The following is a 57,671-nucleotide window of genomic DNA, read 5'->3' on the forward strand; positions in this document are numbered from 1 at the left end:
ATGCGACGACACAAGACAGGACACACCGAATGCCCGAATTGCCTGAGGTTGAGACGGTACGACGCGGTCTAGCTCCCGCGATGGAGGGGCAGATCATTGCACAAGCGCGTGTAAACCGACCTGATCTGCGCTGGCCGTTTCCAGAACACATGTCTGAACGACTGACCGGGAAACGGGTTCTGCGGTTGCGGCGTCGGTCGAAATACATCCTTGGCGATCTGGAGAGCGGCGAAACGCTTTTGATCCATCTTGGGATGTCAGGTCGTATGCTGATTTCAGGTGATCCGCTCGGCCAGTTCGTTCACAAACACCCAGCGCCTGAAAAGCACGATCACGTGGTCTTTGACATGGACAATGGGGCGCGGATCACCTTCAACGATCCCCGCCGGTTTGGGGCAATGGACTTATTCGAAACTGAAAAGGCGGAGACACATCCGCTTTTGGCGTCCATTGGACCGGAACCTTTGGGTAACAGTTTTGATGAAAGCTACCTCGTGGCGGCGCTTGCAAACCGGAACACGCCCATGAAATCCGCACTGCTGGATCAGAAAACTGTCGCCGGATTGGGCAACATCTATGTGTGTGAGGCGCTGTTTCGGTCAAAAATTCATCCAACACGCCCAGCGCGCCGCGTGGCGAAAAACCGGATTTCGCGGCTTGTTCCAGTGATCCGTGATGTTCTTTCCGACGCAATAGAAGCAGGAGGTTCATCGTTACGAGACTTCCGCCAAGCTGATGGAGAACTTGGATATTTTCAGCATAGGTTTGACGTGTACGGCCGCGAAGGAGACCCCTGTCGCACCCCAGGCTGCACCTCGACCGTTCGCCGGATCGTGCAGTCAGGCCGATCGACGTTCTATTGCCCGACCTGCCAAAGATAGCTTGAACGGCGCTTGCCACATGCGTAAGGCTGCACCCCTAAGATCACCGAACGGAGCCCTCAAACATGGCTTATGAGACGATCATCGTCGAAATCGAAGATCACGTTGCCACCATCAAACTGAATCGGCCTGACGCGCTTAATGCGCTGAACAGCCAACTGCTGTCTGAACTGGCAAGTGCGCTTGAAGATGCAGATGGAAACGAAAAAGTTCGGTGCATCATCCTGACAGGTTCTGCCAAAGCGTTTGCTGCTGGCGCAGACATTAAAGAGATGTCCGAGAAGAGCTTTGTCGACATGTTCATGACCGACTTCTTCGGATCAGAATCACAAGCAGTCTGCAAAGTCCGCAAACCGATCATTGCAGCCGTGTCAGGCTACGCGCTGGGCGGTGGTTGCGAGCTTGCGATGATGTGCGACTTCATCATTGCCTCTGATACCGCCAAGTTTGGTCAACCTGAAATTAATCTGGGCGTGGTAGCAGGAATCGGTGGAACGCAGCGTTTGACGCGATTCGTCGGCAAGTCCAAATCTATGGACATGCACCTCACCGGTCGGTTTATGGACGCCGAAGAGGCTGAACGCGCCGGCCTGGTAAGCCGCGTGTTTCCTTCGAAAACACTGATGGAAGAAGCGCAATCAGCTGCTGCCAAGATTGCCGAGAAATCCATGCTGGCGACCTTTGCTGTCAAAGAAGCCGTTAACCGCACCTATGAAACAACGCTAAGCGAAGGATTGCTTGTTGAACGTCGGCTGTTCCACTCGTTGTTCGCAACCGAAGACCAGAAAGAGGGCATGGCTGCTTTCCTCGAGAAACGGACACCCCAGTTCCGCGACAGATAATCGCGAAAAGAGGTCTTTCCACCAGGAGCATCAGGAGCTATACGCCGCCGATACATGCGTGTGATGCCCGCTTAGGCAAGATTCGATCCGGTCGATGGTTCCGGGCGTGCGTACATATGCAACCCGATTTGAACGTAACGAACCAGGATAGATCACATGGCAAATTCGCCCCAGGCCAAGAAGCGCGCGAAGCAGAACGAAAAGCGCTTCGCCATCAACAAAGCGCGTCGCTCGCGCATCCGTACATTTCTCCGCAAAGTCGAAGAAGCAATCGCTTCCGGTGACAAAGAAGCCGCGACCGCAGCTCTGCGCGCGGCTCAGCCTGAAATCATGCGCGGCGTGACAAAGGGCGTTTACCACAAAAACACGGCGTCGCGGAAAGTGTCGCGTTTGTCGTCGCGGGTCAAAGCACTCGGTTAAGAATCGTCGGCTTGCAAAACAGTCTACAAAAATCAAGGCGCCGCTTCATCAGGAGCGGCGTTTTTTGTTGGCGCTTGCGCAGCTTTGCACCGGTCAGAGATTCTTTTCAGGGTTGGTCCGAGTCAACAACGAAGTTCAGTTGATGCACCTTCATCCGTCCCTATAAATCATTCTTGCGAGTCACATCGCGTTGGGGGGACAGGCTCCATCAGTTCTGAATCGACACGTTTAAAACGCTTCGATTTCGGTCTGGTGAAATAATTGATATAACATCAACCGCCTTGTCCATATTGATGCCAGGGATGCAGAGAACGCCACTTGCCGGGTGATCTTTTATCCTACCAAACGTTGCTCAGTTTACCCTGAGGCAACAGGCGGTGCCCCCTTCCCAGATGTGACGCAAGGAGGACACAAGAATGTCTTCCAGACCGGGGATAGTATGTGGCGACACGTGCAGAAAGTGGAACAGGGACACATGACGCAAGACCAGTGGGGATCTATTCGGGATGAACTGCATCAGACATTGGGAGCCAATAGTTTCCAAAGCTGGATAGAACCGCTGAAGTACATTGGCTTTGACGATGGGATCGCCCGTTTTCACGTGCCGACAAACTTTCTTGGAAACTATGTGTCCCAGACCTATGGCGATCTGCTCCTGTCCAAAATTGCGAAGGTGAACCCGACGATCAGGAGGATTGTCTTCGACACGGTCACTGGCGCCAAAGCCGCCCCTGCCCGCGACTACACGGCAGAACCCGCGAAAGAACCGGTTGCTGCGCCTGCTTTGCAAAGCAAACGGCCGGCCCTTTCCGATAGCTTGAATGGATCGCCTCTCGACAAACGCTTTACCTTTGACACGTTCGTTGTCGGCAAACCGAACGAACTGGCCCATGCGGCAGCGCGCCGGGTTGCCGAAGGGGGACCAGTCACATTCAATCCACTATTTCTCTATGGTGGCGTGGGCCTTGGTAAGACGCACCTCATGCACGCTATCGCATGGGAGTTGCGCACCAAGCAGCCGCATCTGAACGTGCTCAACCTGTCGGCAGAACAGTTCATGTACCGCTTCGTGCAAGCCTTGCGTGATCGCAAGATGATGGACTTTAAGGAATTGTTCCGTTCGGTTGACGTGTTGATGGTGGATGATGTGCAATTCATTGCTGGCAAAGACAGCACGCAAGAGGAATTCTTTCACACCTTCAACGCGCTGGTCGATCAGCATAAGCAGATCATCATCTCGGCAGACCGCGCCCCTGACGAGATCAAAGACCTCGAAAACCGGATCAGGTCTCGCCTTCAAAGCGGGCTGGTCGTCGATTTGCACCCGACTGATTACGAACTGCGTCTTGGCATCCTGCAATCGAAGTCCGAAATGTATTCGCGGATGTATCCTGGCCTAGAGGTGGAACGCGGGATACTCGAATTATTAGCAGCAAGGATCGTTAGCAATGTGCGTATACTCGAAGGCGCTTTGACCCGCCTGTTCGCCTTTGCATCGCTTGTTGGCAAACCCATCTCGATGGACCTGACTCAAGAGTGCCTGACCGACATCCTGCGCGTATCAGAACGCAAGGTGTCGATCGAAGAAATTCAACGCAAGGTCGCGGATCACTATCTGATCCGCCATTCCGATCTTGTCGGACCGAAACGGGTACGGACCTTCGCACGACCTCGTCAGATTGCGATGTATCTTTGCAAGCAATTGACGACACGGTCACTGCCGGAAATCGGCCGCCACTTTGGTGGGCGGGATCACACCACAGTCATGCATGGCGTGCGCCGGATTGAAGAGCTTAAAAAACAGGATGCTCAGATCGCGGAAGACGTCGAATTGCTACGCAGATCGCTCGAAGCCTGAGTCTCAGACACAACAAACCGGGCTGTGGCGTGTCTTACTGCACGCCTGCCCTTGACCCCGCGCCCAATCCGGCCAAGAAATTGCAAAACAAGGGCTTGGAGAGCAACCCTGATGCGGGTTACTGTCAGCGTCCGGCCAGTCGGGGGATGAACGCATGAAATTCAGCATGGAACGCGGAACGCTGCTCAAGGCGGTGTCGCAAGCGCAATCCGTTGTCGAACGGCGCAACACCATTCCAATTCTTGCAAATGTATTGATCGAGGCCGAGGGCGAAACTGTTCAGTTTCGGGCCACTGACCTTGATATCGAAGTGGTTGATCGCGCCGTCGCGCAAGTTGAACGCGCAGGGTCCACGACGGTGTCCGCCGTTACACTCCACGAAATCGTGCGCAAACTTCCCGATGGCGCATTGGTTTCTTTGTCTGAAGACAGCGCCTCTGGCCGACTGACTGTCGAAGCAGGGCGTTCTAACTTCTCGTTGGCGACTTTGCCAAAAGAAGACTTCCCGGTCATGGCCTCTTCTGAATACAGCGCCAACTTCTCGGCCCCAGCCCCCGTGCTGCGTCGCCTTTTCGACAAATCGAAATTTGCCATCTCGACTGAGGAAACGCGGTACTACCTTAACGGTGTCTACATGCATGTATCCGATAGCGAAGATGGAAAGGTCTTGCGCTGCGTCGCCACCGATGGCCACCGTTTGGCCCGAATTGACGCGCCACTTCCTGACGGCGCCGCGGATATGCCTGGCGTGATCGTGCCCCGTAAGACCGTCGGTGAAATGCGCAAGCTTCTGGATGACGACGACATGGAAATCGCCGTGTCAGTGTCAGAAACAAAAGTCCGTTTTGCAACGCCTGATATCACACTCACGTCCAAGGTCATCGACGGTACATTTCCCGACTACACGCGTGTCATCCCTCAGGGCAACACCCGGCGTTTGGAAGTGGATGCCGCAGAATTCGCCAAGGCCGTCGACCGTGTTGCCACCGTATCCTCGGAGCGCTCGCGCGCTGTTAAGCTTTCGTTGGATGAGGACCGCCTGATCCTATCTGTCAACGCACCTGACAGCGGCGCAGCCGAAGAAGAACTTGCCGTAGCCTATGGCGACGACCGATTAGAAATCGGTTTTAACGCCAAGTACCTGCTGGAAATCGCAAGCCAAGTGGACCGAGAAAACGCTGTTTTCATGTTCAACTCGGCGGGCGACCCGACGCTTATGCGCGAAGGCAATGACACGAGCGCGGTCTACGTCGTCATGCCAATGCGCGTTTGACGCTTCAGCGCCTTTGAACGGGGGCGCTGTTGCCACTTCACCTCAACCGCCTCACCATATCGCATTTCCGCTCTCACCTGCACGTGTCGCTTGAACCGGACGCGCGGCCAGTTGTGCTGTTCGGTCCGAATGGTGCTGGCAAGACCAACCTGATCGAAGCGGTTTCTCTGTTCTCGCCCGGTAGGGGAATGCGACGCGCCTCAGCCCAAGACATGACCCGCAGGCCTGAGAGCCTAGGTTGGAAAGTCAGCGGCCTTGTTGAAACGCCAGAGGGCTTGCAGGACATCGCGTTTCAATCTGAACAAGGCACGCCACGTCAGGTTCGCATCAACGACAAGCCCACGCCACAGACCCGTTTGGGCGAGTTGGTGCGCCTACTCTGGTTGCTTCCGTCAATGGACCGCCTGTGGATCGAAGGTGCAGAGGGCCGTCGGCGATTTCTTGACCGCATGACGCTCAGCTTTTTCCCAAACCATGGCGAGGCGTCACTGACTTATGAAAAAGCGATGCGCGAACGTAATCGGTTGCTCAAAGACCAAGTGCGCGATCCAGCGTGGTACAAAGCGCTCGAGGCGCAGATGGCTCGAACCGGGGCGCTGATCCATTCCAATCGTATGGATGCTCTAGAACGGATCGCCGATGCGCAGCAACAAGCCAGCACATCATTTCCGGCAGCCCAGCTTGACCTGATACAAACCGAAGGCGAAATGCCCGTGGGTGAAGCCGACCTGCGCACAGCGCTTGAAGAAAGCCGCTTTCGCGACATTGCTTCAGGTCGCACGCTGGTTGGTCCACACCGAGCCGATCTGTACGGGGTTTTTGCAACCAAAGGCGTGCCGGCCGCTGACAGCTCCACTGGCGAACAAAAGGCGCTTTTGATCTCGCTTGTCTTGTCGAATGCCCGCGCACTGGTCGATGACTTTGGTGCCGCCCCAATCGTTCTTTTGGACGAGGTCGCAGCACATCTGGATGCAACGCGCAGAGCCGCGCTTTACGATGAAATCTCGGCACTTGGTGCACAAGCTTGGATGACCGGAACAGGGCCAGAGCTCTTCACCGAACTGGGCTCACGCGCTCAGTATTTCGAAGTGACCGAAACCGACAAAGGCACTGCTGTGACAAAGCGCGGCGGCCTTTGATGGATTGTCTGCCTGGCAAATACACCAACCGCTAAATCTTGTGTCAGTCGCGTGACAAGCCCCCGGCTTTCGCGTATAAATTAGCCAGAATAACAAAGGGCAATTTCATGTCAGACCCCGCACAGGCTCCTGAAGAATACGGCGCGGATTCCATTAAGGTTCTCAAGGGCTTGGAAGCTGTTCGCAAACGTCCGGGAATGTATATCGGCGACACCGACGATGGCTCTGGCTTGCACCATATGGTGTACGAGGTCGTGGATAACGGGATTGACGAAGCTTTGGCCGGTCATGCTGACTTTGTGCAGGTGAAAATTCACGCCGACAACAGCGTATCTGTACGTGACAACGGGCGCGGAATTCCGGTGGATATCCATGAGGAAGAAGGCGTGTCCGCTGCCGAGGTCATCATGACCCAGCTGCACGCTGGCGGAAAATTCGATCAGAACTCCTACAAGGTATCCGGCGGTCTGCATGGCGTGGGTGTATCGGTCGTGAACGCCCTGTCCGATTGGCTGGAACTGCGCGTCTGGCGCAACGGCAAGGAACACATCGCGCGGTTTGAACGCGGCGATACAGTGAAGCATCTCGAAGTGGTCGGCGACGCCAATGGCGAAAAAGGCACCGAGGTACGCTTTCTGGGCTCGACCACCACGTTCTCGAACCTCGAATATGATTTCCACACGCTGGAGAAGCGTCTGCGCGAATTGGCCTTCCTGAACTCTGGCGTGCGCATCATCCTCGAAGACGAACGGCCCGCCGAGCCGCTCAAGTCGGAACTGTTCTATGAAGGCGGTGTGCGCGAATTCGTCAAATATCTGGACCGTTCAAAATCACCCGTCATGCCGGAACCTGTTTTTATGGTCGGCGAAAAAGACGGGATCGGCGTTGAAGTCGCGATGTGGTGGAATGACAGCTATCACGAAACTGTCCTTCCCTTTACCAACAACATCCCCCAGCGCGACGGCGGCACTCATATGGCGGGCTTTCGAGGTGCGCTAACCCGGACCATCAATAACTATGCACAGTCCTCTGGGATCGCAAAAAAGGAAAAGGTCAACTTTACCGGCGATGACGCCCGCGAAGGTTTGACCTGTGTTTTGTCAGTCAAAGTGCCGGACCCCAAGTTTTCGAGCCAGACCAAGGACAAACTGGTCTCATCCGAAGTCCGCCCGGCTGTCGAAAGTCTTGTTAACGAAAAGCTAGCTGAGTGGTTCGAGGAAAACCCGAACGAAGCCAAGCGCATCGTCGGCAAGATCGTTGAGGCTGCACTCGCCCGCGAAGCCGCACGCAAGGCGCGCGAACTGACACGACGCAAAACGGCCATGGACGTGAACTTCCTTGCAGGAAAACTCAAGGATTGCTCAGAAAAAGACCCTGCACAAACCGAACTGTTCCTCGTCGAGGGCGACAGCGCGGGGGGATCGGCGCAGACTGGGCGTGACCGCCGAACACAAGCGATTCTGCCGCTCAAGGGTAAAATCCTAAACGTCGAACGCGCACGCTTTGATCGGATGCTCGGCAGCCAAGAAATCGGCAATCTCGTGATGGCGCTGGGCACCGGCATCGGGCGGGACGAGTTCAATATCTCGAAATTACGTTACCACAAGATCGTCATCATGACCGACGCCGATGTGGACGGCGCGCACATCCGCACACTTCTGCTGACATTCTTCTACCGCCAAATGCCCGAACTGATCGAAGGTGGGTACCTCTACATCGCGCAGCCACCGCTGTATAAAGTCATGCGCGGCAGGTCCGAGGTTTACCTCAAAGACCAAGGCGCAATGGAGGATTACCTGATCCAGCAGGGCACCGATGGCGCCCAGTTGTTGCAGGGCAATGGCGAAGCGATCCTTGGCCAAGACCTTGTCCGCGTGGTCGAAGAAGCCCGACAGCTAAAACGCGTGCTCGATGCGTTCCCAACCCATTACCCACGCCATATCCTAGAGCAATCTGCTATCGCAGGTGCGTTCGTTCCCGGAGCTGTTGACGCCGATCTGCAGGGCACCGCTGACAAGGTTGCCGCGCGCCTTGACTTGATTGCGCTGGAATATGAACGCGGTTGGCAAGGTCGCATCACACAGGATCGCGGTTTCCGCCTTGCCCGGATCCTGCGCGGTGTCGAAGAAGTCCGCACGCTGGATGGTCCGATGCTTCGCTCTGGCGAGGCACGCAAGACTGGTAGCTTTACTGAAAGCCTGCAAGCGGTCTACGACAAACCCGCGCAACTTGTACGCAAAGACCGCAAGCAGATGATTTACGGTCCGCTCGACCTGTTGGATGCGATCCTTGAGGAAGGCGAAAAGGGTCTAACCTACCAGCGCTACAAGGGATTGGGTGAAATGAACCCGGATCAGCTTTGGGAAACCACGCTCGACCCAGACGCGCGCACGCTTTTGCAAGTCAAGGTCGATGATATGACCGAGGCCGATGACCTGTTTACCAAGCTCATGGGTGATGTGGTTGAGCCACGTCGTGAATTCATCCAGCAGAACGCGTTGAGCGTGGAAAACCTCGACTTCTAAAACGTCGGAGGTGCATCAAGGCATCTCCGGCTTTCCTCCAACGGAAAGCCGACACCCTCTGGCAGTGCAACCAGACGCGCTCTATGCTTCTGGACCAGAGGGAGGCACATTATGGATTTAGGACTGTCAGATCGCGTGCAAGCGCTGGTCGAACAAGTGCGCGAAATGGTTGAAACCGATATCGCGCCGCTGGACGCAGAATACCACGCAGAGGTTGGCACACATCCGTCCGGGGATCGGTTTCAACATACCGACCGCCAGCTTGAGATCCTTCACAGCCTCAAAGCCAAAGCCAAGGAACGCCGTCTTTGGAATTTCTGGCTAACGGACAGCGAAAAAGGTCACGGGTTAAGCACTGTCGAATATGCTTATCTGGCCGAAGAGATGGGCAAGGTTCATCTTGCGGCAGAGGTGTTCAACTGCTCCGCCCCCGATACTGGCAATATGGAAGTCCTTGAACGCTACGGCGATGATTGGATGAAAGACCGCTGGCTGACCCGTTTGCTCGAAGGTGAAATCCGGTCAGCCTATGTGATGACAGAACCCGATGTCGCATCGTCCGACGCCGCGCAATTGGCGTTCGAGGCCAAGAAAGATGGCGACGTATGGGTTTTGAACGGCGAGAAATACTGGATCTCAGGCGCCGGTGATCCTCGCTGCCAGCTATATATTCTGATGGCTTGCTCTGCGCCTGATGCCGCCAAACACAGCCGTCACACAATGTTTGTCATGGACGCCAACACGCCGGGGATTGAGGTGCTGCGACCGATGCATGTTTTTGGTCAGGACGATGCGCCTCACGGACATATGCACATCCGATTCACCGACGTCCGAATCCCGGCAAAGAATGTCGTGCTTGGCGAAGGCCGCGGGTTCGAAGTGGCACAGGGGCGCCTTGGACCGGGGCGAATTCACCATTGCATGCGGTCAATTGGATTGGCCGAGAAGGCACTGGAACTGCTCTGCCGTCGTGGCTTGCATCGCGAAGCGTTTGGCAAACCTCTGGTCGAGCTTGGTGCAAATTACGACATCATCGCAAATGCCCGGATGGAGATCGAACAAGCGCGCCTGCTGTGCCTCAAGGCTGCTTGGATGATGGACACCCAAGGCACGCGTGCCGCCCAACCCTGGATCAGCCAAATCAAGGTGGTTGCACCGCTCATGTCTCTCAAGGTCGTGGATGAAGCGATGCAGCTTTATGGTGGGACTGGGATTAGTCAGGACACGCCACTTTGGCGGATGTGGACGCACCTCAGAACACTACGGTTTGCCGATGGTCCCGACGCGGTTCACCGCCGTCAGGTCGCGCGGGCTGAATTGCGCAAGTACACCAACACATGAGCACCAGCCCCTTCGATATTTTGGCAGTCGAAAATTGGATGACCGCGCATGTCCTTGGGTTTCGGGGGCCAATCACCGTTGAGAAATTCACAACCGGTCAATCCAATCCGACATTCAGACTAACGGCTGCATCAGGCGACTATGTGCTGCGTCGAAAGCCCCCCGGCCAATTGCTCAAGTCAGCGCATGCTGTTGATCGAGAGTTTCGTGTGCAGCGCGCATTGGCGCAAACGACCGTTCCAGTCACACGGATGCACGCATTGTGTGAAGATGAATCAGTGATTGGCTCTACGTTCTACGTGATGGATTATGTGGCTGGCCGAAACTTTGTCGATCCGCGCCTGCCAAACTTCAGCGCTGCAGATCGCAGGGGCCTTTTCGATGATATGAACCGTGTCCTCGCTGCTATCCATTCGGTGGATTTGAACGCTATGGGCCTGAGTGATTATGGACCTCAAGGCAACTATTACCGCCGACAGATCGACCGGTGGACAAAGCAATACCTCGCCAGTGAAACTGATCAGCTATCCGAAATGGATGAATTAATCGACTGGCTACAGGCAAATGTACCAAGCGACGATGGACGGGTCACGCTGGTGCATGGCGATTACCGTATCGACAACCTGTTGTTTGCGCCTGATCGGCCAAAATGCGTTGCAGTTCTTGATTGGGAGCTGTCCACCTTGGGCCACCCTTTCTCAGACCTCGCCGCTGTCATTATGCAATGGTCCCTGCCCCCAGGCGACACAGGGCGCGGTTTGGCCGGCATTGACAGAAAGGCCCTTGGCATTCCAGAGGATCAGGCCTTCATCGACTCCTATTGCGCACGCATGGGTTTACCCGGCATTGATCGTTTCGGGTTTTATTTGGCATTTTGCTTTTTCCGCATGGCGTCGATCCTTCAAGGCGTCAAACGCCGGGCTTTGGATGGCAATGCTTCAAACCCGGAACGGGCACTGGAATTGGGAGAATTTGTTCCTGCCTTTGCGCAAGGCGGATTGAGGGCTACGAACTCAGTATAGTCCAGGGCTTGTCTGAATATTGGTCGGGCTGAGAGGATTCGAACCTCCGACCCCCTGCTCCCGAAGCAGGTGCGCTACCAGGCTGCGCTACAGCCCGACCGTGCCGGGGGAACTACTGCCAGCGCAAAACTTTGACAAGGGTTGATTTACGGAAACGCCGGCAGAATCCGCACGCGTGTGCTTAGGTTTGTTCCTGCTCCGCTTTGGTGCGATCGCGGAACCGCCCCGAGGTCATAAGTCCGCTAAGGCGCAAGGTAGACGGCGTGCCAATTCTACTTCTTGTTCGTAGAACAGGTGTGGTTTTGGACGTACCACCACGACTTTCTCGGAATACGATAAACAAGCCCGAAGCGATGATGATTGTGGCCCCCACTGCCGTGTAAAGATCAGTTGTCTCACCGAAAAAGATCAAGCCATATGCGGTCGCCCACAGGATTTGGGAATACTGCATCGGTGCGACAATCGCCGCCTCACCAGTTTGGTAGGCGGAAATGATCAATCGCCCGGCAATCCATGCCATTATCGAAATAATGGCCAGCATGCCCAAATGTTCGATTGGCATCGGTTTGTAGACAAAGGCCAGTGCCGCTCCCATCACAACAAAATTAGCGACCATCGGATACAGCATCATGACCACAGGCCGTTCATCTGCACCAATCTTACGCACGACAATCGACGCAAATGCACCGCTAAAGGCGGCCAGAACTGCTGCGGCATGGCCAAGTGTCAAATCAGTCGATCCCGGACGCAGAACAACCATCACGCCAATCAGGCCTACGATCACGGCCATCCAGCGTGGCAAGCGAACAGTTTCCCCAAGGATTGGGATCGACAGCACCGTGATCAACAAAGGCGTTGCGAACAGAATGGCGTATGTCTGGGTCAACGGAAGCGCTGAAAACGCATAGAACGCAGATACACCCGTTATGACGGCCCCAATTGTCCGCACTGCCATCCACCAAGGATGCACCGGCAGCAACGTTCCCGGTTTGGCATCCCGCATCAGCATGATCGTAGCCAGCGGGAAACTCAGCAAGACGCTAAAAAAGACGATCTGGATCGGGGAATAGATTGCACCCAACGTTTTGATGAAAACGTCATGGGTTGAAAACAGCCCAAAGGCAAACAGGGCCAGCACTGCGCCTTTGACATTCGAAGACATGGCTGGCCCCTTTTGGTTTACAGACTCGCGTCAAGGGCCGCGACGATGGCATCACCCATATCGGACGTCGACATCGGTGTGCCGTCTTCCGGACCCATGAGGTCAGCGGTGCGCGCGCCATTGGCGAGAACAGTTTCAATTGCCGTTTCGAGGCGGGCTGCCTCATCGCCCTGATCAAACGAGTAGCGCAACGCCATCGCAAAGCTGAGTATACAAGCGATTGGGTTTGCCTTGCCTTGACCAGCGATGTCAGGTGCAGACCCGTGGACCGGTTCATACAGCGCTTTGGGTCGGCCATTCGCCATTGGTGCACCAAGACTGGCGGATGGTAGCATACCAAGGCTACCAGTCAGCATCGCGGCCGCGTCTGACAATAGATCACCGAAAAGGTTGTCGGTGACAATCACGTCAAATTGCTTGGGCCAGCGGCACAGCTGCATCGCGCCTGCATCTGCATACATGTGCGAAAGCTCAACATCTTGGTAATCCTCATCATGCACTTTTTGCACGACTTCACGCCACAGAATGCCTGACTCCATCACGTTGGCCTTTTCCATCGAACAGACCTTGTTGCCACGACGGCGGGCAAGTTCGAACGCGGATCGTGCGACACGATCAATCTCGCTTTCGGTGTATCGCTGGGTGTTGATTCCGACACGCTCGTTCCCCTCTTCGAATATTCCACGCGGTTCACCAAAATAGATGCCACTGGTCAATTCGCGAACAATCATGATGTCCAAGCCCGCAACCACGTCTTTTTTCAAAGACGAGAAATCAGCCAATGCGTCAAAGCACTGCGCGGGGCGAAGGTTTGCAAAAAGGTCCATCTCTTTGCGCAAACGCAACAAGCCACGTTCAGGTTTCACGCTAAAATCAAGCGCGTCATATTTCGGGCCTCCGACCGCACCCAAAAGAACCGCGTCCACTTCTTGGGCCTTAGCCATCGTATCGTCGTGAAGCGGTGTGCCATGCTTGTCATAGGCTGCCCCACCAACAAGGTCTTCGCTTACGTCGAACGACAAATCGCGTTTTGCGCCATACCATTCGATGATCTTGCGCACCTCGGTCATCACCTCGGGGCCGATCCCGTCGCCGGGCAAAATCAAAAGCGAAGCGTTACTCATCATAGGGTTCCTTTGATCCACTGGGTTAAGCTTCGCCTAGCGGTGCAAGGCCCTATGGTCAAGGTAGCTGACCGCCTGGCAAGGTGATGTCCACGGTGATCAAACGATGCTCTTGTTCAGTCAATGACGGCCAAACCTTGGCTGCGCGAATTAGGAGATCGGCAGATGGTAAAAGGTAAGACACCCGCATTGGCCCTGGGTCATCCCATTCAGCGGTGATTTGGTCAGCCAGCGGATCAGCAAGAAGATCCCGCGCCAAGAAGGTCGCCATGGCATCGCGGTACCCTTCGCCACGTATCGGGTCGAGGTTGGTATCCGCCATGAACACCAAAGGTGTCTGAGGTGGCGGGCCATGAAGCGCGTCGAGGATCTGTCCCCATAACCGCAATTCATCAAGATTACGCCGCCCGTTGCGATCTTCTGGTCCATCAAACACCGGCGCACCGGCATGCCCAATCATGAGTGACAAGCGCCAGCTTTGTCTGTTTCCCATGACGTCCACCGGTACAATCCAATGCCCACCACTTGATAGCCTTTGAACGTCTGCACCGGTATCTTCAGGCTTGATATGTGTGCCCGGCAAATCCCGCCACAGCATGTCATTGAATGAACGCACCGCGCTTCGATCAATCGGAAACCGCGACATGACAGCAAGCGCCTCTTGACCGGGAAACCGACCATAGGCCTGCGCATCCTCAGGCTCTCCGAAGCGGCCATCACCATCTATGTCGAGACCTGTGGGCAGGCCGGAATTAGAGTGCAGCGCCATCACATGGTCATGCCCCGCGCCAACGATCGTCGCGAATTCGCGCAGCGCTGTATCGTTTGCGTCAAAGTCGAACCGGGTCAGAACCACGATATCTGCGTCAGCTTCAGATATCGCTTTTGCGATATCGACGAACGACGCCTCTTTGTTTTGCAGATCACGCCAAAAAAGCCCCGACCCTTCCCTGGACAATTTGGCGTGCCACAACGCCAAACGCAGGTCTTTGGCAAAACTGCAGGTCGCAGACAGGACCAGCCCAATTAGCGCAACGGCTATACCAGCTGCAATTCGTCTTCCTGTGCATAGGCGCGGCGGCGTTTTTCCTCGATCAAGGCCGCCACCCGAAAGAGGGCGATCCCACGCATCATCAATGTCAGTGGTAGAAATGCCCATGCGCACAGCACCCAGATCAAGATCTCTGGCAAAGCAAGCATTGCGGCATCAAACGTCGTGACCCAAATGCGCAGCAAAGCCGGGATCAGGAATGGCAGTAAAAACCCTAACGCAAGGTTAAAGTGCGCGTCGCGTTTGAGCCTAAACAGAACATCTTTACCTGAGGTGGGATCAAAGAGTGGCAGGTTGATCCAGAAATTGAAGGCACGTTTGCGGATTGGCCAAAAGATGAATCGCGCATGGACCCAGAACAAGAGCAGCGCAATAATCGAGATCAGCATCAGCAAGCTCGCGATCCGGGTGGTGCCTTCAACATCAAACCATGCAGGCAAGTCCGAAAACGTGATCGACATGAGCCGCACTGGCGAGAAAGGAAAATCCAACATCGAAGCGGCACTATAAGACAGGTTCTCAAGCAAGGTGGATGGCAGTGAAGGATCACGCCCGGCCGACGCCATCAGCAAAGATGCAAACCATACACAAAAGAACAGCGCGAGAAACCGCAGCCGATTAAAGGGTGGCGCGTTCCGGAATTCCAGAAAGGTTGGATATTCACTGTTGTACTCGGCGAACGTCACAACAGCAGCAACCAGCGCGACCAAGGCGGCGGTTTGTGCACCATCGTTTGATGTGCCGGGCAACACCAATGATGGAATTGCCACGAGGAACGCCATCAATAGCGCACGCACAGCTGATCCTATGATCCGCTTGACCACTCTGGTTTCCCTTCAAATCGGATGGACGCGATTCGATGCCGCGACCTTATTCCAACTTTGTGCCGCCGGGATTGACGGACTGCCTCATTATCGCCCCAGTTTTGCCCAAGTTCGGCGGGCCGCTCAACTCTGCTTGTGTGCTATCCCTTTGAAATCATTGGACTCGTGTCCAAACTGGTGCGCGATTACATCAGCCCTTGCTTAGAAATATGGCGGTGCGTGATATGACCACAACATCTGGTGGCCGTGCTGAGTATCCCCTGAAAAAGAAAAGGCCGCCCCGAAGGACGGCCTTTCTGTTTTGTGTCTTCAGGCGATCAAACCCAAGGGCGTGCCTGCGACGCCTGCGCTTCGAACGTATCGATAGATGCGGCTTTTTCCATTGTCAGACCAATGTCATCCAAACCATTGATCAGGCAATGCTTGCGGAAGCTATCAAGCTCAAAAGAGAAGCTCTCGCCATCAGAGGACGTCACAACCTGGTTTTCCAGATCAATCGTCATACGTGCATTGGAGCCTTTTTCAGCATCCTTCATAAGTACTTGGACAGCTTCGGCTGGCAAAACGATGGGAAGAATGCCGTTCTTGAAGCAGTTGTTGTAAAAAATATCCGCGAACGAAGTCGAGATCACGGACTTGATCCCGAAGTCCTTAAGCGCCCATGGCGCATGTTCGCGCGATGATCCGCATCCAAAATTATCACCCGCGACAAGTATCTCTGTCTCGCGATATTGCGGTTTGTTTAGCACGAAATCAGGGATTTCATTCCCGTCATCGTCATAACGCATTTCGTCGAACAGGTTCACACCCAGACCTGATCGTTTGATCGTTTTCAGAAACTGCTTGGGGATGATCATATCAGTGTCGATATTCACAAGTGCCATCGGCGCGGCGATCCCGGTGAGCTTTTCAAATTTTTCCATCACATCATCTCCCGAACGTCAGTCAATTTACCAGTCACAGCCGCTGCTGCCGCCATCGCAGGCGACATCAAATGCGTCCGACCACCCCGGCCCTGACGGCCTTCAAAGTTGCGGTTCGATGTGGCGGCGCACCGTTCGCCTGGGGCCAACTGATCAGGGTTCATCGCAAGGCACATGGAACATCCCGCAAGACGCCATTCAAACCCGGCTTCTTTAAAGATATCGGCAAGCCCCTCTTCTTCTGCCTGCGCCCGCACAAGCCCAGAGCCTGGAACAACCATCGCTCGTTTCACAGCGATCTTCTTGCCTTTAAGGATTTCGGCTGCGGCCCGCAGATCTTCGATACGTCCGTTGGTGCACGACCCGATGAACACAGTATCGATCTCAATATCCGACAGTTTCTGCCCGGGTGTCAGACCCATGTAGTCAAGCGACCTCTGCGCCGCACCAACTTTGCCACCCTGGAAACTTTCGGCAGCAGGAACGTCAGCCGTGATCGGCAACACGTCTTCGGGTGACGTACCCCAAGTGACGACCGGCGCGATGTCTTCGCCTTTGATTGTAATCACCTTGTCCCAATGCGCATCATCGTCGGAATAGAGGGTCTTCCACCACGCAAGCGCGGCTTCCCACTGTGCACCCTTCGGTGCGTGAGGGCGGCCTTTGACGTATTCGAATGTCTTTTCATCTGGCGCAATAAGCCCAGCGCGCGCACCGCCTTCAATCGCCATATTGCAGACGGTCATGCGGCCTTCCATCGACAGATCGCGGATTGCTTCGCCGCAATATTCGATGACGTATCCGGTACCGCCAGCGGTTCCAGTTTCACCAATGACCGAAAGGGTGATGTCTTTGGCGGTGACGCCTGGACGCAGCTTGCCCGTGATTTCAACCTTCATGTTCTTGGACTTGGATTGGATCAAAGTCTGCGTCGCCAGAACATGTTCAACCTCAGAGGTGCCGATCCCATGCGCCAGCGCACCGAATGCGCCGTGTGTTGCGGTGTGGCTGTCGCCACAAACCACGGTCATGCCCGGCAGCGTCCAGCCCTGTTCCGGCCCAACGATGTGCACGATGCCCTGACGAACGTCAGAAACTGGATAGTAATGAATGCCGAAATCCTTGGCATTCTTATCCAACGCAGCCACCTGAATGGCGCTGTCTTCCGTCATGTTTTTCGGGTCTTCACGACCAGGTGTCGTCGGCACGTTGTGGTCAGGAACGGCAATGGTCTTGTCCGGTGCACGCACCGATCGACCCGCCATGCGCAACCCTTCAAAGGCCTGTGGGCTGGTCACTTCGTGAACGAGGTGACGGTCGATATACAACAGGCAGGTGCCGTCCTCGGCTTCGTGGGCGAGATGGGCATCCCAGATTTTATCATAAAGCGTTTTGGGGGACATAGGTCCTCTCCCTTGAACTGTGCAAATGTGGTGGTGTGGTCAGGTAGCTCAGGCGCAGTGAGGTAGCCGCGCGAGCACTGTGTGCGTCGCACCGAAAAAACGTTCCCGCAAACGCGCACGTTCATCCAGATCGAAAACCATTTTCATGTGATGTGCCTTACATCATCGCCCTATCCCGCCGCAAGTGCGGCGCACGCAGCAGCGCTTGTAAAGAAATGCATGGAACAAGTGATCCAACCTCGCAGTTGTCCCGTAACATTTATTACGAGGTGTACTATGCTTACAAAACTGAACATCATCAATCTGGGCTTGATTGCGATTCTCTTCGCCAGTCTTGTTGTGCACACCGCTGGCGCGGACACCACTATCGCGCCGGCGAAAATCGTTCTTCCATTCTCTGGGTCTTATTAAGTTGCACTACCTTCGGCGCGATGCGACGCTGAAATTACGTAAGCAACCGAGCAAAGAATGGTCCCTGATGTCGTCTCACCGGAAACGCTGACTGAGTTTTCGCTCGATCTATACCTCTGGGTTGAGACGTTTCTGACCAGCCTTCTGCGCCCGTGGAACGCGTATCAGCTTGTCATAGCTCTGTCCGTTTTCATCGCTGCACATCTTATTGCCGCAATCGTTAAACCACGCATGCACTCATGGATGCGTGGGCTGGAAGGTTGGCCCAAATGGCGAATGCGGGCGCTGGTTGTGTTCCACCGGCGTTTGCGAATGGTGCTTTTTGTTGTCCTAATCTGGATCGTTGTGATTGCGATGCGGGAAATCACCTGGCCATCCCGATCTTACCTGCTGTCCATAATTGCGAACCTTTCAACGGCATGGCTATTTATCGCATTTGCCACGCGGTTGATCCAAAACGCCTTGCTGCGCGGGATTGTCAGGTATGGCGCATGGATCTGGGTCACCCTGTCGATCACCGGTTTGGCAGACGAAAGCCAATCTCTTTTGGATAGCGCTGCATTTTCGATCGGCGATACACGTGTGTCGTTGTGGCTGATCATTCAGGCCATCGTAATAGTTGCCGCCCTTCTTACGCTAGCACGGGTTGTCAGCAGCACAACAGCAGCCACGATCCGGCGTAATGAAGACATCTCGCCCTCAATGCAGGTGTTGGCCATCAAGTTCCTGCAGGTGCTGCTATTCGGCGCAGCGTTCTTTCTAGGCTTGCGATTGGTCGGCGTTGATCTGACAGGTCTCGCGGTCCTGTCTGGTGCGATCGGCGTTGGTCTTGGCTTTGGTCTGCAAAAGGTCGTGTCGAACCTTGTCTCCGGTATCATCATCCTGCTCGACAAGTCGATCAAGCCGGGCGACGTTATCTCGCTGGGCGATACGTTCGGCTGGATCAACAGCCTTGGTGCGCGCTATGTCAGCGTGGTTACCCGGGACGGCAAGGAATACTTGATCCCAAACGAAGATCTGATCACAGGTCAGGTTGTGAACTGGTCGCATTCCAACGAATTCGTGCGACTGGATATCTATTTCGGCACGGCCTATGGCGATGATCCTCACAAAGTTCGCAAGATCGCCATTAATGCTGCGAAATCAGTGGATCGCGTCCTTAGCTTTAAAGCACCAGTTTGTCATATTGTGGGCTTTGGAGACAGTTCGGTGGATTACATCCTGCGCTTCTGGATTCGTGACCCCACAGGCGGGCTGACCAACATCCGCGGCAATGTCTATCTCGCCTTATGGGATGCCTTTCAGGAGCATGGCATTTCAATTCCCTTCCCACAGCGTGAAGTCAAAGTCCTTGAGGGCTCACAGGTTGGAACGAAATCCATTCCTGACTGACGGCACGTTGCGGCTGACACTGCCCCACGGCTCGCTCATACTGTGCACAACAGAACAAGGGAGGCCATGATGGCAGACGATATCGTAATCCTAGACGGCGCACGTACCGCAATTGGGGCGTTTGGAGGCTCGCTCGCCGCGACCCCACCAATTGATCTTGGCGCAACCGTTGCCAAAGCAGCGTTGGAACGGTCCGGCGTTGATGGCGGGCAAATCGGGCATGTGGTCTTTGGGCACGTCATCAACACCGAACCTCGCGATATGTACCTGTCTCGGGTCGCCGCGATGCAGGCTGGTATCCCCGAAACCACACCTGCGATGAACGTGAACCGCCTTTGCGGGTCTGGCGCACAGGCTATCGTTTCCGCGATCCAATCCCTAATGCTGGGTGATGCTGAATTCGCAGTTGCTGGCGGCGCAGAGAGCATGAGCCGTTCACCGTTCATTGTTCAGGACCAGCGCTGGGGCGCAAAGATGGGAGATATTCGCACGCTCGACATGATGCTGGGCGCGTTGAATTGTCCATTCGGCACTGGCCATATGGGCGTCACCGCCGAGAACGTGGCCGCTGAACATGACGTGACCCGCGAACAACAGGACGCCTTTGCGTTGGCAAGCCAAGAGCGGGCCACCAAGGCGATCAAAGAGGGTCGGTTCACTACTCAAATCGTCCCTGTCGAGGTCAAGAAAAAGCGCGAAATGGTGCCATTCAACGTAGATGAGCACCCTAAGGCAACCACGATGGACGCACTTGGTGGGTTGCGCACCGTGTTCCAGAAAGACGGCACTGTAACCGCTGGCAACGCCTCGGGGATCAACGATGGTGCTGCTGCCATGGTTCTTGCAAGGGCTTCTGCTGCGCAAAGTGCAGGTCTCAAACCCAAAGCGCGCGTTCTCGGATACGCCCATGCTGGCGTCCGTCCCGAAGTGATGGGTATCGGCCCCGTGCCTGCAGTGGAAAACCTGCTCAAACGCACGGGGCTTGCCGCCTCGGATTTTGATGTAATCGAAAGCAACGAAGCCTTCGCTGCGCAAGCATTTGCAGTGAACAAAGAACTTGGCCTTGATCCTGCCAAGGTCAATCCGAACGGCGGCGCGATTGCGCTTGGTCACCCGGTGGGTGCAACTGGCGCAATCATTACAATCAAAGCGCTTTACGAGTTAGAGCGCATCGGCGGGTCCAGAGCTCTGATCACCATGTGCATCGGTGGCGGTCAAGGTATCGCACTAGCTATCGAACGGCTCTGACGTTTAGCCAAATTGCAAAATGCATGTGCCCCGGCTGCTGGCCCCAGCCGGGTTAATTCATTCTTCACCATGATCCCCGAAAGTCCCGTAAGACGATTACGGAGGTCTGGATGAGTCTCGCCAATAAACTGGCAGAGGAGCGCCGTGCGCGGTTGGCCGCGGAGCGTCTTCTTGAACTCAAACAGGCCGAACTTTTTGCAGCCAACCGCAAACTGGGGACACATGCTCTGCAGCTGAGCAACGAAATCGTCGAAACCCGCGCCGAAGTTGCGATGGTGCGCGGGGAAAACCAACGGGTCAAAACCGAACTCGGGGTTGCGAACGAAAAGATCCAGATCGCTGAACGCCGGCTTTGGCATTCGATCGAGACCATTCAGGACGGCTTTGCTTTTTTTGATCCCGACAACCGCATGATCGTTGCCAATCGCGCTTACCTTGCCGTGTTCGAAGACTTGGAAGAGGTCCAGCCAGGCATCACCTATCCTCGCATTCTTCAGCTTCTGACCGAAGAAGGGATCGTCAACATCGCGGATGAACCGCCGGCAGACTGGCGTGCACGTATGCAGGATCGCTGGCAGCAGGACGACCCGCAACCGATGGAAATTCAGCTCTGGAATGGCGAACACGTGCGCATCTTTGACCGACGTGGCCCGTCGGGCGATGTGGTTAGCCTTGCGCTGAACATCACGGAAAGTGTCCGCTACGAGGAACAGCTGCACGTCGCCCGCGAACGCGCCGAGGCCGCGAACCGCGCCAAATCAGCTTTTCTGGCCAATATGAGTCACGAAATTAGAACCCCTATGAATGGCGTGGTTGGAATGGCTGATCTGCTGACGGAAACTGATCTAAATAGCGAACAGCGCTTATTTGTCGAAACGATCAAACATTCAGGTGAGGCGCTATTGGTCATCATCAATGACGTGCTCGACTATTCGAAGATCGACGCCGACAAGCTGGTACTTCATCCCGAACCTTTCGATCTTGAAAAAACCCTGCATGAGGTCGTGCTGCTGCTCCAGCCCAGCGCACGGGCAAAAGGGCTTACCCTCAACGTAGATTATGACATCCTTCAACACACACGGTTTGTCGCCGATCCCGGACGCATTCGGCAGATCGTGACGAACTTGATGGGAAATGCCGTCAAATTCACCCTCGAAGGGCACGTGTTGCTACGCGTTGTTGGAGAGCCGGCAGACGCCAACCACACAAAACTAGTCATAACGGTTGAAGATACCGGAATCGGGATTGCGCCCGATAAAGTTGACCTTGTGTTTGGCGAATTCAATCAGGTCGAAGACGACCGCAATCGGCAATTTGAAGGCACAGGGCTCGGGCTTGCGATCACAAAGCGGCTTATCGAAATGATGGACGGTCACGTTTGGGTCGAGTCGGAAGAAAGTGTTGGAAGCTGTTTTGGGTTCAATGTCACCCTGCCGATAGATCAGGACTCCGCAGCTGCAGCGCCAAAACTCGATCCAGACCTGCAACGCATTCTCGTCATCGACAACGCCGACGAGGACGGCACGACACCACTTATAAAACAGATTAGCGCATTGGGCGGCACGCCCACTCTTTGTTCCGATCCCGCACGGTTAACGCCTGATCAGGTTGCCACTTTCAGCTTAACCGTACTGGGGATAGAGCCTGACAATAGCCTATTCACCTCTGCCATTTTTGCGTTGAAAACGGTCGCACCGAATGCGCCGATCTTATCCCTTTCCCATGATCCAAAACGTGTTGCCGAAGCCGGGCTAGAGAACGTCCACACAGTGCAACGCCCATTTGCGCGTTCAGTTTTACTAGATGCGATCACGTCGACCGCGGTGCGGTGTGCTGTCCCTGAACCAACAATCGTGCACTCCCAGGTCGGCCAACCCAATATTCTGCTCGCCGAAGACAATCGCACCAATCAATTGGTGTTCCGCAAGATGGTCAGCAAACTCGACCTAAATCTCACAATCGCAAATGACGGTTTTGAAGCTGTGACTGCATTTGAAGCAAACCGCCCAGACGTGATCTTCATGGATATCTCTATGCCTGGAATGGACGGCAAAGAAGCAACGGCGCGTATTCGCGCACTAGAGGGCGACGGGCCGAACGTACCGATCATCGCGGTGACGGCTCACGCTTTGGACGGTGACCGCGATATGATCCTCGAAGCCGGTTTGACGGACTACCTTACAAAACCGCTGCGCAAAGACGCCCTCTTAGAAAAGCTGGGGACCTATTGCTCGGTCTGTCAGTTGGCGTCGTAGGGTCGCACGAACACGGGTTTTTCGGGCTCGGAAAGGTCTTCTTGGTAGACATAACCGCCAAGATCAAAATCCAGAATCCCTTGCGCGTCGGTCAAACGTCGCTGAATGACAAACCGCGCCATTGCACCACGGGCCTTTTTTGCAAAAAAGCTGACGATCTTAGGGCCTTTGCCGTCGCCTTTGTCTTCCATGAACGCTGGAGTGACGATGCGCAAACCCAACGGTTTCGGCGGCACAGCACCAAAGTATTCCTGGCTGGCGCAGTTGATCAGAGTGTCGGTGTTCAGGTCAGCGGCCTGCGCTTTGAGTTCCTTGGCAATCTGATCTCGCCAGTAGTCGTAAAGGTTGCCACCACGCCGGGTCTTTAACCGGCTGCCCATCTCAAGACGGTAGGCCTGAATTCCATCTAATGGTCTCAGCACTCCATACAGACCAGACAGTATTCTAAGGTGATCCTGCGCCCAGCACATTTCATCGGCATCAAGCGTTTCCGCCTCAAGCCCTTGATAGGTGTCCCCGGCAAAAGCCAGAGCGGCCGGGCGAAGATGATCGTTTGTCGGCGCTTCATCAAAGTCCCGAAACCGGTCACGGTTCAATTTCGCCAGATCATCGCTGAGATCCATGAGCGCCTTGAGATTGCCAAGCGTCAGATTGCGGGCCGACTTTGCCAACCGATTGGCGTCGTCCTGAAACACCGGTTCCGTCATCGTCACGTCACGCTCGGACCAGTCAAGACGTTTGGCCGGGGAAATCACGACGAGCATGGCAGCACCTTTTTTGAAATCTTGGTTCCGGTTGATTTAGTCCGCAGCGCGCAAAACGTCCAGAAACGTCTCTGCAAACCTTTCGGCCCGTCGATCACCAATAATACGGGCAATGCCGCTTTCATCGCGCGGCTTGGTCTGCGCCAGCTTCGCCAATTGACCTGCTTCGCATGACATTGGTTTCAATGTACCACAGGCACCACGCACCAGTTGGGCCTGAGATTCAAGCAGCGTATCGTAAAGACCACCTGCCCCGCCGCTTGCCAACTTTCGCCGCGCGGGATGCGTGTCGGGAACATCTCCAGCGATCACCTCAAGAAAGGCACGCCCATAGCGTTCCAGCTTTTTTGCACCGACCCCATTGATCCGGGCGATATCGTCAAGCGTCCGCGGTCGTGTTTCGGCCATCTCGATCAAGGTCTTGTCGGGGAAGATCACGTAAGCAGGAACAGACTGTTCCTCGGCCAATGCACGACGCTTTGCCTTGAGCGCAGAGAGCAGCGGTGCGTCTTCATCACTGACCAATGTGCGCACATGCGGGCGACGTTCGCTTGCAGCCTCAATACTGTCGCGACGCAGGGAAATCGTCGCTTCTCCGCGCAGGATCGGTCGGGCTGCTTCGGTCATCACCAGTGCGCCATGCCGTTCTGCATCTGGACGCATCAGATCATGACCCATCATCTGCCTGAAAACTGCCTGCCATTCCCCGCGTTTAAGGTCTTTGCCGACGCCAAATGTCGGCAGGTTGTCGTGATTACGTTGCAGGATTTTCTCGGTTTTGGTGCCGAGTAGAATGTCGATTAGATGCCCAGCGCCAAAGCTTTCACCCGTCCGCAGGGCAGCAGATAACGCTTTGCGTACCGCCTCGGTGCCATCGAACACCTCAGCGGGTTTGTCGCACAGATCGCAGTTACCGCAGGTGACTTCGGATTCATCAAAGTAGCCCAGCAAAGTTTTGCGACGGCATTCCAACGCCTCGGCCAAACCTAGCAAAGCATTCAACCGGCCGTGATCGGCATGACGGCGTTCTGGTGGCGCATTGCCTTCGTCGATCTGGCTCCGTCGCAGACGAATGTCGTCAGAACCATAGAGCGTCAGCGTTTCAGCAGGCGCACCATCGCGCCCGGCACGACCGATTTCCTGATAATACGCTTCGATGGATTTCGGCAGATCAGCGTGTGCGACCCAGCGAATATCGGGTTTATCGACACCCATGCCAAAGGCCACTGTTGCAACAACGATCAACCCGTCTTCGGTCGCAAAGCGTGACTCCACGCGGCGGCGCGCGTCCGGGTCCATGCCGCCATGATAAAAACAAGCCGTGTGCCCTTCGGCATTAAGCGCCTGAGACAGCGTTTCCGTCTTTGCGCGGGTGCCACAATACACGATGCCAGACTGATCTTTCCGGGCAGCAGCGAATTTGAGGATTTGATCGCGGGGCTTATTTTTGGGCGCGAACATCAGGTTGATGTTAGGCCGATCGAAACCACGTAGAAATGTTGTCGGCGTTTTGCCATCGAACAGACGCGTTACGATTTCTTCCTGCGTTTCGGCATCCGCTGTGGCCGTAAAGGCAGCAAGCGGTACGTCCAAGGCACGGCGCAATTCACCGATGCGCAGATAGTCCGGGCGGAAATCGTGGCCCCACTGGCTGACACAATGGGCCTCATCCACAGCAATCAGAGAAACACCAGCTTGTTGCAGCATCCGTTGGGTGCCACCGGACGCCAGCCGTTCCGGCGCAAGGTAAAGCAACTTCAAAGCGCCGGAATGAAGCATGTCCCAAACGGCATCATTTTCTTCGTCCGTATTTGCCGAAGTCAGCGCGCCTGCATTAACACCAGCCTCACGCAAGCCGCGCACTTGATCACGCATCAGCGCAATAAGCGGTGAAATCACCACAGTCACGCCATGGCGCACCAATGCAGGTAGTTGGAAACACAAAGACTTACCGCCGCCTGTGGGCATGATGGCAAGAACGTTTTCACCCTCAGAAACAGCCTCTACAATCTCGGATTGACCGGGCCGGAAACTGTCGAATCCAAAGACATCCCGCAGAATTGTGTCTGCGTCGGGCATATCGCGTGGCATGGGTGACCTGTCAGGTTCTTAACTATATCTGCTCTGAAACTGACAGTCTCATACTAAGGATGCGTGAACAAGCCTTTGAACGGTCAGAAGCTATAGAAGAATCCGGCGTTGTTCGCCAATACGATGCGCAGTATATAAACGCCAATCAACGCCACCAGCGGTGCAAGGTCGATCCCTGACATTGGCGGCAAGATGCGGCGCAGGCGAGAATACATCGGTTCAAGCAGCCTGTTCAGCCCGTCCCAGATTTGCGAAACGATCGGCTGTCGCAGGTTCAAAACCTGAAAATTGATCAGCCAGCTCATGATGACGTGGGCGATTATGAAGAACCACACGATATCAAGAAGCAGCATCAGGATCTGGTAGAGCGATTGCATCGGGCAAATTTCCTTAGTCAGTGACCAAACAAGAGGTAGGCGCAAGCGGCCCGAAGAACAAGTCGGACCAGTTGCCGCGAGGTCGCGGTTGACGTGATCGAAGGGTAAGTCAACTAGGCGCGCAACAGGAGGTTGAGATGTATCCCTTTATCCGCATGGCGCTTGGCATTTGGAAAGCGCGCAAATCCCCGCAGCTTGGATCGTTCGACACTTATGTGTCACAACATCGGTGCTGGCCATGGGACATCGACATGTGGATGGAGCTCAACAATGGTCGGACGCTGACGCTTTATGACCTTGGCCGTATCCCTTTGGCGCAGGCAAATGGATTGTTAGCGATGGTGCGAAAAAAACGCTGGGGCCTGACAATGGCGGGCGTTGTCGTCAGGTACAGGCGTCGCATCCGAACGTTCGAAAGGTTCGAGATGCGCAGCCGTTTGCTTTGCTGGGATGACCGGTTCTTGTATATTGAACAGTCGATGTGGAAGAAAAACGGCGAATGTGCCAACCATGCGGTCTATCGGTCTGCTGTCACGGACCGAAGTGGAATTGTTCCGACTTCAAGCGTCATCGCAGCGATGGACATGACCGGCGCAGCATCGCCAGAAATGCCCGATTGGGTGGCACAATGGTTGCGCGCCGAAGATGCACGACCATGGCCACCGATGCAGGAGGCAATTTAGCCACCACGGCGCTTGCCGCCTTGACGTTTCGCACCCATAACCCCGGAAGGGGGATTTGGCATGGCGGTCGGCACTTTACGCAAACGAATTTGGGGATGGTTCTTTTTCGATTGGGCCAGCCAGCCTTATAACACCCTTCTGATCACATTTATCTTTGCCCCCTACGTCAAAGAGCTTGTTGGGGACGGCACAACCGCACAATCTGCTTGGGGTTTCGGCATAGGTGCAGCCGGCATCATCATTGCGATACTGGCCCCGATTCTTGGTGCATTGGCAGATACCGGCGGCAATCGCCTCAGATGGATTTGGCTATTTTCCATCATGTATGTCGTGGGTGCAGGAGGGCTTTGGTTCGCGGCACCGGGGGAATTCAGCCTGATCCTAATCCTGACGTTCTTTGCCATCGGCATGATCGGAATGGAATTCGCCACGACGTTCACAAATTCCATGCTCCCAGACCTTGGAACACCAGAAGAGATCGGGCGCATTTCGGGCAATGGGTGGGCGTTCGGGTACCTGGGCGGCTTGGTCGCGTTGGTGATCATGCTCATGTTCTTTGCCGACAACGCGGAAACAGGCCAAACTCTTTTTGGTTTGGATCCTGCATTCGGCCTCGACCCGGAAGCACGAGAAGGCACGCGGGCTGTTGGACCTTTGGTCGCGATCTGGTTTGTCATTTTCATGGTGCCGTTCTTTCTGTTTGTACGCGACCCCAAATCCCACAAAGCGCCGAAAGGGGCGGTCAAACTCGCGCTACAAGACCTCAAATCGACCCTTTACCGCCTGCCCCAAGATCGGTCGCTTTTTGCATTTCTAGGATCCGCGATGTTCTACCGAGACGCGTTGAACGGAATGTACGCATTTGGCGGCATCTACGCAGCAGGTGTCTTGGGCTGGAGTGTTCAGAACGTGGGCATCTTTGGTATCATAGCGATCATCGCAGGAGCGCTGGCGGCTTGGTTGGGTGGGATGGCGGATTCGCGCTTTGGGCCCAAGCCCGTGATCGTGGCTTGCATTCTTGCGCTGACGGCCGTGGGCATTTCGATTGTCCTGATCTCTCGTGAATCGATGTTCGGCATGCCTTTGCCCGAGGGTTCAGCCCTCCCCGATATCGCGTTTTACATTATCGGTGCAGTGATCGGCGCCGCTGGGGGTGTGATACAATCGGCAAGCCGGACGATGATGGTCAGGCAAGCAAATCCAGAACGCATGACCGAAGCCTTTGGTCTGTATGCCCTAGCAGGAAAAGCGACCAGTTTTCTGGCACCTTTGCTGATTGGGGTAACCACCTATGCCACTGGATCCCAACAATTGGGGGTCAGTCCGGTGATTGGGCTTTTCCTAGTTGGGCTTGTGTTGTTAGTCTGGGTTAACCCTCACGGGAAATGGGCGGTGTCATGAAACGGTTTTTTCTACTCCTCGGACTCACTTTTTTACTGGCTGCCTGTGGCGGTGACAGCGGATCGCGCAACAGCGACACAGCATCCGCGACCACGCCTCGCGTGAACAGCGTTCTGAGCACACGTCAGGCAAAGCAATTGTTCGGCGGCATGGAAAACGGATCACGTCAATCCGCTGCTGCCTATGGCAGTTATGCTAAGGGATGTGCAGCGGGTGCAGTTCAACTGCCGGAAACAGGGCCAACATGGCAAGCGATGCGTCTTTCGCGAAACCGCAATTGGGGTCTGCCCATCACCGTTGATTTTCTGCAGGATTTGTCTCGCATAGCCGCGCGTGAACCGGGTTGGAACGGGCTTTATGTGGGTGACATCAGCCAGCCCCGCGGCGGACCGATGCTGACCGGGCATCGCAGCCACCAGATTGGCTTGGATGCTGACATCTGGATGCGTCCTGCTGATCGGCTGAACCTAAGCCGCGCAGATCGTGAAAACATGTCGTCCATTTCGCTACGTCGCTCTAATGGTGCGTTTACCAATGACAACTGGACCAAATCGCATCACAACATCATAAAGGCGGCTGCGAGCGACCCGCGTGTGGCGCGCATCTTTGTATTCCCCGGCGCCAAAGTGGCGATGTGCAACGCAGAAACCGGCGACCGAAGCTATCTGCGCAAGATCCGGCCTTGGTATGGGCACCACTACCACTTCCATGTGCGGTTGGCCTGCCCTAGGGGTATGCGGGGTTGCGTCGATCAGGATCCCCCGCCGCGTGGCGATGGGTGTGCCGATGCACAAGCTTGGGTTAACAATATTCTGAATCCACCCCCGCCCGATCCGAATGCGCCAGCACCAAAGCCGCGCCGGGAACTGAGGCTGGCGGATCTGCCTGCGCAGTGTGAAACTGTACTGTCCGCGAATTGATGCAATTTGGGCACTGACCCTGGCTTGGCACAGGACACGACACTGGCCACGTTTCTATCGTCCTATCACTGGACAAAGGAACGCGACGGATTTGGAGGGTATTCAGGGATTACACTGACCCCGGATGGCACCGGGTTTGTCATCCTAAGCGACCGTGGCCATGTAATCGAAGGCACGATCTTTCGTCACAATAACCGGATCATCGGTATCCGTAGCCAAGACATGGCGCAACTGGATTTCCCTGACAGTCTTTTTGATGAAACGCCGAGACGCGACACTGAAGGTCTTGCCCGGGATACCGCTGGTCGACTGTATATTTCTCTGGAAAGCGACAATCGGATTATTCGACAAGAGGTCGATGGAACGTGGTCTGCCCTGCCAAGCCATCCGTCCATTGATGCTCTACCCGCCAATCGCGGTTTGGAAGCCTTGGCAATTGGACCTGATTCAACGGTCTACACAATTCCGGAAGGGTCGGATGATTTGAAAACCCCATTCCCAGTTTTCCGATATCGGGAAAGCCATGGGTGGGACAGGCCGTTGTCTATCACACGCGATGGAGGATGGTTGCCTGTGGGGGCTGACATTGGCCCAGATGGGCAGCTCTATGTTCTTGAACGTGGCTTTGCCGGGTTCGGATTCTCATCTCGTGTTCGCCGATTTGATCTGTCTGCTAGCGAAAAAGGTGACGGTGAACTCCTTTTGACCACCGATATCCGCAAACATGACAACCTTGAAGGTATCGCGGTCTGGCAAGCTCCGGACGGGTCATTGAGGCTGACGATGGTCTCTGACGACAACTTCCTATTCCTTCAGAAAACCGAGATCGTGGAATACTCAGTCAGCAAATAGCTTGTCTGTTTCAAAGCGCCGCTATATGCACCGCGCCATTCCCGAGTGTCGGGAATCAAGTCCCCGCAACCTTGGCAAAACGGGAGTCGCAATGACCCGCTCACATATTCCTGGCATCATCGCCATGGCCCTCATCGTGTTGGCCTCCAATATTCTTGTTCAGTTCCTGTTTGGGAATTGGCTGACATGGGGCGCATTTACGTATCCCCTCGCGTTCCTTGTCACTGATCTAATGAACCGCCTCTATGGCCCAAGCGCCGCCCGGCAGGTGGTTTTCGCGGGCTTTATTGTCGGTGTCTTCTGTTCGTTGGTCGGCACGCAAATTCACGGCGAATTCGGGCCACTGGTCACACTTCGTATTGCGATTGGCTCTGGGCTTGCGTTCCTGACGGCACAGCTTTTGGATGTTGCTATTTTTGATAAGATGCGCAGCGGGGTCTGGTGGCGTGCGCCTTTGGCCTCCACATTGATTGGAGCATCCATTGACACCGGGTTGTTCTTTAGCATCGCATTTTCCGGCGCATTCACCTTTATTGACCCAACAAACGATGTGTCTTGGGCGGGTGAAATGTTGCCACTTCTTGGTTCCGGGCCCGTTGCACCACTTTGGGTGTCGCTTGCCGTGGCCGACTGGATGGTCAAAATCGCGCTGGCGTTGATCGCACTGATACCATTTCGACTCATCGTATTACGATTTCGTGAAAAGTCTACCTTGACGTAAGAAAACTGTTGCGAACTGGGCAAAGCCTGTCACGCTAAGGGTGCGTTATATCAACAGCTGAAAGGAGGTGATCCAGTGTCGAGAGAGGTATTGGAGAGAGGTGTCGGAACAGTTCGAGAGGCTATCATCTAGGGCAACCCCTGGGTGACGAACCCATCGAATTGGTGAGGAACCTAACCGGACCCCGCCTCCGTAAGTCTCGAAGGGTCGCCCATGTGGCGACCCTTTTTGTATGTCCACCACCGCGCTAAGTGACAAAGTATGATCCAGATTTCCGACAGTATCACCATTGAAGACTGGGAACTGACCGAACAGTTCATTCGCGCCTCCGGCCCCGGTGGGCAGAACGTGAACAAGGTATCTTCGGCTGTCGAATTACGGTTCGAGGCAGAGCGATCGCCCAACTTGCCGGGTCCCGTCAAAAACCGTCTGCGTCGCATTTCCGGGCGGAGATGGACCAAAGACGGAGCTATTGTCTTGCAGGTTGACGAGACCCGCTCACAGGCGAGAAACCGTGACATTGCGCGGGATCGGTTAAAGGAGATGATCGTTCAGGCCCTGATCCCTCCAAAACGCCGTGTGCCGACCAAGCCAACCCTTGGGTCCAAAAAGCGGCGACTCAAAGCCAAAAAGGTACGCGGTGAAGTCAAGTCGCTCCGCGGCAAAGTCGACCCCGACACGTAACGTTTCGCAAAGACGAATGATGCATCGTTGCATCACCGCCAACGCACCCCATCAAAACCGATCAAGCAAACGTTCCAGATACTCAAGCTCTTCTTCTGGGCGCTCACCTTCTCCGGAACGGCGACGGATTTCATCCAGCAGTTCGCGTGCGCGGCGATATACATCTTCGCCCTGCAACAGGTTTTCATTAGACCCAATCTGACCGTTTGATCCAACGTTCCGCCCCAAAGGATCGCGTTGTTGGCCAGGATCTGCGCCATCCGCCATGCCTTGCTGTCCTTGCCCCTGTTGCTGCTGCTGCGCCATCGCTTCGCCCAGATTGCGCATACCCTCGCGCAGGGCTTCCATTGCTTCGGACTGGTTGTCGATTGCGCCAGCAAGATCGTTCTCACGCAAAGATTCTTCGGCACCTTCCATCGCACCTTCAGCACGTTCAAGCGCCTCTCTGGCAGCCTCTCCCGCTTCAGAGCCAGCGCCCGGCAAGCTCTGTGACTGACGGTTCAGTTCTTGACGCAAAGCGCGCTGACGGTCAGCAAGACTTTCCTCAAGGCTCTGACCTTGGCCATTCTGGCCCTGACCTGGCTGTTGGCCGGGTTGCTGTCCTTGGCCCTGTCCCTGTCCCTGTTGCTGCCCTTGGCCTTGCTGTCCAGGTTGTTGCCCGGGCTGTTGACCATCTTGGCCCTGCTGTCCTTGCTGTCCGGGATTGAATTGTTCCTGAAGGTCGCGGAATGCCTGATCGGACAAGCCCTGTTGTTCACGCAGCGTTTCAGCCAAGCCTTCCATCGCCTGTTCCCCGGGTGACTGGCCTTGCTGACCCTGACCCTGAGTGACCTGCATGTTTTCCATCATCTGACGCAGCTGTTCGAGCGCTTCTTGCGCCTCAGCCATGCGGCCTTCCTCCATCAGCTCTTGGATACGATCCATCATATCCTGCAGATCATTCTGACTCATCTCCATCATGTTCTGGTTTTGGGTCATATCCTGATCGGGGTTGTCCTGCTGATCCTGTTGGGCTTGGCGAGACAGTTGACGCAGATAATCGTCGGTCGCCTCACGCAGCTCCTGCATCAATTCCGCAATTTCCTGATCCGATGCTCCGTTGCGCATCGCTTCGGACAAGCGGTCTTGCGCGCGCTGCAGACGCTCCAGTGCATCTTCAAGGTCACCCTCTTCCAACCGGATCGCGAGGTCCCACATGGCCTGCGCAATTTCAGCTTGCTGGTCGTCGGTCATGGTCACCGTGGCCAAAGCCTCAACGCGACGCATGATAGTACGCAAACGCAGAAAGTCCGTGCTCGACCGGAACACATCATCCGGACGGTGCGAAACGGCCCGCATCAAAAGTGCGACGTCAGACGCGTTTTCGCGGTTCCAAAGCAAAGAACGCCGCAAATCGATAATTGCGCTGGCCATCGGGTCGAAAAACCGACGGCCCGGAAGGTCAATTACTTCTAGTGCAGATTCACCCATTTGGTCAGCCTCGTCCGTCACGGAAAGGCTGAGTGTCACCGGCAAATTCGCCCACGGATGTTCCGAAAAGTTATCAACCAACGTTTCGGTAAACTCTGACCGATCACCAGCTATTGGCATCGGAAGCGGCAGTTCAATCACCGCTCGTTGTTCAGGATCAATCCGCAAACCATACCGGCGATCAACCTCGCTTAACGCCAGATCGATACGCGCAGTACCTGTGGCAACTGCGTAGTCATCCTTCGCGACAAAAGGGATTTGCGCTTCGCCTTCATAGCTGACTTCGATCTCCCCATCGCGCGTCACCTCCGGAGCGCGATCGGGTAAAGCAACGACCTCCCACAACCGTCCACCCGGCCCCTCGATCTCTAGCCGACCAGAGCGTTCGACGTTGAATTCCTGTGCGGTATTGGTGGACGCTTCGACCAACTCCTCTGGTGTCGTCGTTGGGGACACGCTGTTGGAAACTGATTCTGACACACTCAGCGCACCAACTTCACCGTAGAAGCGCAACGTGATCCTGCTGCCCTCTGGCGTTTCGAGGCGCGCGCTTTCGATGTCATTCAGATAGATTGACGGCCGACCCGTATAACGTGGAGGTTCCAACCAACCTTCCCACGTAGGGCCAGAGGCGAGATCAGAGCCCGTCGGCCCCATCGCAGAAACCGTCTGAACCTTGAGAACAGACCCAAACACAATCGCAACCAAAAACGCCAAAACCGCCACATAGCGCAGTGCAAACGGATCAGCCTTTGAAACACGCAGGTCAGGTTCCGCAGCTTTTGCGTCTTTCAGACGAGCGGCCATGCGCGCCTTGTGCGCGTTCCACACAGCCAAAGACGCAGGATCACCGGAGCCGATTGCCTGACTGTCCATCGCCGCCAGAATTGGATTTCCGGGAAGTGTCGCATCAAGGCGCACCAATGCCGATGATTGTGTGGGCCAATAAAATCTCCGCACGCCGCGAACGAACGTCCAGACTGCCGCGAGCCCACCAAGCGCCAAAGTGACCCAGACCGCTTCCAAGGGTAGATAATCCTGCAACCCCAACATGAGAAACGCGAGGATGGCAAAAATAACTGACCAGAACGGCCAAAAAGCACGCACAACGACCTCGGCTCCCATACCCAAACGGGTCAGAAACAAGGGCCAGCGCAGCGCTGTATTGATCTCCGTGGGCAGGTCGTCCCGTGCGGTCATTCCGATCTCCCGATCATCTGGCCACAGGGGAATACCTCATAGCCATGGGGGGATGGTATCTCGGTTTATGATTTCGTCAAAGTCCGGGCGCTTGCGGATGACAGCGAATTGATCGCCTTTCGCCAAAACTTCAGGCACGAGCGGGCGCGTGTTGTACTCACTCGACATCACCGCCCCATAAGCACCAGCAGATCTGAACGCGACAAGCGCGCCGGCCTCGAGCGGTGGCATCATCCGATTCTTGGCAAACGTATCACCGGATTCACAAACCGGACCAACGATGTCGTAGGCTTGCTGCTCAACACCTGCGGCAGGCTCAATAACCGGAACAATGTCATGATGGGCATCGTACATGGCAGGGCGGATCAAATCATTCATTGCGCCGTCCAGGATTAGAAACTGCCGTCCTTCACCCTGTTTTACATAGATCACGCGGCTCACAAGAATGCCCGCATTGCCAGCAATCAGACGACCAGGTTCTATTTCAATCTCGCAACCCAGATGGCCTACAGTGCGCTTGATCATAGCGCCATAGTCCGACGGCAAAGGTGGTGCCTCGTTCGAGCGGGTGTAGGGAATACCCAAACCGCCCCCAAGATCGAGCCGCTTGATCGTGTGGCCATCGGCGCGCAATTGTTCAGTCAGTTCCGCAACCTTGCGATAGGCAAGCTCATAAGGATCAAGATCGGTCAATTGCGACCCGATATGCACATCGATCCCGATGACCTCGATCCCAGGCAAAGCAGCAGCTTCGGCATAGACTTCTCGCGCTTTCGAAATCGGGATACCGAACTTATTCTCAGACTTCCCGGTTGCGATTTTTGCGTGTGTTTTCGCGTCCACATCCGGGTTGACACGCACCGTGATCGGCGCGGTTTTGCCAAGCGATGCCGCAACCTCGGAAATAACCCGCATCTCGGGTTCGCTTTCGACGTTGAACTGGCGGATACCGCCTTCAAGCGCGAGACGTATCTCTGACCGCGTTTTACCAACACCGGAAAACACAATGCGATCGCCCGGCACTCCAGCAGCTTTCGCCCGCGCATATTCGCCGCCCGACACGACATCCATACCTGCGCCAAGTTCAGAAAGCGTTTTGAGAATGGCTTGATTCGAGGCCGCTTTCATGGCGTAGCAGACCATATGGTCCATTCCATCGAGCGCCTCATCAAAGAGCTGAAAATGACGCGTCAGGGTTGCCGTGGAATACAGATAAAACGGCGTCCCGACGGACGCTGCGATATCGGCAACGGACACGTCCTCAACGTAAAGCTCACCGTCACGATACAGAAAATGATCCACAACCGCCTCCAGAACAGACCGCGCCGCAGTAGCGCAGCAATGGGGTATGTGCTACCCCTAGCTTCTTCTTTTTAAAAATATGCCATACCCGGCGGCAGCGAATTTGGACGCCACTGGAATACCTAATGGCACGGGCAAAAAGCACCAAACCGAGGCGTAGCCGAGTTACAGGGCGCGGGCTGCAAAGCCCGCGCAATTTGGTCACGGGATCGGTTTGGACCGCAGGAATAGATAGAGCGGAAGGCCACAGCTTACCCCGATGCAATAAGTTGCTGGAATGGCGATAAGTGCAGACCAGTTCCGACGCACTCCTACTTCTGCAATAATCCAGATGGTCAGCGACACTGCGGCAATCGTCAAATCCCAAGTCAAACCAGTGGTCGCATCGTTCACATACCACGCATCGATCATCGCCCCTAGGTTCCATCCGTTTTCCTGAAACCAGGACACAAAATAATACATCGGATGGATTGCGCCCCAAATGGCAAGGGAAAGGTAAATCCAGCGCATCGGTGTCATCAGAAAGTGGCTCCTACGGTCACAGGCCCGGTTCGTTCTGATACACCTGTCGATGTGCGCACACCTTCACTTCCAACTGAAACCGTTGTGTTAACCGATGGCGTTATCGGCGGACCATCAGCGCCACAGGCGGTCAGCACAACCAAGCCAGCAAGTAGCGTGATCGTTTTCATCCAAGCACCTCTTTCCAACGGGTGACTTGTTCCCGGACTCGGACAGGTGCGGTGCCACCATAGCTCGTACGGCTGGCGACTGAGTTGTGAACGCCTAGCACTTCGAAAACGTCATTCGTAATCGCCGCGTGCACAGATTTCATGTCCTCAAGGCTTAAGTCTGGCAAATCGCATCCCTTCTGTTCGGCCATCGCCACTAAAGAACCGGTGACATGATGGGCGTCTCGGAAAGGTAGGTCGAGCGTGCGGACAAGCCAGTCTGCCAAATCTGTGGCCGTCGAGAAGCCAGCCGAGGCTGCTGCTTCAAGGTTGGCTGTGTTGGCGGTCATGTCTTTGACCATGCCCTCCATCGCCGCCAGCGCGAGCATCCAGTTGTCAGCAGCGTCGAAAACCTGTTCCTTATCTTCTTGCATATCTTTTGAATAGGCTAACGGCAGGCCCTTCATAACCATCATTAACGCAACATTTGCACCAAAAATTCGCCCGATCTTGGCGCGGATCAATTCCGCCGCATCTGGGTTCTTTTTCTGTGGCATAATCGACGACCCGGTCGAAAAGCGGTCAGACAGGGTCACGAAACGGAATTGGGCGGAAGACCAGATCACCAGTTCTTCGGCAAAGCGGCTAAGGTGCATGGCACTGATGCTGGCCACACTCAAAAACTCCAAAGCGAAATCCCGGTCGCTCACCGCATCAAGGCTGTTGGCCATCGGGCGGTCAAAATCCAGCGCCTGTGCTGTCATTTCACGATCAATCGGGAACGATGTACCAGCCAAAGCCGCCGCACCCAAAGGCGACTCGTTCATCCGTTTGCGCGCATCTTGAACACGGCTCAGATCGCGTGCGAACATTTCCACATAGGCCATCATGTGATGACCCCAAGTCACCGGCTGTGCCGTTTGCAAATGGGTAAATCCCGGCATCACCCAATCCGCGCCTGCCTCAGCTTGTGCGACCAACGCACTGATGAGGGCTGTCAGGCCTGATGATGCCGCATCCAACTGATCGCGTACCCACAGGCGGAAATCGGTGGCAACCTGATCATTGCGGGATCGGCCAGTGTGCAGACGCCCCGCCGGTTCGCCAATCACCTCTTTTAATCGTGCCTCGACATTCATGTGGATGTCTTCAAGCGCAGTCGAGTATTCAAACTCACCTGTTTCAATCTCTGACAAAACGGTGAGCAAGCCTTCCCGCATCGCGTCTGCATCGCTAGGTGTTATTATACCCTGTGCGGCTAACATTGCTGCGTGGGCCCTCGACCCGGCGATGTCCTGTGCCGCCATGCGTTTGTCGAACCCGATCGAGGCATTGATCGCCTCCATGATCGCATCGGGACCGGCAGCAAAACGGCCACCCCACATCTGGTTCGAGGATTTGTCGGACATGGTCTTACCCCTTCGGAGGGAAAATGAAGAATAAACTCGCCGCCATCCTCTATACGGGCCTCGTTGCGCTTGCAAACCCAGCACTGGCCGATCTGTCCAAAGCCGAAGCAATGCGCACAGGTGACATGAAAAAGCTGACCTTCCACAGCGACGCACAACCCGCTGGCACTGCAGAATTCACAACGTTCGACGGCAAAGCCGCATCATTAGAGCAGTACAAGGGCAAGTGGGTTCTATTGAACTTCTGGGCCACTTGGTGTGCCCCATGCCGCAAGGAAATGCCGATGCTGTCGGAACTGCAGACCGAATTCGGAGGTGAATCCTTTGACGTAGTGACTGTCGCGACAGGCCGTAACCCCCCCCCCGCCATGAAAAGCTTTTTTGATGAAATCGGTGTCGACAACCTGCCGCTCTACCGTGATCCCAAGTCAGGGCTTGCCCGCGAGATGGGTGTTCTTGGGTTGCCCATCACGGTCATTCTGAATCCGGACGGTCACGAAGTTGCCCGAATGCGCGGTGATGCCGACTGGGCCTCGGACAATGCAAAGGATATTCTTCGCACAATTCTTGGACGTGAGACGGCGGGCTGAAAAGTACACAGCAGACAGGAACTTCGGGCGCGTCCCCCGACGCTCACACAGCACACAGCGCTTCACCTCGTCGAATGGTTGTAGCTGCCATCCGCGCCCCCGTGTGTGCCTAAATATGTGGTTAAACCCGAAGTTCCTGCGCTGCGACAGTGCGATTCCCATGCATCATGTGCCCGCGCGATGCGGTGCCCGTGAGCAAAAAGAGAGAGTGGACAGTGTCAGAGACCTGACGCATGGACGCACCTGTTTTCGAGCCCCCGCCCGACAGGTTTGTGTTTGTCAGAAATGTGGCGAACCACCAAGCATTTTGCCTTATTCGCGCGGAACTCATTGATTTCGCGAACAATCGATTGCCATCTTTCCGATTTGTTTGAAGTTGGACTTCAATTCCCGCCTTATTTCAGCCGCATGCTCTGGTTGGGCGAAAGATCAAAGCGCGATTACTTCGAATCATGGAAACCCAATACGACCAACACTTTCATACGCCACAAATCCGGCATCCTTGGCCACATCACCGTTATAGATGTTGCGCAGATCAGCCATAACAGGTCGCGTCATGCTTTCCGCGATCTGCTTTAGGTCAAGAGCGCGGAATTCGTTCCATTCCGTCAACAGCACCAACAACTCCGCTCCCTGAACAGCCTGATATGGATCCTCTTGCCATTGCACACCAGGCAAGAGCGCCTCGCCTTCGTGTTGGCCCTGCGGGTCGCTGACACGCACCTTGGCACCACCCCCAACAAGCGCGGGCACGATGGTCAGAGATGGCGCATCACGCATATCGTCCGTGTTTGGTTTGAACGTCACACCCAGAACGGCAATCGTCTTTCCGTTGAAAGACCCACCACACAAATCCTGTAGTTTTTCGATCATCCGACGTTTGATGTCTTCGTTCACCGCGATGACAGCTTCGGTGATATGCATTGGGCTGGCATGTTCCTGACCGATCCGGGCAAGCGCCTTGGTGTCCTTCGGAAAACAGGACCCGCCGTATCCTGGGCCCGCGTGCAGGAACTTGTTGCCAATACGGTTGTCCATGCCCATCCCTTTGGACACCTGTTTCACGTCAGCACCGACCTTTTCGCACAGCGCGGCAATCTCGTTGATAAACGTGATCTTGGTCGCCAGAAACGCATTGGCGGCATATTTGATCATCTCGGCAGATTCGAGATCGGTCGTCACGATCGGGAAATCGCGCAAATAAAGCGGGCGATAAATATCAGACATAACGGCGGCCGCACGATCAGTTTCGATACCGACCACTACACGGTCCGGCTTCATGAAATCGTCAATTGCCGCCCCTTCGCGCAGAAATTCAGGATTCGACGCGACATCAAAATCAAGTTCAGGATTGGCCGCCGCGACCACCTCGCGGACTTTGCGATTGGTCCCAACGGGAACTGTCGACTTGGTGACAATGACCACATATTCCTTGGCTGCCTTTGCGATCTCTTCGGCGGCGGCCATAACGTAGGTAAGGTCCGCATGTCCGTCGCCACGCCGGGTTGGCGTGCCAACAGCAATAAACACGGCTTCGGCACCATCAATCGCTGCAGTCAGGTCACGGGTGAATTCAAGGCGCCCTGCCTCAACGTTCTTGGCCATGAGCGCCTCTAGCCCAGGTTCATAGATCGGAACCTCGCCGCGCTCCAACATATCGATCTTGCGCTGGTCTTTGTCGACGCACACAACGCTATGACCAAAATCGGAAAAACACACACCGGACACAAGACCAACATACCCTGTCCCGATCATCGCAATATTCATGGCACTGCCCCTTTATTCTTGGCCGGTGTTTTGCGCGAGGCAACTGAACCGGTCAACTCTGCAAAGAACGTCCGGCAAAAGAAAAGGGCGCGCTGTGGCAGCACGCCCTTTTTTTGGAAATCACATTTTGGCGCTTAGGATCCTGCGTCTGGGCTCACTGTAACCAGATACGCATACACATCTTCCATACCTTTACGCAGACGGTAGGACATTTTGGAACGTGCGCTCTTGTCGTCCAAGTATTCTGCCAAGAAACCCTTGGGGTCTTGAACATAAGCGACAAAGGTCTCTTCATCCCAAACCAGACCGGCTTCACCGGCAGCGACAAGACTATCACCATACCGGAAGTCTTCGTACGTCCCAGCCTGACGACCGATGATGTTGTACAAGTTAGGACCAGTGCGACCGCCCTTGACGATCTCGGTGCCATCATCCGCCACAATCATGTGGCAGGACTTGCACTTGTTGAATTCCTTTTCGCCCGCTTCGGCATCCTGTGCAAAAGCAGCACCTGACCCCGCAAGCAACACTGCGGCGGTTGCGATCATCAACTTCATTCTCGAACTCCTCTTTCGTGTTCGGCGCACAATAGCGCTGTATCTAACGGTTAACCAATAGCAAACCTGTGTTGTTCCGTAACACCTATTTGTTGGTCATTCGAAGTCAAGCAACCTGATGCGCAATTGCGCACTGTTTCCAAAGGGTTGCTAGCGCTTGAACAAGTTGCTCAATATCTGCGTCCGAATGAAGCGGCCCAGGTGTAAAGCGCAACCGTTCTGTCCCTTTCGGCACTGTCGGATAGTTGATTGGCTGCACATAGATTCCATAATCCTGCATCAGAATGTCCGCGAGCATCCGGCATTTGACCGGATCCTTGATCATCACGGGGATAATGTGGCTTGGATTCTCAAGGTGCGGAATTCCCATATCATCAAGCCGCTTGCGCAGTTTTGCCACTTGAACCTGTTGCTGGTGACGCTCGGTCTCACTTTGCTTGAGATGCATGATCGACGTACGCGCAGCGGCTGCCACAGCAGGCGGCAAAGCCGTTGTGAAAATGAACCCGCTCGAAAAAGACCGAATGAAATCACACATCGCTTCGGAACCAGTGACGTAGCCGCCCATCACACCGAATGCCTTGCCCAGCGTACCCTCGATCAGGGTGATCCGATCGGCCAGACCTTCCCGCTCGGACACGCCGCCACCACGCGCGCCGTACATGCCGACGGCGTGGACTTCGTCCAGGTAGGTCATCGCGCCGTGCTTTTCGGCTACTTCAACGATCTCTTTCATCGGGCAAATGTCACCATCCATCGAATACACCGATTCAAATGCCACGATCTTGGTTGCGTTGGATGGCAATGCAGCCAGCTTACGATCCAAATCTTCCGGATCGTTGTGTTTCCAGATGACCTTATTGCAGCGCGCGTGGCGGATACCTTCGATCATTGACGCGTGGTTTAGCTCATCCGACAGGATGACCGCATCCGGCAAACGCGACCCAAGCGTGGACAAAGCCGCCCAGTTGGACACATAGCCAGACGTGAACAGCAGCGCAGATTCCTTGCCGTGCAGATCAGCCAATTCGCTTTCAAGCAGCTTGTGTTGATGGTTGGTGCCGCTGATGTTGCGCGTACCGCCGGCGCCACAGCCATTTTCGGCAACTGCATCCTGCATCGACTTGATGACATCTGGATGTTGGCCCATGCCAAGGTAATCATTCGAGCACCAAACGGTCACTTCGTCCGGGCAGTCATCATCATGTGATTTTGCCTTTGGAAAGGCGCCACATTTGCGCTCCAGCTCGGCAAAGATGCGGTAATTACCCTCTTCTTTCAGGGCATTCAGCTGGGCATTGAACAGGCTGTCAAAGTCCATGGGCGTCCTCCGTTCGTATCGTCTTGTCTTGTTGTTTTGGTTTGGGCGCAGGGATCATCCAGCGCCAGAGTTTCTCGTCGGGCAGCGGCAACACCATGAACCAATGCTCAAGCAGTGCGAGCGCTGTCATGGCCGCCAAAAGGGCAAAGCCGATCACGTCACCCCCGGAGTTGGCGGAATAAATCCGCTCAAGCCAGCAAGCGACGGCAAAGGTCAGCGCGCTGACGGAAATCGGGAATAGCCAGTTCATTCGGGCGTGCCGAAAATGACTGGGCAAATGAGCAAGTGGCTGCGGAAGGAATTCAGTGTTGATCTTTGGCACACCCAGAAACAGGTTCAGCTTGGCCGACACACGCGCAAAGAACAGCACTGCGAAAGTCCAAAAGCCAAAGGTGTTTTCAGCCTCATGGGTGTATAGCCATACACCCGCCAGTGTCGCAGCAAGCAACATCTCATGATAGGCAATCGTACCCCAGGCGCGGATGAATCGTTCCCATTCCGGGATATCGTCGCGACAAACCAAACGGTTCGGCCCGGTGATCGTTCCGGTCAGAAACGCCATTTCAATCCACGCCCAAAGCGCCAGAGCAGAAAGAAACGCATGATACGCAGCGGCTGAGCTGTCCAGATCAGCTGTCACCCAGATGCCGTAGGCCCCCAAGAAAAACACCGGCAAAGCAGCCCAGGTCAGGGCGCGCCCAAACCTGATCCCATGCCGGTCGGCGTATTTGACAACCATCAGGATCGCCCCGGTGGAGAACCACCAGACAAAAAGCGCCACAAGGGCTGCAATCCAGGGATCATTCAACACGCGGTTTTGTCCTTCTTCTTTTTTCAAATATCGCCAGGGGGTGTGGGGGGCTGGTCCCCCACGCGGTCGCCGCCTACGGGCGGCGAAAACCGATTTAGTAAGCACGCACCAAACGGGTGTTTTCAGGAACCTGATGTTTGTTTGCAGGGATGGTATACAGCGACACAAAACACATCGCCGCCTTCGCAGCACCGCCCCATTCCTTAAGCTTTCCACCCAGACCACCCTGCTTTTTGCCTTCGGCAATCTGAACGTTTGCTTTCTGCAAACGCTCCAGCGTCGGCTGCCAACGGGGATGCTCGATATCCAGCGTGATGGGGAAGATTTGCTGTGTCAGAGCCGAGGTCTTGGTGAACACTTCATGTGCGTACCAATCGGGATCAACGCCCAGCGCCTTGTGAAATGCAGGGCGCTGGTGATCGCGAACATACATGGTGGCATAGACAGCTGTCAGGAAAAACTTGATCCACAAAACATTCTTGCCCTGCGTCAGTTTCGGGTCCGTCTTCATCAAAAGCGCAAACGCTTCACCGTGGCTGAACTCGTCATTGCACCATTCTTCGAACCATTTGAAAATGGGGTGGAAGCGGTGTTCCGGGTTCGCCTCAAGATGGCGGAAGATCGTGATGTACCGCGCATAGCCGATCTTTTCGGATAGATACGTCGCATAGTAGATGAACTTCGGCCGGAAATACGTGTACTTCTTCGACTGCGTCAGGAAGCCAAGGTTCACACGCAGACCCGCCTCGCGCAGCGCGTCATTGATAAATCCGGCATGGCGGGCCTCATCGCGCGCCATCAATTGGAACAGCTGCGTGATGTCCTTGTTGTTGCCACGGCGCTTCATCTCTTTGTACAGAACGCAGCCCGAAAATTCGGCGGTGCAGCTTGAGATCAGGAAGTCGATGAACTCTTTCTTTAGCTCCGGCTCCATGTTGTCCCAATCGACATGGTCCCAGTCTTCGTTCTTTTTGAAGTGACCTTTATTGGGGTCCGCTTCCATCTGGGCGATCAGCTCGTCCCATTCCGCGCGAATACCCTCCACATTGATGGCGTCCAGCTCATCAAAATCGGTGGTGTAGAAGCGTGGCGTCAGAAGCGTGTTCGCCATCGCGGTTTCGGTGGCAAAGTTGTCGTCGTACTTTGCTTGTTCCTCTTGGATGGCGAGGCTCTCTTCGACCGTTGTGGCGTCAGCAGTATGCTTGGCTTGCATGTTCATAGCGTCACCTCTTCCGAGAAGGAGAATTCACAAAGCTCCATCACTTCGAAATCACCCGTCAGACGAGTCCAAAGCTGTTCAAGCTTGGAGGCACGAACGATGATTGCTTCGCGATCTTCCGAGACGACCTCTCCGAATGGTGCCATGATTTCCGGACCCTGCACCTTCACTTCGTCACCGGGATAGATCACCGCGCCGTTGTTAAACCGCACATGCGCATGAAGGCTCTCGAAGCAGTGGCTGATTTCCACCGTGCACGGCGCCCTTTCAATATCTTTTGTTAACAGACCCATAGTCCGATTCCCTTTCGGTTAGTTCAGCAGCTTGGCGAAAGCGGCTGAGTTGTCGGCGCCAAAACCCATGAGGTCGGCCCCCCATCCCGTGCTGGGATCAAAGATCTCAAGACGGTTGTTTTCACGTGCGCGAACGATCACCGGACCATTCAAATCCACACGTGTCTTGGTGCGTTCCCGTTGAAGAACGCGCCACATACCAGAGAGGAAACCGCCCTCTTCCGGTGAGTATTCAGCGACTAGAGCGCCGTCTTCTGCAAAGACCTTGGCAGCGCCGCTCATGGCTCCTTCAAGGTACAGAGTTTTCTCAATCACGATAGGCGATTCAGGTGCGGTATATTGGACAGGCCCATCCAACCAGCGATAGACGCTGACCATGATCAGGCAAATCATGACCATGCCGAACATCGCACGAACGAACAGGCGTGGCACCAATTCGCGTTCTGTGGCGTGGATACGGGCTTTGTCGACGGTTTGAGTGTTCATCGTAAATCCCCCTATTCCGCGGCCACAGCCGACGGCGTGTTGCCAGCGCGTTCCACCTGCGGTGTTGAGACACGCGCCACTGCTGCCTCAGAAATCATGGCGGCGATCTTTTCGGCCTCAGGGATGCAACGCAGCGCGGGCTGTGTCGGGGAGACCCGCCACGGACGGACATGCGGCCAGCAGACCAGATAGCTGATGCGCGTATCACCCAGCAGATCAAAGGCAATCGTACCCGTGCCCGACTTGCGTAAATCTAGATTAGCTGATCCGATCTGTGTGAAAGGCAGGTTCAATGTCACCGTCAGCGCCGCACCAATTCGCATCGCAACGCGGCGGTTGGTAACAGTATAGACGGTGTAGTGCGCTTGAGCAAAAGCGATGCCCAGAAGCAAGGCGCAGACGATCCCACCAAGGATCAGGAATGGGACAGACGCCCAAATCGCCTGGCCCAGAGGCATAAGATCGATCACAGCCACGAAACGCCAAGCGGCAAGGAAAACAAAGTAACCTGCAACCCAAAGCAGATTCAGCGATTCCTTGGACAAAGCCCACCAATCCGGTTTGCCTTGCCAGAGGATCACCTCCCCCTCAGGAGGTGTCTCTGGCAGGCCTTTGACCGGTTCTACCTGGAAATCATCGTGTGGCATGGTGGGTTCCCTTTCCTAAAGCCGTGGCTGCGGCTGTTGGGTCTTGATGGTTAGATCTGCGGATCAAGGCGCGCTTGGCTCGCATAGAGGGTGCCACCGCCGTAGTAAGCGCTGACCTTCTCTTCTTCGAGTTTGGTGATCTGCTGTGGCGATGCGAGTTTCGGAACACCGGCAAAATGTTCGCCAAAAATCGAACGCACTTTTACACGGTTGCCCCAGATGCGGGTAAAGGTGATCGGCACAAGGCGCGATCCGCCGCCGTATTCGGCATCAAGTTCCATCTCGAGGTAACGAACCATTTGCTCCGGTTCATCGACCCACATGTCGGTGATTTTGCCAACGATCGCACCGTCACCGGCCACAACAGGCAAACCGCGCGGATCACGGCCAGCAGACACCCGGAAATGGTCGCTGCCAGACATCGGAATGATCTTGGGATGACCATGGCCATCAAGCTCAGGCTCATCGCGGCGCGGGGCCCAGCTGCCCGGTCCAACACCATCGGCAAGCGGATCGCCAACTGGATCGAACGGAAAACCACCACTGTCGAACTGGCGCGACAGCTTTGCGTCAATGTCAGTCCGCTCGGGCGTCTGGCCCGATGGCACGGTGTATTCGCCACGACCATGCGGCAGAAGGAACGTCTTGTCTGACGGATTCGGGAACACGCTTCCCGCATCCGCTTGGCTGCCGTCTTCGTCAAGAAGAGGATAGCCTTCACGCTGGTTTTCGCGCTGAATCCAGATCACGAGTCCAACGAAGAAAATGAAAAACAACCAGAGCGAAATGCTCGCGAGGTCGAGGTTTCCAAGGATATAGTCTTCGGTCATCTTTTTTTAGCTCCTTGATGGGCCTTGGTCAGGTCGGGAAATCGGCAAGGCCCAGCCCTGTCGGTTTCTGGTTGATGGTGAGGGTGCTTCTGCTTTGGCTAATGAGACGGCCCAATATGATGAGCGTCGCAAACAGAAGCCCGATTTCGAGGTGATAAACGACGGAATAGCCCGTAGCCGGTGTGGCAAGCGCGTCGCCCCAGCTTCCGGACATGGCGATCATGTTGACACCGTCACGTGTCGCGCCGCCAATTAATGTAGAAAGCCCAGCTGCGGTGGCCTGCGCAGCGCCCCAGGCACCCAGCGCAAGCCCACGTCCGGCAAGACCTTCGGTCGGGATGGTCATGGCTGCAGTCAATGTTGAAATGGCAAAGTAGCCACTGCCGAACCCGATCAAACCAGCGCCGACAAAGAATAGCGCTGTTGAATTCATCGGCGCGGCAAAGATCACTGTACTGAACGCAGCGACTCCGGCCAAAAGCCCGACAGATGCCATGCGATACGTATTGCCACCCTTGGCCAATACGCGTGCCGCCAAGGCAAAGCCGACAAGCGCACCCAATGCCCATGTCGCGGTCAGCAAAGTCGTTGACGAAACGCTTAGCCCAAGGATTTCACCGCCATAAGGCTCAAGCAGCACATCCTGCATGTTGAACGCCATTGTGCCGATAAATACGACCGCAAGAAGACGGCCTGCAGTACCACCAGCGGTCAGATCGTTCCAAGCATCCTTGAACGACGGTTGCGGCGCTTCGCGATCTTCCTTGGTCATCGGGCGCACGTGCTCTTGCTTCCAAAGAGCGATCACGTTGAGAACCAAAGTGACGACGGCGCAACCCTGCACAACACTGATCAGGAGAACGCCCGAAAAGTCCCGAAGCAACCAACCGATCACAATGGCTGATAGGCCCATGCCGAGAAGGTACATCACATACAACAGAGACACGACACGCGGGCGGGTTTCGTCGTTTGCCCGATCCGCAGCCAGAGCCAGACCTGCGGTCTGAGTCATGTGCATGCCAAGGCCTGTCATGATAAATGCCAGCGCAGCCAGAACTTCACCTGCAAATGGGACGTCATGCGTGACGTCGCCACCCAGAACCAAAAGGCAAGCAGGCATAACGGCCAATCCGCCGAACTGCCAAAGGGTGCCGAACCAGAGGTAGGGAATCCGCTTCCACCCGATGGCAGAGCGGTGATTGTCAGATTTGAATCCCAGTAGCGCCCGGAACGGTGCAATGAGAACCGGAAGGGCAACCATGATGGCAACCAAAGTCGCCGGAACAGAAAGCTCGACGATCATCACGCGGTTCAGCGTGCCCAAAAGCATGACACCTGCCATACCAACCGACACCTGAAACAACGCTAGCCGCAACAATTGCGCCAGTGGAAGATCATCAGACGCCGCGTCCGAAAACGGCAGCATCCTCATTCCCAAAGACTTCACTTGTTTGCGGCTTACGATCATGGACGGAACTCCAAAGCCTGGCTGATGTAGAACCCGGAATTCACGCGGCCCAAATCATTAAGTTGCCCAATATCAGAGACTGTATTGCCCAGCCGACGCGGTCCGTGCGGGATCATAGTCGGCGACCGATCAGAGCGCGGAAACGCTTTGCCCGCATACCACATTGTCATGAGCAGCGGCGTGCGTGGCGCGACGGTAAAAGCAACCGACCCACTGGTGCGTTCACCCAGTTTTTCCAATGCGGCCCGGATATCGGATTCGGTGTAGTAGATCAGGCTGTCCATCGCGATCACATGATCAAATGTCCCGTGTTCTTTAGACAGCATATCACCGCTGGCGAATGTCACCTTGTGCTGCAAGCCTTGCGGTAACCGATCCTTCGCGATCTTGACCAGCGAGGGCGAGATATCGACTGCCACCACATCGGCACCGCGCGACGCAAGTTCCTGCGTCATCTGCCCAGCACCACATCCGGCGTCCAGAACACGGATACCGTTCAAGTCGACAGGAAGCGCCGACAACAACTTATCGCGCATCTGGTCCCGGCCCTTGCGGACCGTTTCGCGAATACGACTGACCGGCGCGTCTGATGTCAAACGCTCCCAAACCTTGGTCGCCGTACGGTCGAAATAGTGTTCGACCCGATCGCGTGTGGCGTCGTAGCTCATCAGTCGAAACCCAACAATTCAAAGATATCGCGGTCTTCCAGCGGCTTCGGCGCCATTGCCTCAGTGCCGTTGAAAAGGGTCTCGGCCAACCGAATGTATTCTTTGCGCGCCAGTACAATGTCTTCCTCGTCCGGCATTTCGAAAAGGGTTTTCTTCTTAAGACGCGAGCGGCGAATAGCATCGTAGTCTGGCATATGCGCAATGCGTTTGAACCCGACCTCGTTGCAGTAGCGATCCACCTCGTTCGTGTCCTTGGAGCGGTTCGCAACACAGCCTGCCAGCCGCACCTTGTAGTTGGCCGATTTGGCCTGAACCGCGGCGATGATCCGGTTCATGGCGTAAATGCTGTCGAAATCATTGGCGGTGACGATCACTGCGCGATCGGCGTGCTGCAAGGGCGCAGCAAAGCCACCGCAGACCACGTCGCCCAGAACGTCGAACAGAACCACGTCAGTGTCTTCAAGCAGGTGGTGCTGCTTTAGAAGCTTCACGGTCTGCCCGACGACGTAACCCCCGCAGCCCGTTCCAGCCGGCGGACCACCGGCTTCGATACATTTCACACCGTTAAACCCTTCGGCAACGAAATCTTCAGGGCGCAGTTCCTCGGCGTGGAAATCGACCTCTTTTAGGATGTCGATCACAGTCGGCTGGAGCTGGCCTGTCAATGTAAAGGTGCTGTCATGCTTAGGATCGCAGCCAATCTGCAAGACGCGCTTTCCAAGCTTTGAAAAGGCGGCAGACAGGTTTGACGACGTGGTCGATTTGCCGATACCGCCTTTGCCGTAAACTGCGAATACCTTGGCACCTTCGATCTTCATCGAATTGTCTTGATGCACCTGCACCGAACCTTCGCCGTCTTGTCCCTTAAGGACCGGCGGCGCGGACAGGCCGCGTGCCTCAAGTCCAGCGGATTCGCGCAGGGCGGCGCGGGCGGCGGGCGGGCTTTTTGCGTCAAGTGGGCTCATTTGGGCCTCCGGTTATGCGTGTTGGCGCTCATTCTGCAGCGATCCCCTCAAGGCGATCTTCCAGAGCGTCGGCAGCGTCTTGCAACGCGGCCAGAGTTTCGGCGTCGGGTTGCCAGTAGTTGCGGTCGTGTGCTTCGAGCAGACGGTTCGCCATGCGGCTTGAAGCGGTTGGGTTCAGATCAGCGAGGCGTGCACGCATATCTTCATCCAGAACGAAGGTCTCGCTCAGGCGCTGATAGACCCACGGTTCGACTTTGCCGGTCGTCGCAGACCAGCCCATTGTATTGGTGACTTGAGCTTCGATCTGACGAACGCCCTCGGCCCCGTGCTTGAGCATGCCTTCGAACCATTTCGGATTCAGGCTGCGTGACCGTGTCTCAAGCGCGACCTGATCCTGAAGCGTGCGCACCTTGCCATTTCCTCGCGTGGTGTCGGAAATGTAAATCGCCGCTTCCTGACCCCCGCGTGCGCGTTTGACGGCGCGGGAAATCCCACCCAAAGTATCGAAGTAATGATCGACAGTGGTGACACCCAGTTCCACAGATTCAAGGTTCTGATATGCGACATCGACGGTCTTGAGCGTCTCTTGCAAAAGCGCGTGGTTGGCCGCAGCTTTGCCGTTCACGCCGTAAGCGAAGGACTTGCGTGCCTCGTACGCGTCGGCCAGTTCGTCTTCATCACCAAACGCAGAGCTATCGACCAGGGCGTTGACGTTCGACCCATACGCGCCTTCGGCATTCGAGAAGACGCGCAAGGCTGCAGTTTCCAGATCAACACCGTTTTCCTGCGCATAAACCCAAGCGTGGGCACGGATATAGTTCATTTCCAGAGGCTCATCGGCCTCAGCCGCTTTTTTGGCAGCTTCGGCCAACATGCGGGTCTGCAAAGGCAGAAGGTCGCGAAAGATGCCCGACAGCGTCATCACCACGTCAATGCGCGGACGACCCAGTTCTTCGAGCGAAATGAGATCAGCTCCCGAGATACGGCCAAAGCTATCAAAGCGCGGCTTTGCACCCATCAGGGCAAGCGCCTGCGCCAAGGGGGCACCGTCGGATTTGATGTTGTCCGATCCCCAAAGAACCAGCGCGACAGTACGCGGAAGCGTTTTGTGTGTTTCCAGCAAGAGCTGCGCCTGTTTCGCGCCATCACGGCAAGCGAATTCGGTCGGCATGCGAAACGGGTCGAACGCGTGAATGTTGCGGCCCGTGGGCAAAACATCGGTCGACCGGATCAGATCGCCACCCGGAACAGGCGGGGTAAAGCGCCCATCAAGAGCGCGAATAAGACCAGCTAGTTCTGTCTCTTCTTGCAACAGCGCATCGACCTTTGCCTTGGTTTCGGCATCAGCGCTTTCAATCAGCTTGAGATATTCGGCACGCGCGTCGTCGCTGAACGTCTTGCCAACAATATGAAGACCATCGGGGATCAGCGCATCTTCAGTTTCAAGCAACTTCAGCCATAGCGCATCGGGGGCCGTGCCCTTCATGTCCACAACTTCGGCCTGTTCAGCGATAAGTGTCTCTAACTCGGCCCGTTCGCTGTCTGAAGGATCAAGAGAACGCCAGCGCGTCAGGCTGTCTTTAAGCTCTTGCAGGCCCTTATAGAGACCTGATTGCGCCAGAGGCGGTGTCAAATGTGTGACCGTCACAGCGCCAGAACGACGTTTGGCCAATGCCGCCTCGGACGGGTTGTTCGAAGCATAAAGGTATACATTCGGCATCTCGCCGATCAAGCGATCCGGCCAATCGCGCGCACCCATTCCGGCCTGTTTGCCCGGCATGAATTCCAGCGCGCCGTGCATGCCGAAATGCAGAACAACATCCGCTTTGAACGTGTTGCGCATCCACATGTAAAATTGGACAAAGGCATGCGTCGGGGCAAAGCCCTTTTCGAAGAGCAAGCGCATCGGGTCACCTTCGTAGCCGAAGGTGGGCTGAACACCGACAAACACTTTGCCAAGTTGCGCACCCAAAACAAAGACGCCGCGTCCGTCAGACTGAATCTTGCCCGGTGCAGGGCCCCAGACTGCTTCGATGGCTTTCAACGGCGGTGTGTTGCGCACAATGTCATCGGCGCTGACATGCGCGGCAACATTGGCTTCTTGGCCATATTGCTTGGCGTTGCCTTCGAGGACAGTCGCGCGCAGAGCTGCAACGCTTTCTGGTACCTCGACATCATATCCTTCAGCCTTCATCGCGTGCAGTGTGTTGAATAGCGATTCAAACACGCTCAGATACGCGGCTGTGCCAACGGCACCTGCATTGGGCGGAAACCCGAAAAGTACGATCCCAACGTTCTTGTCTGCATTTTGCTTGCGGCGCAGCGTCGCTTGACGCAGAGCTTTTTCAGCAAGGCTATCGATGCGTTCGCGGCAGGGTGCCATTGCTTTGCTCTGGGTATCGCATGGGCATTGGTACTGACAGCCGTTGCAACCCTCGGCGCCATGACGACCACCAAACACTGTCGGACAGGTTGCACCGTCTAGTTCTGGCAGCGCGATGAGCATTGTCGTTTCGATTGGGCCTAGTCCTTGATCGCCATTGGCCCATTGACCAAGCGTCTGAAACTCCAGCGGATGGGCAGCGATATACGGAATATCAAGATCCGTCAGAACGCGAACAGCAGCATCGCTGTCGTTATAGGCAGGACCACCAACAAGACTGAAACCGGTCAGCGACACCATCGCGTCAATGGTCGTACGATCCTCTTTACGGAAAAACTCGGCAATCGCGGGGCGGCCATCTAGACCACCGGCAAAGGCAGGAACAACGGCCATGCCCTTGGCCTCGAACGCGCGGATGACCGCGTCATAATGGGCCGTGTCGTTTGCCAACACGTAAGAGCGCATCATCAACAGACCGATAGTGGCCTTAACCTCGGCCGGACGAGGCAGGTCAGCAATGTCAGTGGTGATACGCTGGGGCAAATCGGGGTGATACAGAGCCACATCAGGGTATTCGATGGGCGCCTCTGCCTCAGCACCCAGCCATTCTTCGCGACCCTTGGCATACTTACCAAGCAGGTAGCGCACCATAGATTCGATATTGTCGTCAGATCCGCCTAGCCAATACTGCATGACAAGGAACCAGGACCTCAAATCCTGCGCTTTGCCCGGCACCATCTTGAGCAGCTTTGGCAAGCGGCGCAGCTGCTGCATCCGCTTTTCGCCCTTTTCGACTTCCGACTCTTCGGACTTCGGCTTAAGCGACTTGAGAAGCTTCATCAGACCTGACGCGGGCTTGCTCATGTCGAGCTTTCCCAGCTTGGTCAGCTTGATGATTTCAGCATCCGCAATCACGCCAACCATCCCATCGACCTTGTCACGTACCGCGCGCAGATCTTCGAGAATGGGCTTGATGTGCTCTTCAAGGAACAAAAGGTTCGCCACAACCATATCAGCTTCGGCGATGGCGATCTTTGCTTCGGCCAAAGTTTCGGGTGTTTCCGCCCATTCGGCCGCCGCGTGAACGGTAACGTTCAAACCTGGAAAGTCTTGCGCAAGGTTGACCGACGCCCGCGCCACGGGACCAGCAGAATGACTGTCCAACGTGATAATGGCGATGTTATACGCCCGGGCTTCGGTGAAACTATCGCGCATAATGGGCTTTCGCTTCATAAAGTGTGTCGACACTGATTTCCTGCACGCCACGTTCAGACGCGAAGGTTTCGGTGTTCCGCTTGGCTTTGCCGCGCACGAAAAACGGGATTTTCTTGAGTTCTTTTTCAGCGGCGGGCAGCCAGACAATCTCGACCGGGCCAGTGTTCGCTTGGGCCGTTTCAGGTACAACAGTCTCTGTTTCGGACGGCGAATTGATACCCATCTCGCGCAGCTTGGCCTTGTGGCCGTGGTGGCTGGCACCTGCATCGTCATGGAATTCAAAATCTTCGCGGAACATGGTCAGAAGGTGCTCTTCAAGACCCATAACCAGTGGGTGGACCCACGTGTCAAAAATCACATTAGCGCCTTCGATCCCCATTTGGGGCGAATACCGCGCGGGAAAATCTTGCACATGTACGGGTGCAGAAATGACGGCGCATGGAATGCCCAGCCGTTTGCCGATATGACGTTCCATCTGAGTACCGAGGATCATCTCAGGCGCCAGTTCTTCGATCCGACGTTCGACTTCGAGATAATCATCAGTGATGAGTGCTTCGACGCCGAATTCCTGAGCCGTTGCGCGAAGCATCCGAGCTTGTTCGCGGTTGTAACAGCCCATGCCGACCACTTCGAAACCCATCTCATCGCGGGCAATGCGGGCGCAGGCGGCAACATGGGTGCCGTCACCAAAAAGGAACACGCGTTTGCCAGTCAAATAGGTGCTGTCTACGCTGGCAGAGTACCAAGGCAAGCGCAGACGACTATCGTCCAATACAGGCTCGACCCCAGCGATTTGGGCGACTTCTTTGACGAAATCGCGGGTTGCACCAACACCGATAGGAACCACTTTGGTATAGGGCTGGTCAAACTCGCGCTCCATGTAGCGCGCTGCGGTTTCGGCCGTTTCGGGATACATAAGAACGTTGAAATGCGCTTGACCCATCTTGGCGATCTCGGACGGTGACGCAGGCATCGGGGCCGTGACATTCACTTCGATGCCCATATCCATGAGCAAGCCTGTCACTTCGACAATGTCATCGCGGTGTCGGAAACCAAGGCCAGTTGGGCCAATCAGGTTAGCTGTGACGCGCGCAGTCTTTTTCATGGGCTTGGCGAGGGCCTTGACGATTTGATAAAACGTCTCGTCCGCGCCAAAATTTTCTTTGCGCTGGTAGCTGGGCAGCTCAAGCGGAATGGCCGGGATCGGCAGGCCAAGCGTTTCGGAAAGACCGCCGGGGTCGTCCTGGATAAGTTCGGCCGTGCAAGACGCACCGACGATCATCGCTTCGGGCTTAAACCGCTCATAGGCGGCCATGGCGGCGTCTTTGAAAAGATACGCTGTGTCCGCGCCCAGATCACGCGCCTGAAACGTGGTGTAAGTTACCGGCGGGCGATGGTTGCGGCGTTCGATCATAGTGAACAGTAAGTCCGCATATGTGTCGCCCTGTGGGGCGTGCAGAACGTAGTGCAAGCCGGTCATACCGGTTGCGACACGCATTGCGCCGACATGCGGTGGACCTTCGTATGTCCAGACGGTGAGCTTCATTCTGCCGCCTCCAACTTGAGGAGGTCACGGCGACGCACTGGTCGCGAGAAGAGACCGGCGAGATCACCTGCTTGCTCGTAAAAATGCACCGGAGTGAAAACCAATTCGATGGCCCACTTGGTGGTGAGACCTTCAGCTTCAAGCGGATTGGCAAGACCGAGACCGCAGACCGTCAGATCCGGACGTGCGGCCCGGCAACGATCAAGCTGCTTGTCCACGTCCTGACCTTCGGCAATCGTTGGGCCTTCGGACAACAGATCGAGGTCGGGAGCCATGACGGTTTTGTGGATGAACGGCGCTCCGACTTCGACGGCGTCCATACCGCATTCGCGTGTCAAGAAACGCGCAAGAGGGATTTCCAACTGGCTGTCCGGGAAGAAGAAGACAGACTTCCCGCGCAGAGCCTCAGATGCTTGTGCAACAGCTTTTCGCGCACGTGCGCGAGGCGCGTCAGTAACCTCGGCAAATTTGGCGTCGGATACACCGAACTGATCGGCAATCGCGCGGAGCCATTGGGTTGTCCCCTCTTCGCCAAACGGGAACGGGGCCGCGATGTGCTGTGCATGACGGCGCTGCAGAGCTTCGTGTGTGTCGTTCAAGAATGGCTGTGTCAGCGCATAGAGCGTGTTCGGACCGATACCGTATTCATCGTTCACGCGCGAAGCAGGAAGAACACGGATCGGGCCAACACCCATCGCCTCCAAAAGACCGACCGCCTGCTCCTCGACAACATCGGGTAGTGCTCCAACCAAAAGCAGCTCTCGCGCGTCAGTATTCGGCATCACTGGAACCATCGCAGCCAAACATGCATCTTCGCCTTGAGTGAACGTCGTTTCGATGCCGGACCCAGAATAGCTGAGCACACGCACATTCGGCGCAAACTGCGCGCTCATCCGTTCGGCAGCCTTCGCAAGATCAAGCTTGATCACTTCAGACGGACAAGAGCCGACAAGGAACAACTGCTTAATGTCGGGGCGACGTTCGAGCAATTCGCTGACCACACGGTCAAGCTCTTGCTGTGCGTCAGCCATCCCGGCGAGATCGGTTTCCTCCAGGATTGCCGTCGCGAAACGGGGTTCGGCAAAAATCATCACGCCAGCGGCGGATTGCAGAAGATGGGCACACGTGCGGCTTCCAATGACAAGGAAAAACGCATCCTGCATCTTTCGGTGCAGCCAGATAATTCCGGTAAGGCCACAGAAGACCTCGTGCTGACCACGCTCTTTCAGAACTGGTGTACTGGAACAGCCGCGCGAAGGAGGGGGAGTGAATTGCTCGGTCATGCGGTGGCCTCGTCGGTGATGTGGGTTTCGCTTGCCTGAAGACGGGCGACACGCAATTTCCACAGAAACTGGCCAGCGTTGACGACGTAGGCAGCATAAGCTGCGAGAGCGAGCAACATCTCTTCGGTTGGGCTTAGGGCAGCCGTCCAAAGGGCCCAAACATAGGCAAGGTGCAGCGCAATCACGAGGAAGGAAAAGACATCCTCCCAAAAGAATGCTGGCGCAAACAGGTACTGGCCGAACACGACTTTTTCCCAGATCGCACCAGTCACCATGATAGTCAGCAAGAAGACCGTCTTGATCAGGATCGACAAAGTGGCCGCGTCATAGCCCGCGCCAGTCAACAGATACCGGACGACAAGACCTAAAGAGATCAGAAACGCCAAGAACTGCAGCGGCGCGAGCACTCCTTGGATTGTTGTCCAAATACTGTTGTCCCGGCGTGCGCGCTGTTCCTCTGTATAGAGAAACACTGGTTTTCCAGCGGCGCGTTGCGTTCCTGCCATGTCTTCGATTCCGTCCTTGTTCCCTAAAAAGTAGCTGCTGCTCAGGCCAAGTGTCAACTAAAACTTACACTCTAGCGCCAAGGCCTGACAGATACCGGAAAAACGGTGCCGATTCTCAAAAACCTACAAAAAATAGCGATTTTTAGGTGATTTTTTTGGCTTTACGGCCTTGAAAGAAAAGCCTAACGGAGATCAGTGTCAATTATCTTTGACATTATGGGTCAAGAATCAGAGACTAGAGATGTCTGATATGCCTGACATGTGTCGCGCATTATCGGTTACGAGGGTTTGACAATGGCAAACGACCATACCGACGATCGCGCGTCCTCCGATGAAAGTCGGCTGGATATTTCCGCTTTAGCGTCCACCGTGCTGTCTGTCTTGAGTGACAAAGGCGAAGAGGGCGCGCAGACAATTCGAAGCAGCGTTGTACAGAAACTGGTAGATGTCGCACTGCAACCGGGTGCGTTCAATTCAGAAGCGCTGCTTGATGATCTCAAGGACCGTCGCATTAGCGCAGACCAGATCGTAGACATCTACATCCCGCAGGCCGCCCGCGAAATGGGTCGGATGTGGTCTGAGGATGTGATTGGCTTTGCAAAGGTGACAATCGCAACGGCCCGCCTTCAAGGGCTTCTGACCATGCTGGCACCGCCTTGGGCCGCCAAGCCTTCCGAGGTTGCCAACGGGTTCAACGTTTTGTTGTTACTGCAGGGCAATGACAGCCACACTCTGGGGCCGCATGTTGCCACAGCACAGATGCGGCGCGCGGGTGCATCTGTTAGAATTTTGTTTGGTGCGCGCGACGATACCGTTGTGAGGACGCTGTCAGAAGAAAGCTACGATATGGTGCTGTTTTCCGGTTCTCGCCCGGACGCGCTTGCATCAATCGCAAAGTTGGTTAAACGCATTAGAACCGGGGTCTTGGCGCCCCCGCCGCTGGTTCTGGGAGGTATTGTTCTGAACCTCGCGGACGGTGTCAAAGAGAAGACTGATGTCGATCTGGTGACAAACGATGTGAAGGTTGCACTTAAACTGTGCGAAAAGAACAAATCCAGAAGCAGGTCTTTGACGCGGTAATGAATACGAGTGGGTCCAGTTTCTGGAGCAGCGGCTCCGTGCCACTTATCGACGCCGAAGTTCTGTCGAGCATCATTACAGTTGCGTCCGATATTGCGCTGGTTGTGTCTGGCGGTGGCAAAGTCCTGTCCGTTTTGATCAATCCTAACGAGACTTCATTTGGCAAGTTGAACCATTGGGAGGGCCGCCCTCTCATGGAGTTCCTGACACGTGAAAGCTGCCCCAAGATTGAAGCCGTCATGGAAGCGATGGAAAAAGGCGAAACGCCATCGCGATCCGTTGAGCTTAACCATTCGGACAACGCTGTTTGGGAATTCCCGGTCAGATATAGTTTCCACCCATTCGGGTCGGATGGATCATTTTTGATGCTTGGCCGCGACTTGCGGCCTATTGCTGA

General features: G+C 55.4%; 51 protein-coding genes and 1 tRNA gene (1 of these 52 running past the window's edge). 21 read left to right on the forward strand and 31 right to left on the reverse strand.

Features of this window, described 5'->3' with window-relative positions; genetic code table 11:
* Positions 1-29: 29 nt before the first annotated feature.
* The 9 genes from mutM to ACTG4M_RS02280 all read left to right on the forward strand — a co-directional run bounded on the left by mutM (position 30) and on the right by ACTG4M_RS02280 (position 11,301).
* On the forward strand, positions 30-881 hold the full coding sequence (gene mutM, locus ACTG4M_RS02240; RefSeq protein WP_439122085.1) for a bifunctional DNA-formamidopyrimidine glycosylase/DNA-(apurinic or apyrimidinic site) lyase: 852 nt from the start codon (positions 30-32) through the stop codon (positions 879-881).
* Positions 882-946: 65 nt separating this feature from the next.
* Positions 947-1,723, forward strand: a complete 777-nt coding sequence (locus tag ACTG4M_RS02245; RefSeq protein WP_439122008.1) for an enoyl-CoA hydratase — start codon at positions 947-949, stop codon at positions 1,721-1,723.
* Between the two features lie 156 nt (positions 1,724-1,879).
* Positions 1,880-2,143, forward strand: a complete 264-nt coding sequence (gene rpsT, locus ACTG4M_RS02250; RefSeq protein ID WP_439122009.1) for a 30S ribosomal protein S20 — start codon at positions 1,880-1,882, stop codon at positions 2,141-2,143.
* Positions 2,144-2,618: 475 nt separating this feature from the next.
* On the forward strand, positions 2,619-4,001 hold the full coding sequence (gene dnaA, locus ACTG4M_RS02255; protein WP_439122010.1) for a chromosomal replication initiator protein DnaA: 1,383 nt from the start codon (positions 2,619-2,621) through the stop codon (positions 3,999-4,001).
* Between the two features lie 154 nt (positions 4,002-4,155).
* Complete coding sequence (gene dnaN, locus ACTG4M_RS02260; RefSeq protein ID WP_439122011.1) at positions 4,156-5,274, forward strand: DNA polymerase III subunit beta; 1,119 nt, start codon at positions 4,156-4,158, stop codon at positions 5,272-5,274.
* Between the two features lie 29 nt (positions 5,275-5,303).
* Entirely contained in the window at positions 5,304-6,413 is a 1,110-nt protein-coding gene (gene recF / locus ACTG4M_RS02265) for a DNA replication/repair protein RecF (protein WP_439122012.1), read from the forward strand.
* A 107-nt stretch (positions 6,414-6,520) separates the two neighbouring features.
* A complete protein-coding gene (gene gyrB, locus ACTG4M_RS02270) occupies positions 6,521-8,938 on the forward strand; it encodes a DNA topoisomerase (ATP-hydrolyzing) subunit B (RefSeq protein WP_439122013.1) in 2,418 nt (805 codons plus the stop codon).
* 111 nt (positions 8,939-9,049) lie between these two features.
* A complete protein-coding gene (locus ACTG4M_RS02275) occupies positions 9,050-10,279 on the forward strand; it encodes an acyl-CoA dehydrogenase family protein (protein ID WP_439122014.1) in 1,230 nt (409 codons plus the stop codon).
* A complete protein-coding gene (locus ACTG4M_RS02280) occupies positions 10,276-11,301 on the forward strand; it encodes a phosphotransferase (RefSeq protein WP_439122015.1) in 1,026 nt (341 codons plus the stop codon). The genes ACTG4M_RS02275 and ACTG4M_RS02280 overlap by 4 nt, the downstream gene beginning before the upstream one ends.
* A gap of 20 nt (positions 11,302-11,321) precedes the next feature.
* On the opposite strand, the gene ACTG4M_RS02285 is transcribed toward ACTG4M_RS02280, so the two are convergent.
* The 7 genes from ACTG4M_RS02285 to leuC form a co-directional block, all read right to left on the reverse strand.
* Positions 11,322-11,398, reverse strand: a tRNA-Pro gene (locus ACTG4M_RS02285).
* An 84-nt stretch (positions 11,399-11,482) separates the two neighbouring features.
* The gene (locus ACTG4M_RS02290; RefSeq protein ID WP_439122016.1) at positions 11,483-12,463 is read right to left on the reverse strand and encodes a DMT family transporter; all 981 of its coding nucleotides are present in this window, start codon (positions 12,461-12,463) and stop codon (positions 11,483-11,485) included.
* A 17-nt stretch (positions 12,464-12,480) separates the two neighbouring features.
* Positions 12,481-13,587, reverse strand: a complete 1,107-nt coding sequence (gene leuB / locus ACTG4M_RS02295) for a 3-isopropylmalate dehydrogenase (RefSeq protein WP_439122086.1) — start codon at positions 13,585-13,587, stop codon at positions 12,481-12,483.
* A gap of 58 nt (positions 13,588-13,645) precedes the next feature.
* Positions 13,646-14,545: an endonuclease/exonuclease/phosphatase family protein gene (locus tag ACTG4M_RS02300; protein ID WP_439122017.1), complete on the reverse strand. Its 900-nt coding sequence runs from the start codon at positions 14,543-14,545 to the stop codon at positions 13,646-13,648.
* An 80-nt stretch (positions 14,546-14,625) separates the two neighbouring features.
* Positions 14,626-15,462 (reverse strand): hypothetical protein, encoded by an 837-nt coding sequence (locus tag ACTG4M_RS02305; protein ID WP_439122018.1) that lies wholly within the window; start codon positions 15,460-15,462, stop codon positions 14,626-14,628.
* Positions 15,463-15,779: 317 nt separating this feature from the next.
* Positions 15,780-16,385, reverse strand: a complete 606-nt coding sequence (leuD, locus tag ACTG4M_RS02310) for a 3-isopropylmalate dehydratase small subunit (RefSeq protein WP_439122019.1) — start codon at positions 16,383-16,385, stop codon at positions 15,780-15,782.
* On the reverse strand, positions 16,385-17,788 hold the full coding sequence (gene leuC, locus ACTG4M_RS02315) for a 3-isopropylmalate dehydratase large subunit (RefSeq protein ID WP_439122020.1): 1,404 nt from the start codon (positions 17,786-17,788) through the stop codon (positions 16,385-16,387). The genes leuD and leuC overlap by 1 nt, the downstream gene beginning before the upstream one ends.
* Positions 17,789-18,256: 468 nt before the next feature.
* On the opposite strand from leuC, the gene ACTG4M_RS02320 reads away from it, so the two are divergent.
* From ACTG4M_RS02320 to ACTG4M_RS02330, 3 genes are all read left to right on the forward strand, one after another.
* Positions 18,257-19,591 (forward strand): mechanosensitive ion channel family protein, encoded by a 1,335-nt coding sequence (locus ACTG4M_RS02320; RefSeq protein ID WP_439122021.1) that lies wholly within the window; start codon positions 18,257-18,259, stop codon positions 19,589-19,591.
* A 69-nt stretch (positions 19,592-19,660) separates the two neighbouring features.
* Positions 19,661-20,839, forward strand: a complete 1,179-nt coding sequence (locus ACTG4M_RS02325) for an acetyl-CoA C-acyltransferase family protein (protein WP_439122022.1) — start codon at positions 19,661-19,663, stop codon at positions 20,837-20,839.
* A 110-nt stretch (positions 20,840-20,949) separates the two neighbouring features.
* Entirely contained in the window at positions 20,950-23,094 is a 2,145-nt protein-coding gene (locus ACTG4M_RS02330) for an ATP-binding protein (protein WP_439122023.1), read from the forward strand.
* Here the strand turns inward: ACTG4M_RS02330 and yaaA are convergent.
* The 3 genes from yaaA to ACTG4M_RS02345 all read right to left on the reverse strand — a co-directional run bounded on the left by yaaA (position 23,079) and on the right by ACTG4M_RS02345 (position 26,326).
* Positions 23,079-23,858, reverse strand: coding sequence for a peroxide stress protein YaaA (yaaA, locus tag ACTG4M_RS02335; protein WP_439122024.1), 780 nt, complete (start codon positions 23,856-23,858; stop codon positions 23,079-23,081). The genes ACTG4M_RS02330 and yaaA overlap by 16 nt on opposite strands.
* 36 nt (positions 23,859-23,894) lie before the next feature.
* Positions 23,895-25,937 (reverse strand): DNA helicase RecQ, encoded by a 2,043-nt coding sequence (gene recQ / locus ACTG4M_RS02340; RefSeq protein WP_439122025.1) that lies wholly within the window; start codon positions 25,935-25,937, stop codon positions 23,895-23,897.
* A 95-nt stretch (positions 25,938-26,032) separates the two neighbouring features.
* Positions 26,033-26,326: a YggT family protein gene (locus tag ACTG4M_RS02345; RefSeq protein WP_439122026.1), complete on the reverse strand. Its 294-nt coding sequence runs from the start codon at positions 26,324-26,326 to the stop codon at positions 26,033-26,035.
* A 137-nt stretch (positions 26,327-26,463) separates the two neighbouring features.
* Between ACTG4M_RS02345 and ACTG4M_RS02350 the strand changes: the two genes are divergently transcribed.
* The 6 genes from ACTG4M_RS02350 to arfB all read left to right on the forward strand — a co-directional run bounded on the left by ACTG4M_RS02350 (position 26,464) and on the right by arfB (position 31,587).
* Entirely contained in the window at positions 26,464-27,009 is a 546-nt protein-coding gene (locus ACTG4M_RS02350; protein ID WP_439122027.1) for a thioesterase family protein, read from the forward strand.
* A 60-nt stretch (positions 27,010-27,069) separates the two neighbouring features.
* Positions 27,070-28,410: an MFS transporter gene (locus ACTG4M_RS02355; protein ID WP_439122028.1), complete on the forward strand. Its 1,341-nt coding sequence runs from the start codon at positions 27,070-27,072 to the stop codon at positions 28,408-28,410.
* Complete coding sequence (gene mepA / locus ACTG4M_RS02360; protein ID WP_439122029.1) at positions 28,407-29,330, forward strand: penicillin-insensitive murein endopeptidase; 924 nt, start codon at positions 28,407-28,409, stop codon at positions 29,328-29,330. Before ACTG4M_RS02355 ends, mepA begins: the two co-directional genes overlap by 4 nt.
* Positions 29,331-29,354: 24 nt before the next feature.
* Positions 29,355-30,182: an esterase-like activity of phytase family protein gene (locus ACTG4M_RS02365; RefSeq protein WP_439122030.1), complete on the forward strand. Its 828-nt coding sequence runs from the start codon at positions 29,355-29,357 to the stop codon at positions 30,180-30,182.
* A gap of 91 nt (positions 30,183-30,273) precedes the next feature.
* Positions 30,274-30,903, forward strand: a complete 630-nt coding sequence (locus tag ACTG4M_RS02370; protein ID WP_439122031.1) for a queuosine precursor transporter — start codon at positions 30,274-30,276, stop codon at positions 30,901-30,903.
* A 261-nt stretch (positions 30,904-31,164) separates the two neighbouring features.
* Complete coding sequence (arfB, locus tag ACTG4M_RS02375; protein WP_439122032.1) at positions 31,165-31,587, forward strand: alternative ribosome rescue aminoacyl-tRNA hydrolase ArfB; 423 nt, start codon at positions 31,165-31,167, stop codon at positions 31,585-31,587.
* Between the two features lie 51 nt (positions 31,588-31,638).
* Here arfB and ACTG4M_RS02380 read toward each other — a convergent pair whose 3' ends face one another.
* The 5 genes from ACTG4M_RS02380 to argH form a co-directional block, all read right to left on the reverse strand.
* A complete protein-coding gene (locus ACTG4M_RS02380) occupies positions 31,639-34,257 on the reverse strand; it encodes a TIGR02302 family protein (RefSeq protein ID WP_439122033.1) in 2,619 nt (872 codons plus the stop codon).
* A 36-nt stretch (positions 34,258-34,293) separates the two neighbouring features.
* Complete coding sequence (gene lysA / locus ACTG4M_RS02385) at positions 34,294-35,559, reverse strand: diaminopimelate decarboxylase (protein ID WP_439122034.1); 1,266 nt, start codon at positions 35,557-35,559, stop codon at positions 34,294-34,296.
* 201 nt (positions 35,560-35,760) lie between these two features.
* Positions 35,761-36,078 (reverse strand): DUF2834 domain-containing protein, encoded by a 318-nt coding sequence (locus tag ACTG4M_RS02390; protein ID WP_439122035.1) that lies wholly within the window; start codon positions 36,076-36,078, stop codon positions 35,761-35,763.
* Positions 36,078-36,251, reverse strand: coding sequence for a hypothetical protein (locus ACTG4M_RS02395; protein ID WP_439122036.1), 174 nt, complete (start codon positions 36,249-36,251; stop codon positions 36,078-36,080). Before ACTG4M_RS02395 ends, ACTG4M_RS02390 begins: the two co-directional genes overlap by 1 nt.
* Entirely contained in the window at positions 36,248-37,639 is a 1,392-nt protein-coding gene (gene argH / locus ACTG4M_RS02400) for an argininosuccinate lyase (protein ID WP_439122037.1), read from the reverse strand. Before argH ends, ACTG4M_RS02395 begins: the two co-directional genes overlap by 4 nt.
* Before the next feature lie 23 nt (positions 37,640-37,662).
* Between argH and ACTG4M_RS02405 the strand changes: the two genes are divergently transcribed.
* The gene (locus ACTG4M_RS02405) at positions 37,663-38,229 is read left to right on the forward strand and encodes a TlpA family protein disulfide reductase (protein WP_439122038.1); all 567 of its coding nucleotides are present in this window, start codon (positions 37,663-37,665) and stop codon (positions 38,227-38,229) included.
* Between the two features lie 450 nt (positions 38,230-38,679).
* On the opposite strand, the gene ACTG4M_RS02410 is transcribed toward ACTG4M_RS02405, so the two are convergent.
* The 16 genes from ACTG4M_RS02410 to bchF form a co-directional block, all read right to left on the reverse strand.
* The gene (locus ACTG4M_RS02410) at positions 38,680-39,996 is read right to left on the reverse strand and encodes a UDP-glucose dehydrogenase family protein (protein WP_439122039.1); all 1,317 of its coding nucleotides are present in this window, start codon (positions 39,994-39,996) and stop codon (positions 38,680-38,682) included.
* A gap of 134 nt (positions 39,997-40,130) precedes the next feature.
* Positions 40,131-40,553 (reverse strand): c-type cytochrome, encoded by a 423-nt coding sequence (locus ACTG4M_RS02415; protein WP_439122040.1) that lies wholly within the window; start codon positions 40,551-40,553, stop codon positions 40,131-40,133.
* A gap of 106 nt (positions 40,554-40,659) precedes the next feature.
* Entirely contained in the window at positions 40,660-41,874 is a 1,215-nt protein-coding gene (hemA, locus tag ACTG4M_RS02420) for a 5-aminolevulinate synthase (RefSeq protein WP_439122041.1), read from the reverse strand.
* Positions 41,864-42,682, reverse strand: a complete 819-nt coding sequence (gene puhE, locus ACTG4M_RS02425) for a putative photosynthetic complex assembly protein PuhE (protein ID WP_439122087.1) — start codon at positions 42,680-42,682, stop codon at positions 41,864-41,866. Before puhE ends, hemA begins: the two co-directional genes overlap by 11 nt.
* Before the next feature lie 97 nt (positions 42,683-42,779).
* Positions 42,780-43,904, reverse strand: a complete 1,125-nt coding sequence (gene acsF / locus ACTG4M_RS02430) for a magnesium-protoporphyrin IX monomethyl ester (oxidative) cyclase (protein WP_439122042.1) — start codon at positions 43,902-43,904, stop codon at positions 42,780-42,782.
* Entirely contained in the window at positions 43,901-44,197 is a 297-nt protein-coding gene (locus ACTG4M_RS02435) for a hypothetical protein (protein ID WP_299786591.1), read from the reverse strand. The genes acsF and ACTG4M_RS02435 overlap by 4 nt, the downstream gene beginning before the upstream one ends.
* Positions 44,198-44,215: 18 nt before the next feature.
* On the reverse strand, positions 44,216-44,683 hold the full coding sequence (gene puhC, locus ACTG4M_RS02440) for a photosynthetic complex assembly protein PuhC (protein ID WP_439122043.1): 468 nt from the start codon (positions 44,681-44,683) through the stop codon (positions 44,216-44,218).
* An 11-nt stretch (positions 44,684-44,694) separates the two neighbouring features.
* Positions 44,695-45,330, reverse strand: coding sequence for a photosynthetic complex putative assembly protein PuhB (gene puhB / locus ACTG4M_RS02445; RefSeq protein WP_439122044.1), 636 nt, complete (start codon positions 45,328-45,330; stop codon positions 44,695-44,697).
* A gap of 50 nt (positions 45,331-45,380) precedes the next feature.
* Entirely contained in the window at positions 45,381-46,160 is a 780-nt protein-coding gene (gene puhA / locus ACTG4M_RS02450; RefSeq protein ID WP_439122045.1) for a photosynthetic reaction center subunit H, read from the reverse strand.
* Between the two features lie 28 nt (positions 46,161-46,188).
* On the reverse strand, positions 46,189-47,628 hold the full coding sequence (locus tag ACTG4M_RS02455) for a PucC family protein (RefSeq protein ID WP_439122046.1): 1,440 nt from the start codon (positions 47,626-47,628) through the stop codon (positions 46,189-46,191).
* Positions 47,625-48,296, reverse strand: coding sequence for a magnesium protoporphyrin IX methyltransferase (bchM, locus tag ACTG4M_RS02460; protein ID WP_439122047.1), 672 nt, complete (start codon positions 48,294-48,296; stop codon positions 47,625-47,627). Before bchM ends, ACTG4M_RS02455 begins: the two co-directional genes overlap by 4 nt.
* On the reverse strand, positions 48,296-49,114 hold the full coding sequence (bchL, locus tag ACTG4M_RS02465) for a ferredoxin:protochlorophyllide reductase (ATP-dependent) iron-sulfur ATP-binding protein (protein ID WP_439122088.1): 819 nt from the start codon (positions 49,112-49,114) through the stop codon (positions 48,296-48,298). Before bchL ends, bchM begins: the two co-directional genes overlap by 1 nt.
* A gap of 175 nt (positions 49,115-49,289) precedes the next feature.
* Positions 49,290-52,859: a magnesium chelatase subunit H gene (locus ACTG4M_RS02470; RefSeq protein WP_439122048.1), complete on the reverse strand. Its 3,570-nt coding sequence runs from the start codon at positions 52,857-52,859 to the stop codon at positions 49,290-49,292.
* The gene (gene bchB / locus ACTG4M_RS02475) at positions 52,849-54,405 is read right to left on the reverse strand and encodes a ferredoxin:protochlorophyllide reductase (ATP-dependent) subunit B (protein WP_439122049.1); all 1,557 of its coding nucleotides are present in this window, start codon (positions 54,403-54,405) and stop codon (positions 52,849-52,851) included. The genes ACTG4M_RS02470 and bchB overlap by 11 nt, the downstream gene beginning before the upstream one ends.
* Entirely contained in the window at positions 54,402-55,688 is a 1,287-nt protein-coding gene (locus ACTG4M_RS02480) for a ferredoxin:protochlorophyllide reductase (ATP-dependent) subunit N (protein WP_439122050.1), read from the reverse strand. The genes bchB and ACTG4M_RS02480 overlap by 4 nt, the downstream gene beginning before the upstream one ends.
* Positions 55,685-56,194, reverse strand: coding sequence for a 2-vinyl bacteriochlorophyllide hydratase (bchF, locus tag ACTG4M_RS02485; protein WP_439122051.1), 510 nt, complete (start codon positions 56,192-56,194; stop codon positions 55,685-55,687). The genes ACTG4M_RS02480 and bchF overlap by 4 nt, the downstream gene beginning before the upstream one ends.
* Positions 56,195-56,488: 294 nt before the next feature.
* On the opposite strand from bchF, the gene ACTG4M_RS02490 reads away from it, so the two are divergent.
* Both ACTG4M_RS02490 and ppsR read left to right on the forward strand, forming a co-directional pair.
* Positions 56,489-57,274 carry a cobalamin B12-binding domain-containing protein gene (locus ACTG4M_RS02490; RefSeq protein ID WP_439122052.1) on the forward strand — a complete coding sequence of 262 codons (786 nt, stop codon included), beginning with the start codon at positions 56,489-56,491 and terminating at the stop codon, positions 57,272-57,274.
* Positions 57,274-57,671, forward strand: the 5' end (the start) of a protein-coding gene (ppsR, locus tag ACTG4M_RS02495; RefSeq protein ID WP_439122053.1) for a transcriptional regulator PpsR. It continues 1,024 nt past the right edge of the window; the window shows 398 of its 1,422 coding nt (coding positions 1-398); the start codon lies at positions 57,274-57,276; its stop codon lies off the right edge, out of view. Before ACTG4M_RS02490 ends, ppsR begins: the two co-directional genes overlap by 1 nt.

This window comes from Marivita sp. (assembly GCF_965656765.1).
Taxonomy (GTDB): domain Bacteria; phylum Pseudomonadota; class Alphaproteobacteria; order Rhodobacterales; family Rhodobacteraceae; genus Marivita.

What these genes read in the sequence shown, in the direction of transcription:
- mutM (WP_439122085.1), top strand. Translation starts at nt 30, where the DNA reads ATGCCCGAATTGCCTGAGGTTGAGACGGTACGACGCGGTCTAGCTCCC.
- ACTG4M_RS02245 (WP_439122008.1), top strand. Translation starts at nt 947, where the DNA reads ATGGCTTATGAGACGATCATCGTCGAAATCGAAGATCACGTTGCCACC.
- rpsT (WP_439122009.1), top strand. Translation starts at nt 1,880, where the DNA reads ATGGCAAATTCGCCCCAGGCCAAGAAGCGCGCGAAGCAGAACGAAAAG.
- dnaA (WP_439122010.1), top strand. Translation starts at nt 2,619, where the DNA reads ATGACGCAAGACCAGTGGGGATCTATTCGGGATGAACTGCATCAGACA.
- dnaN (WP_439122011.1), top strand. Translation starts at nt 4,156, where the DNA reads ATGAAATTCAGCATGGAACGCGGAACGCTGCTCAAGGCGGTGTCGCAA.
- gyrB (WP_439122013.1), top strand. Translation starts at nt 6,521, where the DNA reads ATGTCAGACCCCGCACAGGCTCCTGAAGAATACGGCGCGGATTCCATT.
- ACTG4M_RS02275 (WP_439122014.1), top strand. Translation starts at nt 9,050, where the DNA reads ATGGATTTAGGACTGTCAGATCGCGTGCAAGCGCTGGTCGAACAAGTG.
- ACTG4M_RS02280 (WP_439122015.1), top strand. Translation starts at nt 10,276, where the DNA reads ATGAGCACCAGCCCCTTCGATATTTTGGCAGTCGAAAATTGGATGACC.
- ACTG4M_RS02290 (WP_439122016.1), bottom strand. Translation starts at nt 12,463, where the DNA reads ATGTCTTCGAATGTCAAAGGCGCAGTGCTGGCCCTGTTTGCCTTTGGG.
- leuB (WP_439122086.1), bottom strand. Translation starts at nt 13,587, where the DNA reads ATGAGTAACGCTTCGCTTTTGATTTTGCCCGGCGACGGGATCGGCCCC.
- leuD (WP_439122019.1), bottom strand. Translation starts at nt 16,385, where the DNA reads ATGGAAAAATTTGAAAAGCTCACCGGGATCGCCGCGCCGATGGCACTT.
- leuC (WP_439122020.1), bottom strand. Translation starts at nt 17,788, where the DNA reads ATGTCCCCCAAAACGCTTTATGATAAAATCTGGGATGCCCATCTCGCC.
- ACTG4M_RS02320 (WP_439122021.1), top strand. Translation starts at nt 18,257, where the DNA reads ATGGTCCCTGATGTCGTCTCACCGGAAACGCTGACTGAGTTTTCGCTC.
- ACTG4M_RS02325 (WP_439122022.1), top strand. Translation starts at nt 19,661, where the DNA reads ATGGCAGACGATATCGTAATCCTAGACGGCGCACGTACCGCAATTGGG.
- ACTG4M_RS02330 (WP_439122023.1), top strand. Translation starts at nt 20,950, where the DNA reads ATGAGTCTCGCCAATAAACTGGCAGAGGAGCGCCGTGCGCGGTTGGCC.
- yaaA (WP_439122024.1), bottom strand. Translation starts at nt 23,858, where the DNA reads ATGCTCGTCGTGATTTCCCCGGCCAAACGTCTTGACTGGTCCGAGCGT.
- recQ (WP_439122025.1), bottom strand. Translation starts at nt 25,937, where the DNA reads ATGCCCGACGCAGACACAATTCTGCGGGATGTCTTTGGATTCGACAGT.
- ACTG4M_RS02345 (WP_439122026.1), bottom strand. Translation starts at nt 26,326, where the DNA reads ATGCAATCGCTCTACCAGATCCTGATGCTGCTTCTTGATATCGTGTGG.
- ACTG4M_RS02350 (WP_439122027.1), top strand. Translation starts at nt 26,464, where the DNA reads ATGTATCCCTTTATCCGCATGGCGCTTGGCATTTGGAAAGCGCGCAAA.
- ACTG4M_RS02355 (WP_439122028.1), top strand. Translation starts at nt 27,070, where the DNA reads ATGGCGGTCGGCACTTTACGCAAACGAATTTGGGGATGGTTCTTTTTC.
- mepA (WP_439122029.1), top strand. Translation starts at nt 28,407, where the DNA reads ATGAAACGGTTTTTTCTACTCCTCGGACTCACTTTTTTACTGGCTGCC.
- ACTG4M_RS02370 (WP_439122031.1), top strand. Translation starts at nt 30,274, where the DNA reads ATGACCCGCTCACATATTCCTGGCATCATCGCCATGGCCCTCATCGTG.
- arfB (WP_439122032.1), top strand. Translation starts at nt 31,165, where the DNA reads ATGATCCAGATTTCCGACAGTATCACCATTGAAGACTGGGAACTGACC.
- ACTG4M_RS02380 (WP_439122033.1), bottom strand. Translation starts at nt 34,257, where the DNA reads ATGACCGCACGGGACGACCTGCCCACGGAGATCAATACAGCGCTGCGC.
- ACTG4M_RS02390 (WP_439122035.1), bottom strand. Translation starts at nt 36,078, where the DNA reads ATGACACCGATGCGCTGGATTTACCTTTCCCTTGCCATTTGGGGCGCA.
- ACTG4M_RS02395 (WP_439122036.1), bottom strand. Translation starts at nt 36,251, where the DNA reads ATGAAAACGATCACGCTACTTGCTGGCTTGGTTGTGCTGACCGCCTGT.
- argH (WP_439122037.1), bottom strand. Translation starts at nt 37,639, where the DNA reads ATGTCCGACAAATCCTCGAACCAGATGTGGGGTGGCCGTTTTGCTGCC.
- ACTG4M_RS02405 (WP_439122038.1), top strand. Translation starts at nt 37,663, where the DNA reads ATGAAGAATAAACTCGCCGCCATCCTCTATACGGGCCTCGTTGCGCTT.
- ACTG4M_RS02410 (WP_439122039.1), bottom strand. Translation starts at nt 39,996, where the DNA reads ATGAATATTGCGATGATCGGGACAGGGTATGTTGGTCTTGTGTCCGGT.
- ACTG4M_RS02415 (WP_439122040.1), bottom strand. Translation starts at nt 40,553, where the DNA reads ATGAAGTTGATGATCGCAACCGCCGCAGTGTTGCTTGCGGGGTCAGGT.
- hemA (WP_439122041.1), bottom strand. Translation starts at nt 41,874, where the DNA reads ATGGACTTTGACAGCCTGTTCAATGCCCAGCTGAATGCCCTGAAAGAA.
- acsF (WP_439122042.1), bottom strand. Translation starts at nt 43,904, where the DNA reads ATGAACATGCAAGCCAAGCATACTGCTGACGCCACAACGGTCGAAGAG.
- ACTG4M_RS02435 (WP_299786591.1), bottom strand. Translation starts at nt 44,197, where the DNA reads ATGGGTCTGTTAACAAAAGATATTGAAAGGGCGCCGTGCACGGTGGAA.
- puhC (WP_439122043.1), bottom strand. Translation starts at nt 44,683, where the DNA reads ATGAACACTCAAACCGTCGACAAAGCCCGTATCCACGCCACAGAACGC.
- puhB (WP_439122044.1), bottom strand. Translation starts at nt 45,330, where the DNA reads ATGCCACACGATGATTTCCAGGTAGAACCGGTCAAAGGCCTGCCAGAG.
- puhA (WP_439122045.1), bottom strand. Translation starts at nt 46,160, where the DNA reads ATGACCGAAGACTATATCCTTGGAAACCTCGACCTCGCGAGCATTTCG.
- ACTG4M_RS02455 (WP_439122046.1), bottom strand. Translation starts at nt 47,628, where the DNA reads ATGATCGTAAGCCGCAAACAAGTGAAGTCTTTGGGAATGAGGATGCTG.
- bchM (WP_439122047.1), bottom strand. Translation starts at nt 48,296, where the DNA reads ATGAGCTACGACGCCACACGCGATCGGGTCGAACACTATTTCGACCGT.
- bchL (WP_439122088.1), bottom strand. Translation starts at nt 49,114, where the DNA reads ATGAAGATCGAAGGTGCCAAGGTATTCGCAGTTTACGGCAAAGGCGGT.
- ACTG4M_RS02470 (WP_439122048.1), bottom strand. Translation starts at nt 52,859, where the DNA reads ATGCGCGATAGTTTCACCGAAGCCCGGGCGTATAACATCGCCATTATC.
- bchB (WP_439122049.1), bottom strand. Translation starts at nt 54,405, where the DNA reads ATGAAGCTCACCGTCTGGACATACGAAGGTCCACCGCATGTCGGCGCA.
- ACTG4M_RS02480 (WP_439122050.1), bottom strand. Translation starts at nt 55,688, where the DNA reads ATGACCGAGCAATTCACTCCCCCTCCTTCGCGCGGCTGTTCCAGTACA.
- bchF (WP_439122051.1), bottom strand. Translation starts at nt 56,194, where the DNA reads ATGGCAGGAACGCAACGCGCCGCTGGAAAACCAGTGTTTCTCTATACA.
- ACTG4M_RS02490 (WP_439122052.1), top strand. Translation starts at nt 56,489, where the DNA reads ATGGCAAACGACCATACCGACGATCGCGCGTCCTCCGATGAAAGTCGG.